At 38.7% G+C, this 56,138-nt stretch carries 51 protein-coding genes (1 of these 51 running past the window's edge); 44 read left to right on the forward strand and 7 right to left on the reverse strand.

All coding sequences use genetic code 11. From position 1 onward, the window contains the following. On the forward strand, positions 1-832 hold the 3' portion of the coding sequence (locus OZZ83_RS04750; protein WP_278023490.1) for a peptide chain release factor 3. Its footprint begins 749 nt before the window's first position; 832 of the gene's 1,581 nt are visible here — the last part of the coding sequence; the start codon falls outside the window, past its left edge; it ends in the stop codon at positions 830-832. A gap of 290 nt (positions 833-1,122) precedes the next feature. After that, a complete protein-coding gene (locus OZZ83_RS04755; protein ID WP_002310351.1) occupies positions 1,123-1,374 on the forward strand; it encodes a hypothetical protein in 252 nt (83 codons plus the stop codon). Positions 1,375-1,413: 39 nt separating this feature from the next. Here the strand turns inward: OZZ83_RS04755 and OZZ83_RS04760 are convergent, their stop codons facing one another. Both OZZ83_RS04760 and OZZ83_RS04765 read right to left on the reverse strand, forming a co-directional pair. Next, positions 1,414-1,734: a DUF1827 family protein gene (locus OZZ83_RS04760; protein WP_002310352.1), complete on the reverse strand. Its 321-nt coding sequence runs from the start codon at positions 1,732-1,734 to the stop codon at positions 1,414-1,416. A 283-nt stretch (positions 1,735-2,017) separates the two neighbouring features. Next, positions 2,018-4,252 carry an ATP-dependent Clp protease ATP-binding subunit gene (locus OZZ83_RS04765; RefSeq protein WP_002310354.1) on the reverse strand — a complete coding sequence of 745 codons (2,235 nt, stop codon included), beginning with the start codon at positions 4,250-4,252 and terminating at the stop codon, positions 2,018-2,020. A gap of 476 nt (positions 4,253-4,728) precedes the next feature. Between OZZ83_RS04765 and OZZ83_RS04770 the strand changes: the two genes are divergently transcribed. From OZZ83_RS04770 to OZZ83_RS04795, 6 genes are all read left to right on the forward strand, one after another. Continuing rightward, positions 4,729-4,995, forward strand: coding sequence for a phosphocarrier protein HPr (locus OZZ83_RS04770; protein WP_002287602.1), 267 nt, complete (start codon positions 4,729-4,731; stop codon positions 4,993-4,995). Continuing rightward, positions 4,995-6,722, forward strand: coding sequence for a phosphoenolpyruvate--protein phosphotransferase (gene ptsP, locus OZZ83_RS04775; protein WP_002310355.1), 1,728 nt, complete (start codon positions 4,995-4,997; stop codon positions 6,720-6,722). Before OZZ83_RS04770 ends, ptsP begins: the two co-directional genes overlap by 1 nt. Before the next feature lie 171 nt (positions 6,723-6,893). Beyond that, positions 6,894-7,940, forward strand: coding sequence for a glycosyltransferase family 4 protein (locus tag OZZ83_RS04780; protein ID WP_002310358.1), 1,047 nt, complete (start codon positions 6,894-6,896; stop codon positions 7,938-7,940). A 16-nt stretch (positions 7,941-7,956) separates the two neighbouring features. Next, complete coding sequence (locus OZZ83_RS04785) at positions 7,957-9,180, forward strand: glycosyltransferase family 4 protein (protein ID WP_002316965.1); 1,224 nt, start codon at positions 7,957-7,959, stop codon at positions 9,178-9,180. Positions 9,181-9,268: 88 nt separating this feature from the next. Further along, entirely contained in the window at positions 9,269-10,156 is an 888-nt protein-coding gene (locus tag OZZ83_RS04790) for an NAD(P)-dependent oxidoreductase (RefSeq protein ID WP_002310360.1), read from the forward strand. An 85-nt stretch (positions 10,157-10,241) separates the two neighbouring features. Further along, positions 10,242-10,472, forward strand: coding sequence for a YkuJ family protein (locus tag OZZ83_RS04795; protein WP_002287607.1), 231 nt, complete (start codon positions 10,242-10,244; stop codon positions 10,470-10,472). A gap of 56 nt (positions 10,473-10,528) precedes the next feature. Here OZZ83_RS04795 and OZZ83_RS04800 read toward each other — a convergent pair whose 3' ends face one another. Next, the gene (locus OZZ83_RS04800; protein ID WP_104771114.1) at positions 10,529-11,494 is read right to left on the reverse strand and encodes a GIY-YIG nuclease family protein; all 966 of its coding nucleotides are present in this window, start codon (positions 11,492-11,494) and stop codon (positions 10,529-10,531) included. Positions 11,495-11,799: 305 nt separating this feature from the next. On the opposite strand from OZZ83_RS04800, the gene fabT reads away from it, so the two are divergent. The 21 genes from fabT (at position 11,800) to OZZ83_RS04905 (ending at position 28,078) form a co-directional block, all read left to right on the forward strand. Then, positions 11,800-12,240 (forward strand): fatty acid biosynthesis transcriptional regulator FabT, encoded by a 441-nt coding sequence (gene fabT, locus OZZ83_RS04805; RefSeq protein WP_002310362.1) that lies wholly within the window; start codon positions 11,800-11,802, stop codon positions 12,238-12,240. 9 nt (positions 12,241-12,249) lie between these two features. Continuing rightward, the gene (locus tag OZZ83_RS04810; protein ID WP_119365071.1) at positions 12,250-13,221 is read left to right on the forward strand and encodes a beta-ketoacyl-ACP synthase III; all 972 of its coding nucleotides are present in this window, start codon (positions 12,250-12,252) and stop codon (positions 13,219-13,221) included. A gap of 53 nt (positions 13,222-13,274) precedes the next feature. Next, positions 13,275-13,499, forward strand: a complete 225-nt coding sequence (locus tag OZZ83_RS04815) for an acyl carrier protein (RefSeq protein ID WP_002287614.1) — start codon at positions 13,275-13,277, stop codon at positions 13,497-13,499. Between the two features lie 106 nt (positions 13,500-13,605). Beyond that, positions 13,606-14,523: an ACP S-malonyltransferase gene (gene fabD, locus OZZ83_RS04820; RefSeq protein WP_119365070.1), complete on the forward strand. Its 918-nt coding sequence runs from the start codon at positions 13,606-13,608 to the stop codon at positions 14,521-14,523. A gap of 11 nt (positions 14,524-14,534) precedes the next feature. Beyond that, complete coding sequence (gene fabG, locus OZZ83_RS04825) at positions 14,535-15,272, forward strand: 3-oxoacyl-[acyl-carrier-protein] reductase (RefSeq protein ID WP_087063843.1); 738 nt, start codon at positions 14,535-14,537, stop codon at positions 15,270-15,272. An 18-nt stretch (positions 15,273-15,290) separates the two neighbouring features. After that, complete coding sequence (fabF, locus tag OZZ83_RS04830; protein ID WP_002290843.1) at positions 15,291-16,526, forward strand: beta-ketoacyl-ACP synthase II; 1,236 nt, start codon at positions 15,291-15,293, stop codon at positions 16,524-16,526. 2 nt (positions 16,527-16,528) lie between these two features. Next, the gene (gene accB / locus OZZ83_RS04835; protein WP_002314180.1) at positions 16,529-17,005 is read left to right on the forward strand and encodes an acetyl-CoA carboxylase biotin carboxyl carrier protein; all 477 of its coding nucleotides are present in this window, start codon (positions 16,529-16,531) and stop codon (positions 17,003-17,005) included. 24 nt (positions 17,006-17,029) lie between these two features. Continuing rightward, positions 17,030-17,449 (forward strand): 3-hydroxyacyl-ACP dehydratase FabZ, encoded by a 420-nt coding sequence (gene fabZ / locus OZZ83_RS04840; protein WP_002310367.1) that lies wholly within the window; start codon positions 17,030-17,032, stop codon positions 17,447-17,449. Between the two features lie 7 nt (positions 17,450-17,456). Then, positions 17,457-18,836, forward strand: a complete 1,380-nt coding sequence (locus OZZ83_RS04845; protein WP_002314179.1) for an acetyl-CoA carboxylase biotin carboxylase subunit — start codon at positions 17,457-17,459, stop codon at positions 18,834-18,836. Further along, on the forward strand, positions 18,837-19,706 hold the full coding sequence (gene accD, locus OZZ83_RS04850; protein ID WP_002310370.1) for an acetyl-CoA carboxylase, carboxyltransferase subunit beta: 870 nt from the start codon (positions 18,837-18,839) through the stop codon (positions 19,704-19,706). Continuing rightward, a complete protein-coding gene (locus OZZ83_RS04855) occupies positions 19,699-20,484 on the forward strand; it encodes an acetyl-CoA carboxylase carboxyl transferase subunit alpha (RefSeq protein ID WP_002314178.1) in 786 nt (261 codons plus the stop codon). Before accD ends, OZZ83_RS04855 begins: the two co-directional genes overlap by 8 nt. 227 nt (positions 20,485-20,711) lie before the next feature. Further along, positions 20,712-21,239: a YqeG family HAD IIIA-type phosphatase gene (locus OZZ83_RS04860; RefSeq protein ID WP_002310373.1), complete on the forward strand. Its 528-nt coding sequence runs from the start codon at positions 20,712-20,714 to the stop codon at positions 21,237-21,239. Continuing rightward, the gene (gene yqeH / locus OZZ83_RS04865) at positions 21,236-22,345 is read left to right on the forward strand and encodes a ribosome biogenesis GTPase YqeH (protein ID WP_002310374.1); all 1,110 of its coding nucleotides are present in this window, start codon (positions 21,236-21,238) and stop codon (positions 22,343-22,345) included. The genes OZZ83_RS04860 and yqeH overlap by 4 nt, the downstream gene beginning before the upstream one ends. Positions 22,346-22,360: 15 nt before the next feature. Continuing rightward, positions 22,361-22,672, forward strand: coding sequence for a ribosome assembly RNA-binding protein YhbY (gene yhbY, locus OZZ83_RS04870; protein WP_278023493.1), 312 nt, complete (start codon positions 22,361-22,363; stop codon positions 22,670-22,672). 9 nt (positions 22,673-22,681) lie between these two features. Continuing rightward, entirely contained in the window at positions 22,682-23,332 is a 651-nt protein-coding gene (locus OZZ83_RS04875) for a nicotinate-nucleotide adenylyltransferase (RefSeq protein ID WP_002344094.1), read from the forward strand. Beyond that, complete coding sequence (gene yqeK / locus OZZ83_RS04880; protein ID WP_002314176.1) at positions 23,316-23,909, forward strand: bis(5'-nucleosyl)-tetraphosphatase (symmetrical) YqeK; 594 nt, start codon at positions 23,316-23,318, stop codon at positions 23,907-23,909. The genes OZZ83_RS04875 and yqeK overlap by 17 nt, the downstream gene beginning before the upstream one ends. Before the next feature lie 21 nt (positions 23,910-23,930). Beyond that, positions 23,931-24,290, forward strand: coding sequence for a ribosome silencing factor (gene rsfS, locus OZZ83_RS04885; protein WP_079997869.1), 360 nt, complete (start codon positions 23,931-23,933; stop codon positions 24,288-24,290). A gap of 1 nt (position 24,291) precedes the next feature. Next, positions 24,292-25,032, forward strand: a complete 741-nt coding sequence (locus OZZ83_RS04890; RefSeq protein ID WP_002345597.1) for a class I SAM-dependent DNA methyltransferase — start codon at positions 24,292-24,294, stop codon at positions 25,030-25,032. 218 nt (positions 25,033-25,250) lie between these two features. Continuing rightward, positions 25,251-26,402 (forward strand): nucleotidyltransferase, encoded by a 1,152-nt coding sequence (locus OZZ83_RS04895; RefSeq protein WP_002314174.1) that lies wholly within the window; start codon positions 25,251-25,253, stop codon positions 26,400-26,402. 130 nt (positions 26,403-26,532) lie between these two features. Further along, a complete protein-coding gene (locus tag OZZ83_RS04900) occupies positions 26,533-27,252 on the forward strand; it encodes a YebC/PmpR family DNA-binding transcriptional regulator (RefSeq protein ID WP_002290860.1) in 720 nt (239 codons plus the stop codon). A gap of 178 nt (positions 27,253-27,430) precedes the next feature. Beyond that, a complete protein-coding gene (locus OZZ83_RS04905; RefSeq protein ID WP_002290861.1) occupies positions 27,431-28,078 on the forward strand; it encodes a hypothetical protein in 648 nt (215 codons plus the stop codon). Between the two features lie 92 nt (positions 28,079-28,170). Here the strand turns inward: OZZ83_RS04905 and helD are convergent, their stop codons facing one another. Then, positions 28,171-30,450 carry an RNA polymerase recycling motor HelD gene (helD, locus tag OZZ83_RS04910; RefSeq protein ID WP_002316971.1) on the reverse strand — a complete coding sequence of 760 codons (2,280 nt, stop codon included), beginning with the start codon at positions 30,448-30,450 and terminating at the stop codon, positions 28,171-28,173. Between the two features lie 273 nt (positions 30,451-30,723). Here helD and OZZ83_RS04915 point away from each other — a divergent pair, with 273 nt between their 5' ends. The 5 genes from OZZ83_RS04915 to OZZ83_RS04935 all read left to right on the forward strand — a co-directional run bounded on the left by OZZ83_RS04915 (position 30,724) and on the right by OZZ83_RS04935 (position 38,582). Beyond that, positions 30,724-32,547 carry a heavy metal translocating P-type ATPase gene (locus OZZ83_RS04915; protein WP_119365067.1) on the forward strand — a complete coding sequence of 608 codons (1,824 nt, stop codon included), beginning with the start codon at positions 30,724-30,726 and terminating at the stop codon, positions 32,545-32,547. Between the two features lie 46 nt (positions 32,548-32,593). Then, the gene (locus tag OZZ83_RS04920; protein ID WP_002287649.1) at positions 32,594-32,773 is read left to right on the forward strand and encodes a 2-hydroxymuconate tautomerase; all 180 of its coding nucleotides are present in this window, start codon (positions 32,594-32,596) and stop codon (positions 32,771-32,773) included. Positions 32,774-33,108: 335 nt separating this feature from the next. After that, a complete protein-coding gene (gene thrS / locus OZZ83_RS04925; RefSeq protein ID WP_278023496.1) occupies positions 33,109-35,052 on the forward strand; it encodes a threonine--tRNA ligase in 1,944 nt (647 codons plus the stop codon). A gap of 222 nt (positions 35,053-35,274) precedes the next feature. Beyond that, positions 35,275-36,123 carry a MurR/RpiR family transcriptional regulator gene (locus tag OZZ83_RS04930; RefSeq protein WP_002310387.1) on the forward strand — a complete coding sequence of 283 codons (849 nt, stop codon included), beginning with the start codon at positions 35,275-35,277 and terminating at the stop codon, positions 36,121-36,123. A 305-nt stretch (positions 36,124-36,428) separates the two neighbouring features. Beyond that, a complete protein-coding gene (locus OZZ83_RS04935) occupies positions 36,429-38,582 on the forward strand; it encodes a peptidoglycan D,D-transpeptidase FtsI family protein (protein ID WP_325066014.1) in 2,154 nt (717 codons plus the stop codon). A gap of 302 nt (positions 38,583-38,884) precedes the next feature. Here the strand turns inward: OZZ83_RS04935 and OZZ83_RS04940 are convergent, their stop codons facing one another. Then, a complete protein-coding gene (locus tag OZZ83_RS04940; RefSeq protein ID WP_278023498.1) occupies positions 38,885-39,697 on the reverse strand; it encodes a Cof-type HAD-IIB family hydrolase in 813 nt (270 codons plus the stop codon). Between the two features lie 292 nt (positions 39,698-39,989). Here OZZ83_RS04940 and OZZ83_RS04945 point away from each other — a divergent pair, with 292 nt between their 5' ends. Then, complete coding sequence (locus OZZ83_RS04945; protein ID WP_278023500.1) at positions 39,990-41,426, forward strand: NCS2 family permease; 1,437 nt, start codon at positions 39,990-39,992, stop codon at positions 41,424-41,426. Positions 41,427-41,594: 168 nt separating this feature from the next. After that, the gene (locus OZZ83_RS04950) at positions 41,595-42,791 is read left to right on the forward strand and encodes a multidrug efflux MFS transporter (protein ID WP_278023501.1); all 1,197 of its coding nucleotides are present in this window, start codon (positions 41,595-41,597) and stop codon (positions 42,789-42,791) included. Positions 42,792-42,851: 60 nt separating this feature from the next. On the opposite strand, the gene OZZ83_RS04955 is transcribed toward OZZ83_RS04950, so the two are convergent. Next, positions 42,852-43,037 (reverse strand): YjzD family protein, encoded by a 186-nt coding sequence (locus OZZ83_RS04955; RefSeq protein WP_002290959.1) that lies wholly within the window; start codon positions 43,035-43,037, stop codon positions 42,852-42,854. Between the two features lie 229 nt (positions 43,038-43,266). Between OZZ83_RS04955 and dnaE the strand changes: the two genes are divergently transcribed. The 3 genes from dnaE (at position 43,267) to pyk (ending at position 49,566) form a co-directional block, all read left to right on the forward strand. Continuing rightward, positions 43,267-46,578, forward strand: coding sequence for a DNA polymerase III subunit alpha (gene dnaE / locus OZZ83_RS04960; RefSeq protein WP_278023502.1), 3,312 nt, complete (start codon positions 43,267-43,269; stop codon positions 46,576-46,578). 167 nt (positions 46,579-46,745) lie between these two features. Next, on the forward strand, positions 46,746-47,708 hold the full coding sequence (gene pfkA, locus OZZ83_RS04965) for a 6-phosphofructokinase (protein WP_002310395.1): 963 nt from the start codon (positions 46,746-46,748) through the stop codon (positions 47,706-47,708). 73 nt (positions 47,709-47,781) lie between these two features. Continuing rightward, positions 47,782-49,566 carry a pyruvate kinase gene (pyk, locus tag OZZ83_RS04970; RefSeq protein WP_002290965.1) on the forward strand — a complete coding sequence of 595 codons (1,785 nt, stop codon included), beginning with the start codon at positions 47,782-47,784 and terminating at the stop codon, positions 49,564-49,566. Positions 49,567-49,600: 34 nt separating this feature from the next. Here pyk and OZZ83_RS04975 read toward each other — a convergent pair whose 3' ends face one another. Further along, the gene (locus tag OZZ83_RS04975) at positions 49,601-50,503 is read right to left on the reverse strand and encodes a LysR substrate-binding domain-containing protein (protein ID WP_002310396.1); all 903 of its coding nucleotides are present in this window, start codon (positions 50,501-50,503) and stop codon (positions 49,601-49,603) included. A gap of 185 nt (positions 50,504-50,688) precedes the next feature. Between OZZ83_RS04975 and OZZ83_RS04980 the strand changes: the two genes are divergently transcribed. From OZZ83_RS04980 to OZZ83_RS05000, 5 genes are all read left to right on the forward strand, one after another. Beyond that, positions 50,689-51,258 (forward strand): YceD family protein, encoded by a 570-nt coding sequence (locus tag OZZ83_RS04980; protein ID WP_002290967.1) that lies wholly within the window; start codon positions 50,689-50,691, stop codon positions 51,256-51,258. A 57-nt stretch (positions 51,259-51,315) separates the two neighbouring features. Next, on the forward strand, positions 51,316-51,495 hold the full coding sequence (rpmF, locus tag OZZ83_RS04985; RefSeq protein ID WP_002290970.1) for a 50S ribosomal protein L32: 180 nt from the start codon (positions 51,316-51,318) through the stop codon (positions 51,493-51,495). A 169-nt stretch (positions 51,496-51,664) separates the two neighbouring features. Next, positions 51,665-53,086, forward strand: a complete 1,422-nt coding sequence (gndA, locus tag OZZ83_RS04990; RefSeq protein WP_002290971.1) for an NADP-dependent phosphogluconate dehydrogenase — start codon at positions 51,665-51,667, stop codon at positions 53,084-53,086. Between the two features lie 191 nt (positions 53,087-53,277). Further along, positions 53,278-53,964 carry a response regulator transcription factor gene (locus tag OZZ83_RS04995; RefSeq protein ID WP_002290973.1) on the forward strand — a complete coding sequence of 229 codons (687 nt, stop codon included), beginning with the start codon at positions 53,278-53,280 and terminating at the stop codon, positions 53,962-53,964. Then, on the forward strand, positions 53,961-55,466 hold the full coding sequence (locus OZZ83_RS05000) for a HAMP domain-containing sensor histidine kinase (RefSeq protein WP_278023504.1): 1,506 nt from the start codon (positions 53,961-53,963) through the stop codon (positions 55,464-55,466). Before OZZ83_RS04995 ends, OZZ83_RS05000 begins: the two co-directional genes overlap by 4 nt. The last annotated feature ends 672 nt before the right edge of the window (positions 55,467-56,138 follow it).

Consider the following 56,138-nt stretch of genomic DNA (forward strand, 5'->3'; position numbering starts at 1 on the left):
TCAGACACCAGTATTTTTTGGTTCTGCATTAACTAATTTCGGTGTACAGACTTTTTTAGAAACTTTCGTTGAATTAGCACCAGCTCCTTATGGGCATAAAACACAAGATGATCAGATGGTAAGTCCTTATGAAGAAGAATTTTCTGGTTTCGTATTCAAGATACAAGCAAATATGAACCCAGCCCATCGTGACCGAATCGCTTTTGTCCGAATCTGTTCTGGAACATTCGAGCGAGGAATTGATGTCTGGTTAGAACGTACAAATAAAAAATTGAAATTAAGCAATGTTACGCAATTTATGGCAGATTCGAGAGAGAATGTAGAAAAGGCAGTAGCAGGTGATATTATTGGTGTATATGATACCGGTAATTATCAGATTGGGGATACATTGTTCGAAGGCAAACTAAAAGTTGCTTATGAAGAACTTCCTTCATTTACTCCAGAGCTGTTCATGAAAGTGACTGCTAAAAATGTTATGAAACAAAAATCCTTCCATAAAGGAATCTATCAATTGGTTCAAGAAGGAGCGATTCAGCTTTATAAAACATATCTAACAGAAGAATATATCATTGGGGCTGTTGGTCAGCTGCAATTCGAAGTATTCCAATATCGTATGTTAAATGAGTACAACGCAGAAGTCATCATGTCTCCGATGGGGCACAAAATTGCTCGCTGGATTGATCCGGAAGATTTAGATGAGAAGATGAGTTCAAGCCGTAATATCTTAGCGCGTGATCGTTTTGATCAGCCGTTATTCTTATTTGAGAACCAATTTGCGGAACGCTGGTTTGCGGATAAATATCCAGATGTCAAACTGAGAAGTTTGATGTAAAGAGGTTATAAAAAATTTGCGTTGCATCAAGTAATAAGGAAAGCCAAACAAAAACAGCTTCTCCTGTTTTGGATTTGGTTGAATACAGTTTACCAAGAAACCATGAGTCTGCCACTCAGTTTCAAGTGCAAATAAAAATTTTGAAAATACATTCTTATACTTTGTTGTTAGCCGTGACGGATTTTCCGTTACGGTTCTTTTTATCATTTAAAACTATAAAAAATGTCTAATCTAAAAAAATATAAAAATTACTTTGCGTACATACTATTAAAGAGAGGAGGGTTTGTGAAATGGAAACAGAATGGCAAAGGCGTCAAAGAAAAAAACAGAAAAAAGCAGAAATGTTGCGATTATGTCGATTGTTGGATGTAAAAGACTGGGACAAAAACGAGCAGATTGCACAAGAAGTGCAATCAATCATCCAGAAAGAAGAAAAAGTAAAAAATAAAGATACGAGTAGATCAAAAAATGAAAAGAGAAAGACACAAAAGAAGCGTAAAAAAATAAAGAGCCAGAAAGCAAAAGAAACAAATGAGGCGTGAATCGTCTCATTTGCTTCTTTAATTATGTTCAAAAGTTGATTAAACGGCTAACGTCGCGTCTAATTCGTGTTTTGGAATAGAGATTTCAACAAGCCCGGCCAATTCGATTACTTTGATTTCATCCTCGTGGTAAACAGCATCTTTGATTTTATCCAAGAAATAATTTTTAGCTTCTTCGATTTCTTTCGGCTGGATTTTACGTTTATCATTGATTAACAAAATTTCATTATGTTCAGGGGCTTCAGTGTAGACAATAGTGGTATTTCCGGCTGTGTAGACTTTGACCAGATGGGCATCAGTGTTTTCAAGCTGGTTCAATACAAGACGGGAATGGCTGTTTGTTACATTTACCAATTTCATGGCGCTCACCTCTTTTATGTATTTTTAATTGCTTGTTTCTTTTATTATAATTTCTTTTTTATAAAATGAACAGTATTTTGACTTTTCTGAAAAAAGAGAGCATGGGACAAAAGTAAAGAACACTTTTGTCCCACGCTCTAAACACGTATAAACAGCGGAAACAGAAGCAACTCCTTCGGAAATAAGCTGAAATTCACAAAAATTTGAAAAGTAATTTTCGTGAATTCCTTCTTATTTCTTGGAGTTAAACGCTTCTGTCCCAGCCTCTATATACATACTAGGTTTACTCAGCCGTTTCTTCGGTTGATTCTTTTGCTAAACGTTCTGGTTTAGAAGTCACAATGATTTTTCCATCCTTATCCAATTTTGCTTTCAACTCATGAATAGAAGGGTGATCAAGGTAAAATTCAGCGATGCCATCTTCGATTTGTTCTTGGATTGTTCGTCGAAGGGGACGAGCACCCATGGATGGATCATAACCTAAGTCAACTAATTTTTCTTTGACATTCGTAGGAACTTCGATATGAAGTTGCTGTGCTGCCAGCATTTGATTGACATCGTCTAGCATCAGTGTAACGATGGTCATCAAGTTTTCTTTTGACAAAGCACTGAATTCGATGATTCCGTCAAAACGATTTAGAAACTCTGGTGTAAAGTAATTATTCAATTGATTCAATACCGAACGAGTAACACCTTCACGTGCCGCACCAAAGCCAACATTTGCTTCTACTTTACCAGTACCGGCATTACTTGTCATGATGATGATCGTATCTTTAAAGCTGACGGTTCTTCCTTGTGCGTCCGTCAATCGGCCATCATCTAAGATTTGCAAGAACATGTGCAAAACATCTGGATGAGCTTTTTCAACTTCATCTAATAAGACAAGACTGTAAGGATTTCTCCGAACTTTTTCTGTTAATTGACCAGCTTCTTCGTATCCAACATAACCTGGGGGAGAACCAATCAATTTAGAGACACTGTGTTTTTCCATATATTCAGACATATCGAAACGAATCATTGAATCTTGTGAACCGAATAATTCATAGGCAAGCTGTTTGGCAAGTTCTGTTTTACCTACACCGGTTGGTCCGACAAATAAGAAGGAGCCAATTGGACGATTCTGTTTGTTCAATCCAACACGATTTCGGCGAATCGCTTTCGCTACACGGTCTACAGCATTATCTTGACCAATGACATGAGCCTTCAAGTCATCTGCTAAGTTTTTCAATTGTGTCTGTTCTTTTTCTTTTAATTCGCCCACTGGAATACCTGTTCGTTGTTCAACGATTTTTTCCATATCTTTTTCGGTGATGACAGGTGTTTCTTCTTCGGTGAGTTGGCGTTCTTTCATTTTTTGAAGTTTGTTGATCTGGTCACGGTAATAAGCCGCTTTTTCGAAATCTTCTTCTCGAGAAGCTAAAACTTTTTGTTCTTCCGCTTCTTGTAGTTTTTTCTCGATTGTTTTAGGATCAACGATTTGAATTGTTAAGTTTTTCTTAGAACCTGTTTCATCTAGCAAATCGATGGCTTTATCCGGCAAGAAGCGATCTTGGACGTAACGATTGGATAAAGTTGCGGCTGCTTCGATGGCTTCATCAGTATATTTTACATGATGATAGTCTTCGTAACGTTTTTGCAGTCCTTTCAAGATACTGATTGTTTCTTCGACAGTTGGTTCATCTACTCGTACGGGTTGCATGCGACGCTCTAAGGCAGCATCTTTTTCGATGATGCGATACTCGTTTAAGGTAGTAGCACCAACCATCTGCAATTCTCCTCGAGCTAAAGCAGGTTTTAAAATATTACCAGCATCCATGTTTCCATCGCCTGCGGAACCAGCGCCGACGATTTCATGCACTTCATCTATAAATAGAATCACATTTTCTGCTTGACGAATTTCTTCAATCAATTTTTGCATCCGTTCTTCGAATTGACCTCGTATACCAGTACCTTGGACTAAGGATACGACATCTAAACGAATGACTTCTTTGTCCATTAATTTTTGTGGGACATCGCCATCTACGATTTTTTGTGCTAACCCTTCTACAACTGCTGTTTTACCAACACCAGGTTCACCAATCAAGACAGGGTTGTTCTTAGTTCGGCGATTTAAAATTTCGATGACACGTTTGATTTCATCATCACGACCGATCACAGGGTCGATATCCCCTTGTCGAGCTTGTTCAGTGATGTTGATTCCGTATTCTCCCAATAAACCTTCTGTATTGCCTTGAGGTGGTTGTCCACCATTGAAGTTGTTGTTTCCACCAAATTGTGTTGGCGGTGTTTGCTCATAGTTTCCTTGCTGTTGCATTTGGCGAGACATGGAACGAAAAAGATCGTCCAAACTACCAAATCCAAATGGATCATTTTGGGCCATATTAGTTAGACCTCCATTTTGCTGATTTTTGATTTTTTGATAACAGCTCTGACAATAATCAAGTTGTGTCCGCTGACCATTGACAGTGGCATACAAGTGAATCGTTGCCTCATTCTTGCCACAGTTTTGACAAAGCATGAATCATTCACGTCCTTTCACAAAAATGGGTACAACCATATTTTACATCTCGTTTTTCATGAGGTAAAAGAATAACCCCTATTTTTTTAGGGATTTATGAGGTAGAAAAGGTAAAATGCCTATTGACCATTCCTGACCTTTGTTCTTATTATACTAAAAATTGAAAGGGAAGCAAGTAATTCGTTTCATATAAAAACAAACAAGGTCAAAGGAAAGAATGATAAACGTCAGGAGAAAAGATAGCGACAAGAAAAAGAAAATAAACACGTTTGTTATAAAATGTGAAGAAAAGGATGAAAAAGAATCCGGAATAATTTGAATACTTTTATCTGAAATTGAATGAAAACTGTTGTATCTAACGAAAAAAAATGTTAATCTTTACAGATGAAAGGGTGACACTTGATAGGATTCTCTGAATTACTAAAAAAGAAAACCCTCACATAAAAACAACACTCACTTAAAGGAGACCGATTAATATGGAAAAGAAAGAATTTCACGTAGTAGCAGAAACTGGGATCCACGCACGTCCAGCTACATTATTAGTACAAACAGCAAGCAAATTTAACTCTGATGTAAACTTAGAGTATAAAGGTAAATCAGTAAACTTGAAATCAATCATGGGCGTTATGTCTTTAGGTGTAGGTCAAGGTTCTGATGTTACTATCACTGCAGAAGGTGCTGACGAAGCTGACGCAATGGCAGCAATCGTTGAAACAATGAAGAAAGAAGGCTTATCTGAATAATGGTTGAAATGCTAAAAGGGATTGCCGCTAGTGACGGTGTTGCCGTTGCAAAAGCTTACCTGCTAGTTCAACCGGATTTAACATTCAGTAAGGCAACAGTAGAAGATACTGCGGCTGAAGAAGCTCGTTTGGATGCTGCATTAGCTAAATCTACTGAAGAATTGCAGCAAATTCGTGAAAAAGCAGCGCAAAGCTTAGGTGAAGCAGAAGCGCAAGTATTTGATGCCCATTTGATGGTTCTTTCAGATCCAGAAATGGTAGGTCAAATCAAGCAAAATATTAAAGACAACAGCGTAAATGCTGAATCAGCGCTAAAAGAAGTAACGGATATGTATATCGGTATGTTCGAAGCAATGGAAGATAATGCTTATATGCAAGAGCGTGCTGCAGATATTCGTGACGTTGCTAAACGTATTTTAGCGCACTTATTAGGCGTTACTTTACCAAATCCATCAATGATCAACGAAGAAGTGGTCGTTGTTGCACATGACTTGACTCCAAGTGATACTGCACAATTAGATCGCAATTTTGTAAAAGCGTTTGTAACAGACATTGGTGGACGTACTTCACATTCTGCTATCATGGCACGTTCTTTAGAAATTCCAGCAATCGTTGGGACAAAAGAAATCACTGCTAAAGTCAAAGAAGGCGATATTTTGGCTGTCAACGGGATCGAAGGCGATGTAATCATCGATCCTACAGAGGAACAAAAAGCTGAATTTGAAAAAGCAGGTGCAGATTACGCAGCACAAAAAGCAGAATGGGAAAAACTAAAAAATGCAGAAACTGTCACAGCTGACGGCAAGCATTTTGAATTAGCTGCAAACATCGGAACACCAAAAGATCTAGTTGGTGTTCATAACAATGGTGGAGAAGCAGTTGGTCTGTACCGTACTGAATTCCTATATATGGATTCTCCGGACTTCCCAACAGAAGATGACCAATACGAAGCTTACAAAGCTGTATTAGAAGGTATGGAAGGAAAACCAGTTGTTGTTCGTACAATGGACATCGGCGGGGATAAAGAACTACCATATCTGCAATTACCTCATGAAATGAATCCATTCTTAGGATATCGTGCATTACGTATCAGTCTATCTGAACAAGGCGACGAAATGTTCCGCACACAAATGCGTGCATTACTTCGTGCATCTGTTCATGGTAACTTACGTATCATGTTCCCTATGGTAGCTACGCTCAAAGAATTCCGTGCAGCAAAAGCGATCTTTGAAGAAGAAAAACAAAAATTGATCAGTGAAGGCAAGGAAGTATCAGATACAATCCAAGTCGGCATCATGATTGAGATTCCAGCAGCAGCAGTCTTAGCAGACAAGTTTGCAAAAGAAGTGGATTTCTTCTCAGTAGGTACGAACGATTTAATTCAATACACAATGGCAGCAGACCGTATGAATGAACGTGTTTCTTACTTGTACCAACCATATAACCCATCAATCTTACGTTTAATCAAAAATGTAATTGATGCAGCACACGCTGAAGGAAAATGGGCAGGTATGTGTGGAGAAATGGCTGGAGATCAAACCGCTGTTCCGCTGCTAGTAGGTATGGGTCTAGATGAGTTCTCAATGAGCGCGACATCTATTCTTAAAACACGTAGTTTAATGAAACGCTTGGACACAGGGAAAATGGCTGAACTTGCTGATCGTGCATTGAAAGAATGCGATACGATGGAAGAAGTCGTTGAACTTGTTCATGAATATGTAAAATAAACAACGTATAAAAAAACTGGTGTAGCTTGTAAAAGAGCTACGCCAGCTTTTTTGTTTTCTGTTCTTTTTTAAGAAAACGTTTTCGTCAGCAAGATTAGACAAAAATAGGGCTTAAGTTTGAGTGACAGTTTGGAGGCTATGTTATACTATATAAATGAAGGGGGACGTAAGGTGAAGGTATTATTATATTTTGAAAGTGAAAAGATGCTTGCAAAATCTGGAATCGGGCGTGCGCTTGATCATCAAAAACGTGCTCTGACGGAAGTCGGTATCTCTTATACACTAGACGACAAAGATGATTATGACATCCTGCACATCAATACATACGGAATCAATAGTCATAATATGGTCAATAAAGCCAGAAGAGAAGGTAAAAAAGTTGTCTATCATGCGCATTCAACAGAGGAAGACTTCCGAAATTCCTTTATCGGATCGAACAAGCTTTCTCCTATTGTAAAAAAATATCTGGTAGGATTGTACCAAAAAGCGGACTATTTGATCACGCCAACACCTTATTCAAAACAGTTGTTGGAAAGCTATGGTATCCGTGTACCGATTCAAGCTATTTCCAATGGGATCGACCTAGAGAAATATCGCCCTGATCCAATGAAAGAACAAAAGTTCAGAGAGTATTTCAAACTATCTCCGGATCAAAAAGTAATCATTTGTGTCGGTTTGTTTTTCGAACGTAAAGGAATCATTGATTTCGTAGAAATTGCTAAGAAGATGCCCGACTATACATTCATTTGGTTTGGTCATGTTCCGATGTACTCGATTCCTCGAAACATCCGGAAAATTGTAAAAGAAGACCATCCTGAGAATGTTCTGTTTCCTGGATATATACGAGGGGAAATCATCGAAGGAGCATATTCAGGTGCAGATCTATTCTTTTTTCCTTCCTATGAAGAGACGGAAGGAATCGTTGTTTTAGAAGCTTTAGCAAGCAAGCAAAATGTACTTGTTCGAGATATTCCAGTGTATAATGGCTGGTTAGAAGATAGCAAGAACTGCTATATGGGGAAGACAAACGAAGCGTTTATCCAACTGATTCAACAGATTACCAATGAAGAGCTACCGAGTTTGACACAAGCCGGTTATCAAACAGCAAAAGAACGAAGTATCAATAAAATCGGTGAAGAACTTAAAAACGTATATGAAAGTGTGCTGAATGAAAAAGTCTCTAGCAAATTAAAAAAAGTACATCAGACAAAGGACTAGTTTGGAGGCGAAAAACATGAAAATCGGCTTTTTTACCGATACCTACTTTCCGCAAGTCAGCGGAGTGGCTACATCGATCAAAACATTAAAACAAGAATTAGAAAAACATGGGCATGAAGTCTATATCTTTACGACAACCGATCCTAATGCGGACAAGTTGGAAAAAGATGTGATTCGAATGCCAAGTGTACCGTTTATTTCTTTCAAGGATCGAAGAGTTGTTGTTAGAGGCATGTGGTATGCTTATTTGGTTGCCAAAGAACTAGAATTAGATCTGATCCATACCCATACAGAATTCGGAGCAGGAATACTCGGGAAGATGGTAGCTAAGAAGTTGAAAATACCCCTGATCCATACTTACCATACGATGTATGAAGATTACCTTCATTATATCGGTAAAGGAAAAGTGATCAGGCAATCCCATGTAAAATACTTATCCAGATTATTTGCTAATCATACGACAGGTGTAGTCTGTCCAAGTGAACGTGTTATTGATACATTACGTAGCTATGGTGTAGTAGCACCGCTTCGTGTGATTCCTACTGGTATCGACATTGAGAAGTTCAAACGTTCTGATATCACTCAGGAGGATATCAACAAGTTAAGGGAGTCATTAGGACTTCAGGAAAATCATCTGATGATTCTTTCTTTAAGCAGGATTTCTTATGAGAAAAATATCCAAGCATTGGTTAATGGATTTCCTCAGGTTATCTCGGCTTACCCTAATGCCAGATTAGTTATTGTAGGAAAAGGTCCTTATGTAGAAGAGTTAGAGGAATTGATTTCCGAACTGCAGTTAGAAGAATTTGTGCAGTTTACAGGAGAAGTGGATAACAATGATGTAGCCCTTTATTATAAAGCGGCAGATTATTTTGTCAGTGCTTCTACTTCAGAGACACAAGGGCTTACTTATACCGAAGCGATGGCAGCCGGCACGCCTTGTGTCGTAGAAGGAAATGCTTATTTGAACCGATTGTTCGATCATCCTTCATTAGGGAAAACTTTTGAAACCGACGAAGACTTTGCACCCGCACTTATTGATTATATTTCCAGTGAAGCCCCTAGAAATCCAAAGGTTTTAGAAGCCAAACTTTATGACATTTCGTCTACTCATTTCGGCGAAGCAATGATCGAATTTTATCAAGATATGGTTGTTTACCATGAAGAAGAGATGCGAAGAAAAGAAGAAGAAGCTTCGATTGAACGAATCAAAATCAAATTAAATTCATTTAAAAGATAAAATTCAAACATTTTTTAAAAAAAAATCCTTGTTTCTAGCGTATACTAGCATAGAAGCAAGGATTTTTGATTTTTAGGAGGTCGAAAGAATGAAACTAGGTTTTATCGGAACAGGCGTTATGGGAAGTGCTGTTGTACGCCATCTACTAGAAGCAGGTCACGAAGTCGCTGTTTATAATCGGACAAAAGCAAAAGCTGATCCTTTAGTAACAGAAGGAGCTGTCTGGGCGGATACACCAAAGGCTGTAGCAGAACAAAGTAATATTCTGTTTACAATGGTAGGTTATCCTAAAGATGTAGAAGAAATCTACTATGGAGAATCGGGGATTTTTTCTGCAGATGTCTCAGGACGTATTTTAGTTGATTTGACTACAAGTACACCAACTCTGGCAGAAAAAATTGCAAAAACAGCAAAAGAAAAAGGTGCAGATGCATTAGATGCACCGGTGTCAGGCGGTGACTTAGGAGCAAAGAATGGCACACTGACGATCATGGTGGGCGGAGAAGAATCGGTCTATAATCAAGTACTTCCTTTATTCAAGGAATTTGGTACGACATTTACATTGCATGGCTCTGCTGGGAAAGGTCAGCATACGAAAATGGCTAATCAAATCATGATTGCAGGCACGATGACAGGAATGACGGAAATGCTTGTCTATGCACAAAAAAACGGTCTCGCTTTAGAAAAAGTGATTGAGACACTTTCAGGCGGAAGTGCAGCTAACTGGTCTTTAAGTAATTATTCCCCACGTATCTTGAAAGAAGATTACACGCCTGGTTTTTTTGTCAAACATTTTATCAAAGATTTAAAGATTGCATTAGAAGAAGCAGAAAAAATGAACCTTGTCTTGCCAGCAACCATCCAAGCGTTGAAACTATACGAAGAGTTGGCAGATAAAGGTTTTGAGAATGACGGAACTCAAGCGTTGATCAAACTTTGGTGGCCTGAAGGGAAAATACCAGAAAAAAAATCATAAAAAACGAGTTTTTTTAGAGAAAATCAATGCAAGTAGGCTATGCTTTTGATACAATATAACAGAAATAAGAAAAGGAGGACCTCCGATGACACATTCACAATTAGTCGCAATCATAAAACGACTGGAGGCTATGGTCGAGTCAGCAGATAATGAACTGCAAGTTCGCCGTTTTGAAAAAGAAGGCGTAGAAAAGTGTACAGTAACTTATGATAAAGCGACCGATACATTTGAATTAACTGAAACAGATACTCATCAGCAATACGAATTCGATAATATCGATATCGTAGCGATGGAAATCTATGATTTAATCCAATAAATTTTAGGATAATTGACATTTGAAGTTGAAGATGCCTAAAAGAAGCCGAGAAGCAGCTAATTTAGTTGCTTTTCAGCTTCTTTTTTATTTAATTGCTCCATTTCAATCTGTTCCTTTTCTAATTTTTTGCGGTAACTAATCAAAATTTGTACAGGATCGATTTCTTCTTTTGATAATTGGCGTTTCAAAGATAAATGAGCTTCTTTTTTTTCATAATAAAAGTCAGGTGGATTGTTCCCAGAAGTAATCATTGTTTCTGCAAGCTGTCCGTAACAAATAAGGTAGTGCTTTTTCTGACTATTGTCCGCTGCCAGTGGCATGCTGAATGTGAGGGATGGTGTTCTTAAAAACTGCTTTTGTTCTTGGATCCGTCTGATGAAATAAGTAACTAATTCGATATCTTTTTGAAGCATGCCAGCTTTTTCGAAATTCAGCTGATAGATGAAATGTTGTTGTCTCTTTTTCAAGTAAGTCAGTAGCTTTTTATTGCGACCCTGAAACAATCCTTGGATTTCCTTCTTTTTCTGTTCAAAAGTCATTTCCTGTAAGTCAGGAAGCTGGACTCGCAAAGCTAATAAGCTGATTTCAGACAACCAAGGCATTTGATACGTTTCTTCCATTATACGCAAAATAGACGGCATTTTTTTATAGAGACGAAAAGGCCCGTATGTTCGAGCCGTAGGAGTATCTGTTAATACAAATCCCTTATTGGAAATATGTACATAATTGTAGTTACTGAAATAATTCATTTGTCGGTTATAAAAAGGACGGTAATGTTGGATCAGTTGACACTCAAGCAACAAAGCATCTAATTCTGTATCTACTACGACAAAATCAAAATCTGTTATATGATGAATCATACGTAATACTTTTTTTGAATGCTGCTTATTCTGATGAAAATAGCTACTTACTCTATTTTTGAGCCGTTTTGCTTTACCAACATAGATGACCATCCCTTCTTGGTTTTTCATAAGATAGACACCCGGCAGCATGGGGAGATTTTTTATTTTTTCTTTTAACATAGGGTCTCCTTTCACGCTTTGAATAAAAAGACTATAACAAATTTTAAAATAATGGACAAGTTTTAGGTAATTGGAACATTCTATCAACAAGAAATACTTTGATAATCAAAATATGTCAGTGCAATAGTTTTTCTAATAAAATAAATAAAAAATGCTGATTTATCAGTTTTTTTAAATGAGTAAAATCTTAAAATAAACTCATATAACAAAAAAATGAACTTTTACGGTTGCATTTTGAAAAAAGTTAAGATATAGTTTGAACATCAAAAGATTTGATAATCAAACTAATTAGTGGACGGTGGAACATGGAACCAGATTTAAAAACAGTAAATGATTATCTTGTTAGTGTCTTCAATGATATTTTGACAATCGAAGAATCTGAGTTGAAAAAATCTCAATTCAAAGATCTGTCAATCACAGAGATGCACACGATCGAGGCAATCGGGATGTACAAGAAAAAAACAACTTCAGAAGTAGCCAAAGAACTATCAATTACTGTTGGGACCTTGACCACTGCTATTAACAAGTTAGTAAAAAAAGGCTATGTCGAACGTATCCGCAGTGAAGATGACCGTCGTGTTGTAAAGTTGGGACTAACGAAAAAAGGAAAGTTACTGTTTCGGGTCCATCAGCATTTTCATCGTGAAATGGTCAAGAACATCTTAGAAGGAATGGCTACGGAAGAACAGCATGCCTTGCTGGATGCACTGAAAAACTTGCATGACTTCTTGCAAGACTATAAGTGAGGATATTTAATGGAACAATTTGGAATGATTACTGCAACAGCCAGCGTCCTTCCTGAAAAGATCATTACGAATAATGATCTTTCCAAGATGATGGATACCTCGGATGAATGGATTTCATCAAGGACGGGTATTCGTGAACGAAGATGTGTAACAAATCAGGAGACATCTGATTTATGCCTCTTAGTGGCGGAAAAAATGATGCAACAAAAAAATCTGAACCCTAAAGATTTGGATTTTATCTTAGTAGCAACAATGTCGCCCGATTACTCGACACCATCTGTAGCAGCACAAGTGCAAGGAAAATTGGGAGCAGCTAATGCTATTGCTTTCGATATCAGCGCGGCATGCTCAGGATTTGTTTATGCGTTAAGCATGGCTGAAAAAATGATCCGCTGCGGCTCAACTAAAGGATTGGTAATTGGTGGTGAAACACTGTCTAAGCTAATCGATTGGTCTGATCGCACGACTGCTGTATTATTTGGTGATGGAGCAGGCGGGGTTCTCTTAGAAGCAAACCCACAAAAAAAATTGCTGAAAGAAAAATTAGCAACTGATGGTACCAGAAGTACCTCACTGACTGCTGGCTACCAGCAAAATAAAAACCCGTTCTATTCAGAAGATTCAGAAGGTTCAGAAGGTTCGTATTATTTGCGAATGACCGGCAGAGATATTTTTGATTTCGCTGTTCGAGATGTTGCAAACAATATCCAAGAAGTCATGAAAGACACGCCAGTTGATTATCTGCTTTTGCATCAGGCAAATCTCAGGATCATTGAGAAAATCGCCCGAAAAGTAAAGATGCCGCAAGAAAAATTCCTGACCAATATGGATAAGTACGGGAATACCTCTGCTGCAAGTATCCCTATTTTATTGGATGAAGCAGTTTCTAGCGGAAAGATCACCTTGGGAAAACAACAGAAAGTAATATTTACAGGCTATGGCGGAGGTTTAACGTGGGGAAGTATTCTCATGGAGCTGTAAACTGTTAAATTATAAAAATAAAAAAGCAAACAATATCGGAGGAATATATTATTATGGTATTCGAAAAAATTCAAGAAATCATTGCAGAAGAATTAGGAAAAGAAACTGAAGAAATCAAATTGACTACTGACATCCAAGAAGACTTAGAAGCTGACAGCTTGGATTTATTCCAAATCATCAACGAAATTGAAGATGAATTTGATGTAAAAATCGAAACAGAAGACGGAATCAAAACGGTTCAAGATTTAGTGACTTACGTAGAAAAACAAACTGCATAATCATTAAAATTAGGTTGGGGGCTGGGACATTTCCTGAAATAGGGATGTCTCGGCCTTTTTGAATAAGAAGAATCAAACATATATTCTGGATATATTGGAGAAAAACATGAAAACAGCATTCTTATTTAGTGGCCAAGGTGCACAATATCAAGGTATGGGAAAAGATTTATATGAAGAAGCCGTTGTAAAGCAGACATTTGATGAAGCAAGTAAGATTCTCGGCTACGATATGGCCGAACTCTGCTTTTCAGAAAATGAACGTTTGGATCAGACACAATATACACAGCCAGCTATTCTAACAGTCAGCATTGCGTATTATCGCTTATTGAAGGAGCATGGAATCATCCCAGATGCAGCTTTAGGACTGAGTTTAGGAGAATATTCGGCATTAGTAGCCAGTGATGCGTTATCCTTCACTGAAGCCGTTGCACTAGTAGCGAAGAGAGGCGTTTATATGACGGAAGCTGCCCCAGCTGGAAGCGGAAAAATGGTCGCAGTAATGAATGCGCCGATTGAGACGATTGAGGAAAGCTGTCATGAAGCAAGCAAGTACGGCATCGTGTCTCCTGCTAATTACAATACACCTCAGCAGATCGTGATTGGTGGCGAAGAAAAAGCCGTAGATGAAGCTGTTTTGCTCTTAAAAGAAAAAGGAATCAAAAGGATGATCCCACTAAATGTCAGTGGACCTTTCCATACAGCTATTTTAGCACCAGCATCAAAAAAACTGGCGAAGGATCTAAGTCATATTCAATTTTCTGACCCTTCTTTTCCAGTCATCAGCAACACAACAACGGAAATAATGAAGAAAGAGACGATTGCGGGACTACTCGAACAGCAAGTCATGCAACCCGTTCGTTTCTACGAGAGTATCCATAAATTAAAAACAATCGGTATCGAGCAAGTCATTGAAGTCGGTCCTGGAAAAGTATTAAGCGGATTTATGAAAAAAATTGATAAAACGATACCAGTTCTGCGTGTTGAAAATAAGCAGACATTTGATGAAACAATAGCAAAATTATAAGGAGGAAGGTTATGGATGTAAAAGGGAAAAATGTATTTATCACAGGTAGCACAAGAGGAATTGGCAAAGCGATGGCCTTAGCTTTTGCAAACGCTGGAGCAAATATTATTTTGAATGGGCGCGGAGAGATTCCAAAAGAAAAGATAGAAGAAATTGAAGCATTCGGTGTAAAATGCGTAGGAGTTTCCGGCGATATCTCTAATTATGAGAAAGCAGGACAAATGATCAAAGAAGCAGAAGAAAAGCTTGGATCGATCCATATCTTAGTAAACAATGCCGGAATCACAAATGACAAACTTGTGATGCGGATGGATGCAGAAGATTTCAAAAAATGTCTTGATATCAATTTGATCGGTACCTTCAATATGACGCAGCACGTTTTGAAAAAAATGATGAAGCAGCGAGAAGGGGCCATCATCAATCTCTCTAGCGTATCTGGATTGATTGGAAATATCGGACAAGCAAATTATGCAGCTAGCAAAGCTGGTGTCGTAGGATTGACAAAATCGGTTGCACGAGAAGCTGCGACTAGAGGTATCACATGCAACGCCATTGCACCAGGATTCATCACAACTGATATGACGGAAGTTTTAGCAGATAAAGTCAAAGAGCAAGCGGAAAAGCAAATTCCAATGCAACGTTTCGGACAAGTAGAAGATGTTGCACAAACAGCAGTTTTCTTAGCACAAAATCCATATATCACCGGCCAAGTCATCAATGTCGATGGCGGATTGGTCATGCACGGATAAGAAAAGGAGAGCAAATAAATGAATCGAGTGGTAATTACTGGCTATGGAGTCACTTCACCTATTGGAAATGACGCAGACAGCTTTTTGAATAGCTTGAAAGAAGGTACGAATGGCATCGCACCGATCACTAAATTTGATGCTTCAGAAACAGGGATCACCTTAGCGGGTGAAGTCAAAGATTTCCCTTACGATAAATATTTTATTAAAAAAGATAGCAAACGAATGGATATGTTTTCGATCTATGGGATCTACGCTGCTTTAGAAGCAATGGAGATAAGCGGTTTAGATAAAGAAAAAATGAATCAAGACCGGTTTGGTGTCATCATCGGATCAGGAATCGGTGGTCTTCCGACAATCGAAAATCAAGTTATCCGTCTGCATGAAAAAGGCGCAAAACGAGTTTCTCCAATGTTCGTGCCAATGGCGATTGCCAACATGGCAGCTGGAAATATTGCTTTACGAGTAGGCGCAAAAGGCATCTGTACAGCTATCGTAACAGCTTGTGCTAGCGGAACGAATTCAATCGGTGAAGCATTCCGTAACATCAAACATGGCTATTCAGATGTCATTCTTGCTGGAGGAACAGAAGCAACGATTTGTGAGATGGGGATTGCTGGATTTGCAGCTTTAACTGCACTTTCGGAATCAACTGATCCTAATCGTGGTTCGATCCCGTTTGATGAAAATCGAAATGGTTTTGTGATGGGTGAAGGAGCAGGTGTTCTAGTTCTTGAATCTTTAGAGCATGCACAGGCTCGCGGTGCCAAAATCTATGGAGAAATCGTTGGATACGGTGCAAATTGTGATGCTTACCATATGACAGCCCCTACTCCAGATGGTTCTGGTGCGTCTAAAGCAATGAAGCTTGCGATGGAAGAAGCTGGTATACAGCCGGAGCAAGTTGGATATATCAATGCGCACGGAACGAGTACGCCAGCTAATGACCAGGCAGAAGCAAAAGCAATCCAACTCGCACTAGGTGAAAATTTCAGAGATACTTATGTCAGCAGTACGAAATCAATGACTGGACATTTATTGGGAGCAGCCGGCGGGATCGAAGCATTAGCCACTCTGATGGCATTGGAACATCAATTTATCCCACCTACAATCAATGTAGAAAAACAAGATCCTGAGATTGATTTGACAGTTGTCAAAAACGAAAGCAAACCTGCAAGCTTTACTTATGCAATGAGCAATTCATTAGGGTTTGGCGGACATAATGCGGTTCTTTGTATGAAACGCTGGGAGGAATAATTTTGGATATCAATGAAATTAGAGAATTAGTTAGTCAATTTGATCAATCTTCGCTAACGGAATTTGACTTGCGTGAAGGTCAATTTGAATTGTACATGAATAAAAATAAAACAAGTCGAGGCATGAATATGGTTCAAACAAACGAAACGTTGCCAGTTTCGGAGCCAGTTAACGCCATGCCTGAAGAAGCAACAACTGTTCCAAAACCAACGAAGGAAAAAGAATCGGTAGTATTTGATGGAATCGAGGTTGTTTCGCCAATCGTGGGAATCGTTTATCTGCAACCGGCACCAGACAAACCAGTTTTCAAAAAAGTAGGTGATCAAGTTGCCAAAGGAGAAGTTATCTGCATTATTGAAGCGATGAAACTGATGAATGAGATAACTAGTGAGACCGACGGAGTAATCACAGAAATCCTTGTAGAGAACGAGTCAGTTGTTGAATATGGGCAGCCACTCTTTAGGATCCAGCCAAAATAAGCAAAGCAGGAAAGAGGGAAATAAATGAACATACAAGAAATCAAAGAAATTATTCCGCATCGTTATCCAATGCTTTTGATTGATCGAGTGGAAGAGATGGTTGAAGGAGAACGGATCATTGCTAAGAAAAATGTAACGATCAACGAGCCCTTTTTTCAAGGACATTTTCCAGAAGAACCTGTTATGCCAGGGGTACTGATTGTTGAAGCAATGGCGCAAGCAGGAGCAGTCGCATTACTTTCTCTTGAACAGTTCAAGGGTAAAACGGCTTACTTCGGCGGATTGGACAAAGCAAAATTCCGTAAGAAAGTTACACCGGGAGATACCTTATATCTTGAAGTTGAGATATTGAAAGTGAAAGCCTCAGCCGGAATAGGCAAAGGAATCGCTAAGGTTGACGGTAAAAAAGTAGCCGAAGCGGAATTAACCTTTATGATTGGATAGGTGAAATATGTTTTCTAAAGTCTTGATAGCTAACCGTGGCGAAATCGCTGTGCGTATCATTCGTGCATGCCGCGAATTAGGGATCCAAACCGTAGCGATATATTCAGAGGCAGATGCCGAAGCACTTCATACACAGCTAGCAGATGAAGCAATCTGTATTGGTCCGGCAAAAGCGGTTGATTCATATCTGAATGTTCAAGAAGTACTGAGCGCTGCAATCGTAACAAAAGCTGAAGCAATTCATCCAGGCTTTGGATTTTTATCTGAAAATAGCCGGTTTGCCTCCATGTGTGAAGAGTGCAATATCACATTTATTGGTCCTAAAAGCGCAACAATTGATGCAATGGGGAATAAAATCAATGCGCGTCAATTGATGCAAGAAGCAAATGTCCCGGTCATCCCAGGAAGTACTGGTGTATTATCTACTGTAGAAGAAGCATTGGAAATAGCAGACAGAATCGGCTATCCAGTGATGCTGAAAGCAGCTGCAGGTGGTGGCGGGAAAGGCATTCGAAAAGTTCAATCAAAAGAAGAACTTCCACAGCATTTTTCTTCAGCTCAGCAAGAAGCAGCAGCGGCATTTGGAAATGATGATATGTATTTGGAAAAAATCATTTATCCTGCTCGCCATATAGAAGTTCAGATTTTAGGTGATCATTTTGGCAATGTTATTCATTTAGGTGAACGAGATTGTTCTTTGCAACGTAATAATCAAAAAGTACTGGAAGAATCTCCTTCTGTAGTGATTTCACAATCAAAAAGAGAAGCACTAGGAGACGCTGCTGTTCGAGCAGCTAAAGCAGTCAATTATGAAAATGCCGGAACGATCGAGTTTCTGATGGATGAAGAAGGCGAATTTTATTTCATGGAGATGAATACTCGAATCCAAGTGGAACATCCCGTAACAGAAATGGTCACAGGAATCGATTTAGTAAAAAAACAGGTGGAGATAGCAGCCGGTGAGCCTTTGAATGTACGTCAAGAAGAAGTAGTATTCCAAGGACACGCCATCGAGTGCCGAATCAATGCAGAAAATCCCGCTTTTCATTTTGCTCCTTCACCAGGGAAAATCCAAAACTTGCTACTTCCAGCAGGTGGGATGGGGTTGCGGGTAGACAGTGCAGTTTATCCAGGCTATACAATCCCGCCATATTATGATTCAATGATTGCAAAAATTATTGTCCATGGAAATACACGTTTTGAAGCCTTGATGAAGATGCAGCGAGCCTTAAGTGAATTTATCACAGAAGGGATCATTACGAACGCAGAATTTCAGATGGATTTGATTAGTCATCCAGCAGTAATAGCAGGTGATTACAGCACAGCATTTTTACAAGAAGAATTTTTACCGAATTGGACACCAGAAACGGAAATAGGAGGCGCATAGATGGCTCTGTTTAAGAAAAAGAAATATATTCGGATCAATCCTAATAGAGAGAGCAAACCTGCTAACTCGCCATCTGTTCCCGATAACATGTGGGCGAAGTGTCCAAATTGTAAACATATCCTTTATACGAAAGACATCGGTGAAGAAAAAGTATGCCCCCATTGCGGATACGCTTTTCGAATCGGTGCATGGCAGCGTCTAGCTTTGATCATTGATGAAAAAAGTTTTGAAGAATGGGATACGGATCTTGTAACCGAAGATCCGCTAGCATTTCCTGAATATACGGAAAAAATAAAAAAAATGCAAGACAAAACGGGGCTTCATGAAGCAGTCCTCACTGGTAAAGCAACCATTCAGGGAATTCCCTTCATTATTGGAGTGATGGACCCCAATTTTATCATGGGAAGCATGGGCACGATTGTTGGAGAAAAAATCACTAGGTTATTCGAGCGAGCAACAAAGGAAAAACTTCCAGTCGTTTTGTTCACGGCTTCTGGAGGCGCTCGGATGCAAGAAGGCATCTTTTCTCTGATGCAGATGGCGAAAATCTCTGCTGCTGTCAAACGACACAGTAATGAAGGTCTTTTTTATCTAACTGTTTTGACAGACCCGACGACCGGAGGAGTAACTGCCAGTTTTGCAATGGAAGGTGATATCATTTTAGCAGAACCCCAAAGCTTGATTGGTTTTGCTGGAAGACGTGTCATTGAACAGACGATCAAGCAGGAACTTCCAGAAGATTTCCAAAAGGCCGAATTCTTATTGTCTCATGGTTTCGTCGATCAGATTGTTCCCCGCATGGAATTGAAGCAGAAAATCCATACGCTTCTTGAATTGCATACACAGAAAGGATGGATAGATCGTGGATAAAACAGCACATGATGTCGTTCAGTTAGCAAGAGCTAAAGAACGATGGACTAGCTTGGACTTTTTTGAAGAGATCTTCGATTCTTTCGAGGAATGCCATGGTGACCGTTTATTTGCAGATGACGAAGCGATTGTTGGTGGCATCGCTCGATTAGATGGCAAACCAGTAACAGTGATAGGTATTCAAAAAGGAAGGGATCTGCAGGAAAATATCCGCAGAAATTTTGGTTCTCCTCATCCTGAAGGCTATCGCAAAGCTTTACGACTGATGAAGCAAGCGGAAAAGTTCAATAGACCGGTGATTACATTGATCAATACAGCAGGTGCCTATTGCGGTATAGGAGCAGAAGAGCGTGGCGAGGGAGAAGCAATTGCCAAAAATCTGCTCGAAATGTCTGATTTAAAAGTACCAATCATCGCCGTCATCATTGGTGAAGGTGGAAGTGGCGGTGCCCTTGCTCTAGGTTTAGCGGATGAAGTCTGGATGTTAGAAGAAACGATCTATGCTGTGCTTTCCCCAGAAGGATTTGCTTCGATTTTGTGGAAAGACGGCAGTCGCGCTGCAGAAGCAGCCGAGTTGATGAAAATTACTGCACCAGAACTACGTGAGCTAGGGATCGTGGATCGAGTGATTCCTGAAACGTTCAACGGCGAGCAGTTGCCACGGCAAAAAGTCGCTCACATCATGAAAAAAGCGTTGATTGAAAAATTAACGGAACTTGTTCGATTCGACCACCATGAACTATTGGAAAAACGATACAAGAGGTTCCGACAATATTAGATGTTTAACAACTAAGCAAAGAGTAAAGAATGATTCTTGCTCGCTTAGTTGTTTTTTGTTTCTAAATTTTTCTGTGATCAATCTTTATTTTGGGTCATTTTGTAAAGAAATGCTTTTTCTGAAAGAGGGACGAGTATAGAGGTAGTTTTTTTTGCTGATATGCAGTATAATACGGGGTTGAGGAGTACTTTATGTGCTCCTTCATTTTTTGCAGATGAGGAGACAACATGTTTTCAAATTACAAACCAACATGGATGGTAGAAGCCATCTATCAGATTACACCTGCCCAATTAAAGAATCTAGGCATCAAAGCAGTATTGACAGATTTAGACAATACGTTGATTGCATGGAATAATCCAGATGGAACAGAAGAGTTGCTTACTTGGATTTTAGAAATGAAAAATGCAGGAATTCCTGTTGTTGTTGTTTCAAACAATAATTCAAAACGTGTCGCGCGAGCGATTGAAAAATTTGATCTTTTGTATGTTGCACGAGCAATGAAACCTTTAGCAAGAGGGATCAACATAGCAAAAAAACAATTGGATTTAGCAGATGATGAGATAGTAATGGTAGGCGATCAAATCATGACTGATATACGTGGAGCCAATCGTGCAGGGATACGTAGCATCCTTGTAAAACCCATTATCGCAACAGATAGTTGGAAGACACAATTTAATCGTTTTTGGGAAAAAAGAATTATGGCCTATCTATTAGCAAAATACCCTGATATGGGCTGGCGAGGTGGAATCGAATGACAGAAGAATTACAATGTATCGGCTGTGGTGCCGTTATACAAACAAGCAAACCCGGTGAATTAGGATACACGCCGCAAACGGCTTTGGAAAAAGGGTTAGCTTCCGGCGAAGTCTATTGTCAGCGTTGTTTCAGATTACGCCATTATAATGAGATCCAAGATGTCTCATTGACGGATGACGACTTTTTACGCTTACTGAATGAATTAGGGCAAAAAGATGCATTGATTGTCAATGTGGTGGATATTTTTGACTTCAATGGTTCGCTGATTCCAGGACTACACCGTTTTGTCGGCGATAATCCAGTACTTTTAGTGGGAAACAAAGTGGATATATTACCGAAATCATTGAAAAAACCTAAATTAACACAATGGATGAAGGAACGTGCTCACGAAGCAGGGATTCGTCCAGTAGATGTATTACTAACTAGTGCTAAGAAATCACATGAGATGACGGAACTATTAGAAAAAATTGAAGAATACCGCGATGGACGGGATGTTTATATCGTCGGAGTAACAAATGTAGGGAAATCAACGCTTATCAATCAAATCATCAAAAATACAGCGGGAGTACAAGATGTGATCACAACCTCACAGTTTCCCGGAACGACCTTGGATAAAATCGAGATTCCTTTAGATGATGGACATTTTTTGATTGATACACCGGGGATCATCCATCGTCATCAAATGGCGCATTACTTAGGTAAAAAAGATTTGCGGATCATTGCCCCGTTAAAAGAAATCAAACCTAAAGTTTATCAGCTGAATGAAGGGCAAACACTTTTTTTGGGTGGACTTGCAAGATTTGATTTTATCAGCGGCAATCGTGCTTCATTTATTGCTTATGTGTCAAATGATGTAAATATTCATCGAACGAAACTGGAAAAAGCAGATGAATTTTATCAAAAACATGTAGGTGGATTATTACAGCCTCCTCGTCCTGATGAAGTCGAGGCATTTCCGGAGCTTGTTCGTTTTGAGTTTTCTGTGAAAGAAAAAACAGACATCGTTTTTGCCGGTCTAGGCTGGATCACTGTAACAGCGCCAGCAGTAATTGCGGGCTGGGCGCCAAAGGGTGTAGATGTATTGAAACGCAAAGCATTGATTTAAGGAAGAAGGAAAATTATGAGTTTAAGAGGAAAACAAAAGCGTTTTTTACGTAGCAAAGCGCATCATCTTCAGCCGATTTTTCAAATCGGTAAAGGTGGAATTAATTCAGCAATGATCGTCCAAATTGAAGAAGCTTTAGAAAAAAGAGAACTGATCAAAGTAGCTCTACTTCAAAATACAGATGAGGTTGCAGAAGAAGCAGCTCAAGTATTAGAAAAAGAAATCGACTGTGAAATCGTCCAAATCATTGGACGAGTCATTGTATTATACAAACCTTCTACAAAAGAAAAGTATCAAAGGTTATCAAATGAAGTAAAAGCAATATAAGGAGTGACCATGATGAATACGCAAGCTAAGACATTTGTTCATTCACAACTATTTCCTAAAGAAATGCCTCAATTCTTAGAGAAGAAAAAGCAAGTAGGGATCCTAGGCGGAACGTTCAATCCCGTTCACCTTGCTCATTTAGTGATGGCTGAACAAGCTGGCCGGAATTTAGGTCTTGACCGCGTATTTTTAATGCCTTCTTATCAGCCGCCTCATGTTGATGAGAAACAGACGATTGATGCAAAACATCGACTCAACATGTTGGAATTAGCGGTGGAAGACAACCCTTTTTTGCAGATTGAAACGATCGAATTAGCTCGTGGCGGGAAAAGCTACACCTATGATACGATGAAGGAATTGACACAAAACAATCCGGATACAGATTATTACTTTATTATTGGTGGGGATATGGTAGAATATTTGCCAAAATGGTATAAAATCGATGAGTTGACTTCGATGGTCAATTTTGTGGGCATACGTCGACCAGGTTACACAACAGATACGCCATATCCTGTGATTTGGGTAGATGTACCTGAAATCGACATCAGTTCCACAAAAATACGTCAAAAGATCAAAGAAGGCTGTTCTATCCGCTATCTTGTTCCAGATAAAGTAATTGATTATATCCAAAATGAAGGGTTGTATGAAGATGGACTATAGTAATGAATATACTGCTTATTCTAGAGAAAACCTGATGCAAAAAATACAGATGAGAATGAGCGAACAACGCTTCAAGCATGTGCTTGGAGTAGAAGAAACAGCTGTTGCTCTTGCCAAAAAATACGGTGCTTCTCCTGAAAAAGCTAGTATCGCTGCATTGACACATGATTATGCGAAAGAGCGACCAGATGAGGAGTTCAAAATGGTGATCGTAAGAGACGGTTTTGATCCAGAATTATTGAATTATAATAATGCTATCTGGCATGGGCTTGTTGGAGCTTCGTTTGTAGAGCGGGAATTAGGAATCACTGATTCAGAGATTCTTCACGCGATTCGAGTGCATACGACTGGCGCTGCTAAAATGAGTCTCCTGGACAAAATCATTTATGTAGCAGACTATATTGAGCCAGGTCGGGATTTTCCTGGGGTGCAAGATGCACGGACAATTGCATGGGTTGATCTAGATGAAGCAGTAGCATTTGAAACAAAACATACGCTGTCCCATTTACTTGCACAAGAACAACAGATTTATCCAAAAACAATCGAAACATATAATTACTGGGTAGCAAAAAAATAAGCCACTCAATATTAGGAGGAAATCATCATAGATAGTAAAGAACAATTAAAAATTGCGGTTAAAGCAGCAGATTCAAAACGGGCAGAAGACATTATCGCTTTAGACGTTCGAAATGTTTCCTTGTTAGCAGATTATTTCATGATCTGTTCAGCAAATAGTGAACGTCAAATCAACGCAATTACAGAAGAAATCATTGATAAAGAAGAAGAAAACAAATATGAAGTAAAACGTATTGAAGGAAAAGAAGGCGGAAAATGGGTATTGATCGACCTTGGAGATTTGATCGTACATGTTTTCCATGCGCCAGAACGAAGCTTCTATAATTTGGAAAAACTATGGTCAGATGCGCCGTTAGTCGATCTTAATGAATGGTTGGATTAACATGGCTTATGAAACATTTGCTTTCATTTACGATGAAGTGATGGACGAAACGCTTTACCAGCAGTGGTTAGCTTTTTCGAAACGTCATTTGCAAGAAGACACAAAAAATATTTTGGAACTGGCGTGCGGTACTGGAGCATTAGCGGTTGCCTTTGCAAAAGATGGATATGAAGTGACAGGGTTAGACCTTTCAGAAGAGATGTTGATGATCGCAAGCCAGAGAGCATATGAAGAAGACGTATCGATCCAATTTGTAGAAGGCAATATGCTCGATTTATCAGAAATCGGTCAATATCAAGCAATTACTTGTTTTTCTGATTCGTTGTGCTACATGAAAAATAGACAAGAGGTACAGCAAGTTTTTGATGAAGTCTATCAAGCGTTAGAAGAAAATGGCCGTTTTTTATTTGACGTGCACTCCACCTATCAAGTAGACGAGGTTTTTCCAGAATATAGCTATCATTATCAAGGGGATAATTTTGCTTTTTTGTGGGATAGCTATCCAGGAAGTGAGAAACACAGCATCGAACATTTTCTGACTTTTTTCGTTGAGGAACCAGAAGGATCTGGGCGATTTATCCGTGAAGATGAACTACATGAAGAGCGTACCTATCCATTGGAAAGCTATTTAAGAATGCTGGAAAACAGTGGGTTTTCGAAAGTCGAAGCATTTTCTGATTTTACAGACGAAGCAGCATCAGAGAAATCAAAGCGCTGGTTCTTCGTAGCATACAAAGACTAGCAATTTTGCCTGCTTGAGTTAACAAGAAAAGAATAAATCGTCAACATAAATTATATATCCGAACGATATAGGCATTGCTCTTGCGGTGCAGCTTTTCGTCGCAGAAGTATTGTGTTTGCGAGAATAGTTTATATAGTTCGGGTATTTTTTCTGATTTTTGATTTTTCCTTACTTGTCTCTAGTGTTTTTTTATTGATAAACTATGAAGGAGGGCGGACATGAAAAGCTGCGGGATTATCGTAGAGTACAATCCATTTCACAATGGACATCGCTATCATGCTGAAATGGCACGAAAAACAACAGGAGCAGAGGTCGTCATTGCTGTAATGAGCGGGAACTTTTTGCAACGAGGCGAACCAGCTATCATCGATAAATGGCATCGTGCGAATGAAGCTTTGCAAAATGGTGTGGATTTAGTAGTAGAGCTTCCTGTCGAATGGGCGGTTCAGTCAGCTGATTATTTCGCCAAAGGTGCAGTGAAAATCTTGCAAGCATTGGACTGTGACAGTTTGTGTTTTGGAACAGAAGAAGAGACCTCGTTTGACTATGGTAGTTTCGGCCGATTTGTTCAACAGAATCAAGATAAGATAGAAGAGTCTTTTCACGAGCTGTCTGATCAAACGTATAGTTATCCGCAAAAAATGACTGCAGTTTTTCGCAGTCTGTATCCCGATATTGCGCTTGATTTTTCTTCACCCAATCATATTTTAGGATTAAGTTATGCAAAAGAAAATGCCAAGTATATCCACCCTATGGAGTTACATCCGATCCAGCGTAAAAGTGCAGGCTATCATGAAAAAACAATCAAAGATCAAACAATAGCCAGTGCAACAGCCATTCGCCATGCGTTAGAAAAAGGAAAAAGGATCGCTGGACTTGTGCCATTTCAGACAGAAGAAGATCTTTCCACTTGTTCGTTACAGACTTGGGAATCTTATTGGCCGTATTTGCGTTATCGGTTGTTATCTTCTACTTTGATGGAATTGACAGATATCTATCAGATGACCGAAGGAATAGAAACTCGCATGAAGACAGCAGCTGCAACAGCTAACGGTTTTGCAGATTTTGTGTCAAAAGTAAAAACAAAGAGATATACATGGACGCGGATCCAACGATTATCTTGTTATGTCTTGCTGAATATCAAAAAGCAAGAGATTCCTATCCAACAAAATAAAAACTATCTTCGACTACTTGGATTTACCGATGCTGGAAGAAGATTCTTAAAAGAAAAAAAAGAGATTTCTATTTATTCCCGAATCGGAAAAAAAGAGGCACAAGAAGCGGAACTGTTAGTTAGAAGTGATCAAATCTATCAATTGGGAGGCAATATTCCAGAACAGAATTTCGGACAAATCCCAATCCAAGTATAGACCTTTGACTGAAAATGAGAAGAATGAAGGAAGAAAGAAAAAAAGCTTCACAGAATCGTGATTCACAAGTATAATGGAACAGGACGTTTTTGCGTTATGAAACTATCAAATCAGAAAGCGAAGTGAAAATATGGGACGTAAATGGGCAAATATCGTAGCAAAGAAAACTGCTAAAGATGCTAATAATAGCCGGATTTATGCAAAATTTGGGATTGAAATCTACGCGGCAGCAAAATCAGGTGATCCTGATCCGCATGCAAACCAAAAACTACGTTTCGTCATTGATCGCGCTAAAACTTATAATGTACCAAAACATATTATTGACCGAGCAATCGAAAAAGCAAAAGGTGCAGGAGATGAAACATACTCTGAATTACGTTATGAAGGATTTGGACCAAGCGGCTCAATGGTGATCGTTGATACATTGACAAACAATGTGAATCGAACAGCAGCAGACGTACGAGCAGCATTTGGGAAAAATGGCGGGAACATGGGTGTTTCTGGAGCGGTTTCTTATATGTTTGACAATACAGCAATCTTTGCATTTGCAGGAGAAGACGCTGATGAGATCCTTGAATATCTAATGGAAAAAGACATCGACGTTCGTGACGTAATGGAAGAAGATGGACAAATCATCGTTTACGGTGAAGTAGCGGATTTCCATAGTATCCAAGAAGCATTAAAAGAAAAAGGAATCACTGATTTTTCAATTGCTGAGATCCAAATGATTCCTCAAACCGAAGTTACATTATCTTCAGAAGATCAAGAAACATTTGAAAAAATGATTGATGCGCTAGAAGATTTAGAAGATGTACAGCACGTGTTCCATAATGTGGCATTAGAAGACTAAGCAATTAGTTTTAACGAAAAGTATTCAGTCTTTTTCAAAAAGCAGGACAATCTCACTAACAGATTGTCTTGTTTTTTTGTGTGATTTATTTTCTATTCTAATTCAACCTGTGGTATGATGAGAGCATAAGTATCATATGAAATGATATGAAGTATGTGGAAGATGGACGGGGAAGAATATGGAAGCAAAAATCACTTTAGAACCTTTTGAACGTATCTTAAGCGGTTACCGCAAAGTAGAAGAGTTAGCAGTGAACGTAACTGATTGTTCAAAATTAGCGCAAAAATACGCAAGATTCGGCGTTGAAGGCTATCGATTAGGAAACTATGTCGGTACAGGGTATCTGAACCGTTATTTAGAGTGTATGGTGGACCGCGCACCAATGCTGATTTATAGACAAAAATATTTGATTCCGCTGCTTTTTCGTCGTTCTGATTCAGCCTTTCGGTTATTTGAAGAAGAGTATCGGATGGAGGCTTTCTTTCTACTATTGGAGTGGAGCTTAAAGCATCATCCTGAAAAAATTCTCATCGAAAGAAATGAGAAGATAGATACGAAAAAAAATAAAGTGGTCGATAGTGCATACCTAGCATTTCGTGTATCAGAAATTTTGGATTGTGGGGGTTATCCAATCAGCAATTTCCAATCAATCGATCAGTTCATTGAATGGAACCGAATTTACCGATTGATCGATAATGGCGGTATTGGACGTCATAGCAAGGTATTTGACCCAGAATATCCAGAAAACATGGAAGAACTGAAAATGATTATTTCGCTTGTCAAATTAAAATATCCTGAAACAGATTTGGATTTATATATAGAATAAATGACCTTAAATGATGAAATTACTTTTTCTGCAATTATTGCTGTAACTAAAAAGACAACTGCTAACATTGACGATAGCAGTTGTCTTTTTAGTTACAATACTTTTTTCTCATAAGATGAAATATCCATATTGTTTAACAAAGGACTTTCATTATTGGAGGTAAAAAGTGTCAATTCATGCATCGCACGTGTACACATGGTGTAAAGGATCAATTTGTCTTGCTGAGAAGAAAAATGATCTGCATCTACATCCCACAAGAAAACTCGGTCAAACTCCAGACCTTTTGCTAAAAAGGCTGGAAGTAAAATAATGGAACGCTTCATAAAATCACTCTCATTTAAAATCAGCTGGACTTGTTGTTTCAACTCGTCTGGCAGTTGAGCATAAAGAGTCTCGCATTCTTCTTGGGTTTTAGCAATGATTGCTGTACGCCAATACCGGGCTTTTCCCTGAGTCGTTCGAATGGTATCTGCTAACCAATTCAGTTTGACATCATCAGTTGTTCCTTGGATGAGCAAAGGCAAATCGCCTTTTCTTGCTGTAGTCTCTACTTGATGTTCTTTTGCAATAAAGTGATTAGCAAAATCAGTGATTTCTTTTGTGGAGCGATAGCTTGTCGTTAATTGGAAACGGGTAACTTCACGGTCCACGAAAAGTTCTTCCAATGATCCCACAATCGTTTCATTTCCAAAGACATTTTGATTTAGATCTCCACAGAAAGTCAAATTTGCTTTTGGGAACAAGGCTTGCAACAATGCCACTTGTGATGGTGCGAAATCCTGCATTTCATCAATAAAGATATAGCGAGCTTTGTGTGTGACCGTCACCGGATACGTTCGGCGCATTAGTAAAAAGAATAGGACAGCATCCTCTTGGGGCAACTCTCTTTGACGCAAATGTGTACGAATAGTTGCTAAATGTTCTTGCCATCTGGTCTCGCTGATTTTATGTCGTGTCAGAAGAGAAAGTGGCACAGTTTGTAAAAAGTGGAGATATTGTTTCGTTATATTGACAAATTGATAATTCATGATTCCTCGATGAATTCGACGGAATCGTTTACGTACGATTTGGTTAGCCAGTTTTTTACGTAAGGAACGCTCCTTTTGTTCTGTATATTCAAGATTAGGATCTGTTGCGTATAGTTCTTGGAGCTGCTCTTCCGCGAGATCTTTGACCCATTGCTGACGTGTTTCATCTTTTTGCAGACCGCCTAATTTTTTCAGTAGTTTCGTTTGTAACAGAGAGAGTCTGTGGTGCAAGGGAAGTTGTTCATTTGTTTCTTTATACCATTGGCGAATCGATTCCCTCGATAGGATCGTACGACCATTTATTTTCATATCACGGAACAAGGGACCGTAGCTTGTGATGCTTTGGATATAGCGATCAATCTGATCCACTAAGGTCAATCCGCTTTTCATCACTTGTATCGGATCTTTTTCGCCTAGCAAAAAACCACTTTCCTGTTGCTGTTCGTCTAATAAAGAAAACTCTGGCAACAGCTGTGAAATATAATTTTTGAATGTTTGTGTAGGCACACCGCTTTCACCTAATGAAGGCAATACAGTCGAGATATAATCAGAAAACAAATGGTTTGGTGAAAATAGAAGCACGTTTTCTGCCTCTAGCCATTTGCGATTATGATACAACAGAAAAGCAATACGTTGAAGCAGAGCAGACGTTTTTCCGCTTCCGGCGATTCCTTCAATCAGCATCACTTTACTTGTTGTGTCCCGAATGATTGCATTTTGTGCTTTTTGTATCGTAGAGACGATATTTTTCATATGGTTGCTTGATGCTTCGTCCAATATCTCTAGCAAAAAGTCATCGTTGATTACTTCCGACGTATCTACCATAGATAAAATACGTCCTTCTTGGATTTTAAATTGTCGTTTCAACTGCAGATCGACATCTATTCTATCTGTTTCAGTTTCATAAAATGCGGGACCAATCTCACCTTCATAATAAAGGTTGGCAATTGGTGCGCGCCAGTCAATAACAATTGTTTCTTCTGCTAGATCTCTTAAAGAAGCGATACCTAGATACAATGTTTCTGTTTCACGGTCTTCTTTAAAATCGATACGGGCAAAGTAAGGACTGTCTTTCATAACAGACAACGTTTGTAGGCGTTTTTGCTGCGCCTCAAGAGTATGATATTTTAAAAGCAATTCTTGCTCATGTTGACGATATTCAACAGCAGATTCATAAAAAGCTTCATTGGAACCAGCTCGAATCTTGTGATTAGCTGTGTCTTTTGTCGAATGATTCATTTCTTGAGTCAATTCTCGTTGTTTTGTATCCAGCATATTTTGTTCGATCTGGATTAGTTCGATCGTTTCATCCACGTGCGTTTGTTCTAGTTGTTTCTCATTCATCACATGTTTGCTCCTTCCGCCGTAAATAACGAATTAAAAGTATAGCACAGTTTTTCGAAAAAAGGTACTTTTTAACGGATGAATCGAAAAAAGTCCTCTTTGCTCGATAGATTCGTTTGTCGGACTGGCGACTATTGGAAACGCTGATAGTGATAGTTGTTTTCAATTAAGGCCTATTGTTTTAAAAAGTGTTAAGCAAGTACTATGCTTAAGAGAAAGAGAGGCAATTGAAGATGACTAACCTCTAAGTCACAAAAAAGAGGAGAAGAAACTATGACACATTTAAAAAAATTTTTACTTACTTTATTTATTGGCGGAGTAGCTTTGTTAAGTGAATTTGTTTTCCATCAGCCGGGACTTGCTTTTATGATTGTTGCATTTACTGGAGGGATTCTCGCCTTCGTGATGTTTTTGGAAATGATCAAAACATTGCGTTCAGGAAGATATGGTGTAGATATATTAGCGATTACCGCAATCCTTGCAACATTAGCCGTCAAAGAATATTGGGCTAGTTTGATGATATTGATCATGCTTACAGGCGGAGATAGTCTAGAAGATTACGCGAATAAACGAGCAGGTAAAGAATTGCAATCTTTATTAGACAACACCCCAAGAATCGCCCATCGATTCAAAGAAGGAAGATGGCAGGATATAGTAATTGATGAAATAAATGTGGATGATCAGCTGCTAGTCAAGCCTGGCGAGCTTGTACCAGTTGATGGTCGAGTGATCAAAGGAGAATCATCAGTCGATGAATCTTCTTTGACAGGAGAGTCTCGTCCAGAAACAAAGAAACCTGGAGATCAGATCATGTCTGGGTCTTTAAATGGAGACGGATCAATCCAAATGATTGCTGAAAAACGCGCTGCAGATAGCCAATATCAAATGATCATTAAATTAGTCGAAGAATCAAAAGAAAAACCTGCCCGATTCGTCCGTTTAGCTGATCGTTATGCGGTTCCCTTTACATTGATCGCATATTTGATTGGCGGTATTTCTTGGTGGTTCTCAAAAGATCCTTTGCGTTTTGCAGAAGTATTGGTCGTAGCATCGCCTTGTCCATTGATTTTAGCTGCGCCGATCGCTTTAGTTGCTGGGATGAGCCGTTCAAGTAAAAACGGGATTGTTGTTAAAACTGGAACAACGATTGAAAAGCTCGCACGTACAAAAACGATTGCTTTTGATAAAACAGGAACGCTTACCAAAGGAATATTAGAAGTAGAGGCGATTCAACCAGTCAATGGAATGAAAAAAGAAGAGCTACTTATGTATGCAGCAAGTGCAGAACAGGAATCTAGCCATATCTTAGCTCGTTCGTTAGTGAACAACGTGAAAAACAGCCAACTGTATCCTGTTAGTCAACTGAAAGAAGTGACAGGTCAAGGAATCCAAGCAGTAGTCAATAATCATGACGTAAAGATTGGACGCGCTTCTTTTGTTTCAGTGGAAGAAATCGAAACTTCTGAAACAGCAATCTATGTAGCCATTGATCAATCCTTTGCAGGAACCATCCTGTTTTCGGATCAGATTCGCTCAGAAGCAGCAAAGACAATCAAAGAGCTAAGAAATCTTGGTGTGAAAAATTTGATGATGATTACCGGGGATGGATCAGCCATTGCTCAATCGATTGCAGAGGAAGTCAAATTAGATTCTGTACATGCTCATTGCTTGCCTCAAGACAAATTGACCATTTTAGAACATATCCCTAAAGATCAACGACCTGTGGCGATGATAGGAGACGGTGTGAATGACGCACCAGCACTTGCTGCTGCAGATATTGGCATTGCAATGGGCGCTCATGGTTCTACAGCTGCTAGTGAAAGTGCAGATGCGGTCATCTTGAAAGATGATCTTTTGCGTGTAGCAAAAGCAGTAGTAATCTCAAAAGATACGATGAGAATAGCGAAACAATCTGTACTGATTGGCATCTTTATTTGTATTTTTTTGATGTTAATAGCAAGTACGGGTCTGATTCCTGCGTTATTCGGAGCTGTTTTGCAAGAAGTCGTGGATACAGTCTCTATCCTGAGTGCGTTGAGAGCAAAAAAAGACCCAGCCATTTTTCCGGATTCAGTACCCAAGACAAACATAGTATGATAGAATCGAGATGAAAAAAGAACGATCAGAAAGAGGAGAGAATATTATGCCATTCGTACATGTCGAATTAGTAGAAGGTCGCAGTCCGGAACAATTAGAAAATATGATGAAAGATATCACGGAAGCTGTTCATAAAAACACGCAAGCACCAAAAGAACACATCCATGTCATCATCAACGAGATGAAAAAAGGAACATACGGTGTAAATGGGGAATGGAAAAAATAAGTTTAGATTCACACTTGATTTTTCTATTTATTAGTGGTTAAATAAACACATAATTGATTGATGAGAAAGCCAACTGAATTTGAGAGTCTTCGATAAGAGAGGAAAAGCTAGGCTGAAACTTTTCCAGGAGAAAACCAAAGGATGACCACTTTCGAAACCCTTGCTGAAGCAAGGGCGGTCGGACCGTTACAACGTTTGAGGAACGCATGTGCGTTTGAACATTAGGTGGAACCACGAACTTTTCGTCCTAGTATCTCTTTTCAAGAGATGCTAGGATTTTTTGTTTTTCAGCTTGATGATCTGATCAATCAAAACATTTCAAGGAGGAAACTATTATGATAAAAATTACTTTTCCAGATGGTGCAGTCAAAGAATTTGAGGCTGGTACAACAACATTGGCCATCGCTGAAAGTATTTCAAAAAGCTTAGCAAAAAAAGCTTTAGCTGGTAAAGTGAACGGCCAACTTATTGATTTGACTCGTCCAATCGAGGAAGATGCAAGTATTGAGATCATCACACCAGACCATGAAGATGCACTTGGATTAGTCCGACATTCAGCAGCTCATTTGATGGCTCAAGCAATGCGCCGCCTTTATCCAAATATCCACTTTGGTGTTGGGCCAGCTATTGATTCAGGGTTTTACTATGATACAGACAATGGACAAAATCAAGTAACTGCAGAAGATCTTCCCGCAATCGAAGCAGAGATGATGAAAATCGTCAAAGAAAATCTGCCAATCGAACGCCGTGTTCTTTCGAAACAAGAAGCATTAGAAATTTTTGCAAGTGATCCATACAAAGTAGAACTGATTAGTGAATTGCCAGAAGAAGAAGTGATTACTGCCTATCAACAAGGTGAATTCATCGATTTGTGCCGTGGTCCACATGTTCCGTCTACTGGTCGTATACAAGTATTCAAATTATTATCAGTGGCAGGTGCTTACTGGCGTGGGAACTCAAACAATCAAATGATGCAACGAGTTTACGGAACAGCCTTTTTTGATAAAAAAGCTTTGAAAGAATATATCCGTCTGCGTGAAGAAGGAAAAGAAAGAGATCATCGTAAACTAGGGAAAGAACTTGACTTGTTTATGGTTTCTCCAGAAGTTGGTTCTGGTTTGCCATTCTGGCTTCCAAAAGGGGCAACAATCCGACGCACGATCGAACGTTATATCGTAGACAAAGAAGTTAGTCTAGGTTACCAACATGTGTATACACCGATCATGGGAGATGTTGAGTTGTACAAAACATCTGGACACTGGGATCATTATCAAGAAGACATGTTCCCGCCAATGGATATGGGAGATGGCGAAATGCTTGTTCTTCGTCCAATGAACTGCCCTCATCACATGATGGTCTACAAAAACGCCATCCATTCTTACCGTGAATTACCAATTCGTATCGCTGAATTAGGAATGATGCATCGTTATGAAAAATCAGGTGCTTTGTCAGGTTTACAACGTGTACGAGAAATGACGTTGAACGATGGTCATACATTTGTTCGTCCTGACCAAATCAAAGATGAATTTAAGCGTACGCTTGAATTGATGGTCGCGGTATATGCTGACTTCAATATTACAGATTATCGTTTCCGCTTAAGCTACCGCGATCCAAACAATACAGATAAATATTTTGATGATGATGCAATGTGGGAAAAAGCCCAAGCAATGCTGAAAGCTGCTATGGATGAATTAGAGCTAGATTACTTTGAAGCAGAAGGGGAAGCAGCCTTTTACGGACCAAAATTAGATGTCCAAGTCAAAACAGCACTTGGGACAGAAGAAACATTGTCAACTATACAATTAGACTTCTTATTGCCGGAACGCTTTGATTTGACATATGTTGGAGAAGATGGAGAAAATACGCATCGTCCAGTGGTTATCCACCGCGGAATCGTTTCTACGATGGAACGTTTTGTCGCCTATTTGACAGAAGTATACAAAGGCGCTTTTCCAACATGGCTAGCACCAATACAAGCGACAATCATCCCTGTTTCTGTTGATGCACATGGCGATTATGCTTATGAAATCAAAGAACGCTTGCAAATGAAAGGTTTACGTGTAGAAGTCGATGACCGCAATGAAAAAATGGGCTATAAGATTCGTGCCTCTCAAACACAAAAAATTCCTTACCAATTAGTTGTCGGTGATAAAGAATTGGAAGATGCAACAGTGAATGTACGTCGTTACGGAAGCAAAGAAACAGCTGTAGAAGATTTGAATATCTTTATTGATGCTATGGAAGCAGAAGTCAAAAATTACAGCAGAGAAAACAAATAGATAAATCATCTATAAAAAAGCACTAAATAAAAAAACAATCCAAATAATAGAGAACAGATATTCCACAATCCCACAGATGGACAATAGAATTTGCGGGATTGATGGAATGAGCTATCCTATTGTGCGGATTGTTTTTTTGTTTTTTTATCCAGTACACGACCGTTAACAAGGAACTGATATGGTATACTTACATAGACGATTATTAAAAGGATGGAGGAACTTATGAGCGTAATTAGTCGTATTGAAAGTATGATGGAAGATTATTCTTCAGCAGAAAAAAAGTTGGCCAACTACATTATTGGAAATATTGAGAAGGTCCCCACAATGACAGCTAATGAATTAGCGGAGGCTTCAGGTTTGAGTGCGCCGACAGTTGTACGTTTTTCAAAAAAAATCGGGTTTCAAAGTTTGACGGACTTCAAAATCACGATTTCAACAGAATTACAGACTGGAATCGATGAAGGATTTAGCGATATCGAAGCAAATGAGTCCTTTTACTCTATCAAAAACAAACTTGGGAACAATGCGCAAGTAGCGATAAAAGAAACAGTAGATATTCTGGAAGAAGAAACGATCCAAAAAGTCGTAGAATGTTTGGAAACGGCTGAGTCTGTTTTTTTATATGGTGTGGGTGCCTCTTCTTTAGTGGTAGAAGACATTCTGCAAAAATGGTCTCGTGTCGGTAAGCCCATCATTTTTGAAAAAGATATCCATGTCTTGCTCCCACAACTTGTCAGCAATGAGAAGAAGAAAGTACTTTGGCTTGTTTCGAACTCAGGGAGAAGCGCAGATGTAGTTGCATTAGCTGAGCTAGCAAAAAATATGAATATCGAGATCATTGCGTTGACGCAATTTGGAAATAACCCACTTAGCAAGATAGCCGATGTACTCGTACAAACATCAAGACCAAAAGAAATCACCAATCGAAGTGCGGCAACCAATTCACTTTTGGCCCAATTCGCTACGATTGATATCATTTTTTATTTTTATATGGCTAAAAACGAATCACTTAGTGAAAAAGTGAAAAAAACAAGAGAAGCAATTCAAGACTATTTTATGGATTCAAAATAAAAAAACTAAATTTACCTTACTATTTTTGATATAAGTTTTTTTAGAATAACAACTTATAGTTTTCCACAAAGAAATGTTCTATTAAAGTGTTTCACGACTTTAGAAAGCATAATTTTCAAAAATAAGTTTAGTTTTTAATGAAAAAAATAGTTGGATATGCAACTTCAGAGGTTTGCTGTGAAACAAAAAGTTGATTTTATCTTGAAATTAGGTAAAGAATTTCTTGCTCCGCTCATTTTTTCTTTTTTATTAAGAAGTTTTTGGGTACAATGAAGCATGAATGTAAATAGGCGGAAGGATAGGAAATGATGAAAGATTTTATGAAAAAAATAGTAAATACTTCTTGGATAGAAAAAATAAGAAAAGGGGCACAAGAGCCTAAAAACAAAACGTTTCGCCGGTCGCATGTTCCTTTTCGCTTAAATTTTCTTTTTTTCATTATATTTACGTTATTTGTTGCGTTGATTGCTCGATTGGGCTATTTACAGATCGTGAATGGTGAAGAGATGGAAGCGCGAGTGAAATCTACTTCTACGATTACAGTCCAAGAAAGTACCCCTCGTGGAATGATCTACGATTCCACAGGAAAAGCGTTAGTCACAAATAAAGCGAATCAGGCAATCACCTATACGAGGGGCACACAAGTGACGGCTAAAGACCTACTTGAAATCGCAACGAAGCTGAACTCGCTGATTGATGTGCCGGCAGATGAAAATCTGACAGATAGAGATAAAAAAGATTTTTGGCTGGCTGATCCGGAACATTTGAAGGAAGTCACAAAAAGACTTTCGGCAAAAGAAAAGCAATTAGGAAACAGCGAACAATACAGCGCGATGGTCAATAAAGTAACAGATGATGAGATCAACTTAAACGAGGAACAATTAAAGATCGCTACCATCTTTAAACGGATGAACAGTGCATATGAATTAAACACGGTCTATATCAAGAACTCTGGTGTTACTGACCAAGAATTAGCTGTTGTGGCGGAACGTGCTTCTGAGCTTCCAGGAGTTTCGACAGGCACAGACTGGACACGCGAATATAACGCAGCAGATTCACTGAAAAGTATTTTAGGTAGTGTGACGACTGAAAAACAAGGACTTCCGGCAGATGAAGCAGAGAAGTATTTAGCAAAAGGTTATTCTCGAAATGATCGTGTGGGACAAAGTTATTTGGAAAAACAATATGAAGATGTCCTACAAGGAACTAAAACCCAATATGAAGTTTCTCTTGATAATGAAGGCAATGTTTCGAATCAAAAAGAAATCTTCTCTGGGGAAAAAGGTTCTAATTTAATGTTATCGATGAATGCAGAATTCCAATCAAAAGTAGAAGAAATCTTAAAAAGAAATTATCAAACATTGATCAATAATGGTAAAGCACAGTACTCGCCTGGTGCTTATGCAGTAGCCATGAATCCTCAGACAGGAGAAGTGTTAGCCATGACTGGTTTCAGTCATGAGCAAGGTTCCAAGGAAATCACCGAGAATGCTTTGGGTACGATCACTAGCGCCTTTGCTCCAGGGTCTGTAGTCAAGGCTGGTACTTTGACAGCAGGTTGGGCAAGTAACGCGATCAGCGGGAATCAAGTGTTGATTGATGAACCGATTCGTCTACAAGGTGCTTCAGAAAAAAGCTCTGTCTTTAACCGAAACGGACAAGTTGCTCTTGATGCAGTCAAAGCATTGGAATTGTCTTCCAATACGTATATGATCAAAGTGGCATTAAAGATGCTAGGACTAGACTATACTCCTAGAATGGGACTACCTAGTTTAGACGAAGAAGCTAAAGCTTATCAACAATTGAGAGACTCTTTCAAAGAATTTGGTCTTGGTACAACGACTGGGATTGATTTGCCGAATGAATCTCCTGGGATTTCACGCTCTGTTGAGTATATGAAGAAGTTCAATGCGGATAATGGCAAAGAATGGTATACTCCTGGTAACTTTACCGATTTGGCATTTGGACAGTTTGACACATATACACCGATCCAATTAGCTCAATATGCTTCAACAGTCGCTAATGGCGGGAAACGAGTACAGCCTCACCTAGTCAAAGCAATCTATGGCAATGACGAAAATGGGAATTTAGGTGAAGTGAAAAAAGAAATTAGCACGACAGTAGAAAATACGGTCAATATATCTGCAGAAAATATGGCAATCCTCCGTGAAGGATTCCATCAGGTTGTTCATGGTACCGACCCTTACACAACAGCTAAACCATTAGCCAGTGCGAAAATGGACCTTTCTGCAAAAACAGGGACTGCAGAAACGGTTGCGGAAGGTCACCCAGATATTACGACAGTCAATAGTAATATCGTGGCATACGGACCAACAGACAATCCGGAAATCGCAATCAGTGTGGTCTTGCCGAACTTATTAGATGAACAAGACCACATGAACTTGACGATTGCTAAAGAAATAATGGACGCGTATTATGATATGTTCATGGCAAAATAAAAAAGAGGTCGTGAAAAAGCCACTTAGTTTCGAGTATGAAGAAAAATTTTGTGAAAATAGCTTCTCATATTTTTGCTTAAATTTGACTTCATACCGAGAAACTGGCTTTTGAACACTATTTATCAAGAGGGTGTGAAATCAGCACCCTGATCTGAGTATTAGAGAAACAAAATGGGAAAATAGATTTTCATATTTTGCTGTTTTTGAGCTAATACCGAAGGACAGCTGATTGAGCACCGTTTACTCGGCAAAAAAGGTTGTGACAAAAATTGTCACAACCTTTTTTAGTGGAATCTAATTCTCTATTGTAGTTTAAGTAATTTTTCCAGATAAACAGCTAAACCGTCTTCTTGATTGCTCAAAGGAGTGACATCATTTGCGATGCCTTTGAGCTGATCAGTACCATTAGCCATAGCCACTCCCCAGCCTGCATAATCCAGCAGCTCCAAATCGTTATGCTCATCACCAAAAGCAATCACGTCTTGTTGATCAATAGATAGGTAGTTAGCAATCTCTTGCACACCTTTTGCTTTTTGTATTCCTTTTGAAACAATCTCTAAGATCGCCGTAGGACCGCCCCACGTACGAATATCCACATAACTGCCAAATTGACGTGTTAATTCAGCAGATACAGCTTCTGCAAAACGCTTGTCTGTTCGGACAAGCAAAGATGTAGGATTTGTCGTCAGATTTTTAGGAGAAAGCAAGTTTTTTTCTCCAGGACGTGAAGAAGCAAAAATTTTTTCATCAAAGAAGTCAAAGCTGTCGATAAAAAAAGTATCCCGATTTTCAGCAGCGATAAAGTCTAAATTCAATTGTTTTTTTTGCGATAAGATTTCAAAAGCAATTTCACGATTAATCAATGTTTCTCTTTCGCCATCCCAATGTTGATTAGGGATATGCACCAGTGCGCCGTTAAAATTAACCATCGGTGTTGTTAACTCTAATTGTTGGTAAAATTGATGGCTCATTCGAAATGGGCGTCCAGTAGCGATACTGACATGATGACCAGCATTGATTGCTTTTTTCAGGGTTTCTTTTGTTTTAGAGGTAATCATCGAATCTTGATTGAGGGTGGTTCCGTCCAGATCGATGGCAATTAATTTTTTATTCAATAAAGGTCCTTCCTTCCTCAACTAGCATTTGTTTTAGTCTAGCATATTTTAGTTAATTAACAAGAGGAATCAGTTATTCCTAACAAAAAATACAGTTATGGCTATGTAAATAAATGAATACGAGCTAAACACGAACATTAAGTATTGTTTTCGGTTTTTTTGTTAAAAAAACGTTGAAAAACGAATAAAACGTCTATATAATTTGAAATTGTTCGATGGATTTGCCATATTTTGCATATTTTTTATTATTATAGTTTTCCATCAGAAAAAAATTCAGGGAGTGGAACTTTTTATGGAAAAGTTTTTCGGTTTAAAGAAAAACAATACAAATGTATCAACTGAAATAATGGCGGGAGTAACGACATTCTTTGCCATGAGCTATATCTTATTCGTAAATCCGACGATTTTATCAGCATCAGGTATGCCGTTCCAAGCAGTATTTCTAGCCACAATCATTGCATCAATCATTGGTACGCTAGTCATGGGATTGTTCGCGAATGTACCATATGCTCAGGCACCTGGTATGGGATTGAACGCATTTTTCACTTTTACGGTCGTTTTTGGGCTTGGCTATTCTTGGCAACAAGCCTTGGCAATGGTTTTTATTTGCGGATTAATCAATATTTTTATTACTGTTACAAATATCCGAAAGATGATCATTCGGGCGATTCCTGAAAGTCTTCAACATGCGATTGGTGGCGGGATCGGTATTTTCGTTGCGTATGTCGGGATCAAAAATGCAGGATTTTTATCTTTTTCAGCAGACCAATCTGCTATTTCGAGTTCTGTCGTTGAAGGTGGAAAAGCAACAAATGTTACGATAAATGGCGGAATCGTTCCCGCGTTAGCCAACTTTGACAACGCACCTATCTTGTTAGCTGTGATTGGTTTGGTGCTGACAGCCATTTTAGTTGTAAAAAACGTCCGTGGTGCTATTCTTATCGGTATCGTAGCGACCACAGTCCTTGGGATTTTTATGGGTGTTGTTGATTTAAGTTCCATTGATTGGCAAACGAATTCGTTAGGCAATTCATTTAAAGAATTAGGAACAACGTTCGGTGCAGCATTTGGTTCTGAAGGAATGCAATCTTTATTCAGTGATTCTTCCAAGATCCCTCAAGTATTGATGACGATCATCGCATTCAGTTTATCTGATACATTTGATACGGTCGGAACATTTATCGGTACAGGACGCCGCACAGGTATTTTCTCAAAAGAGGACGAGATCGCATTGGAAGATGGCCGCGGGTTCAAAACAAAAATGGATAAAGCGCTATTTGCAGATGCAATCGCTACTTCCGTAGGTGCTATCTTTGGTACATCAAATACAACAACTTATGTCGAATCTGCAGCTGGAATCGGGGCCGGCGGACGTACTGGTTTGACTTCAGTAGTAGTGGCAGTGCTATTCGCATTAAGTAGTCTGTTCTCCCCGCTGATCGCCATTGTACCAAATCAAGCAACTGCGCCAGCACTGATTTTGGTCGGAGTAATGATGATGGCTTCTTTCGCAGACATCAAATGGCTAGATATGGAAGAAGCTTTACCAGCCTTCTTTGCATCGATCTTTATGGGATTGTGCTATAGCATTTCTTATGGGATTGCAGCAGGATTTATTTTCTATACAATTGTCAAAGTAATCAAAGGAAAATTCAATGAAGTTTCTGTTGCTTTGTGGATTGTTGATATTTTATTCATCATCAACTTCATCATTCTAGCAACGATTTAAATAAAGAGAAGGGATTGGAACAGCATTTTTTCCGGTCTCTTTTTTTTTACATAAAAAGAACGTTACATATAAAATAATCTTTGCGGGATTTTTCTCTTTTTACTGGCGAGATCGTTGCTTGTTTATTCGAAAATAGGTATGATAAAAGAGACGAAAGAGGGATGATAGATGAAGATTAATTGGAGAAAAAATTTAGTGATTGCATGGATTGGCTGTTTTTTCACTGGTGCAAGTATTAGTTTAGTTATGCCATTCATACCAGTTTATGTTGAGCAACTAGGAACACCAAAAGATCAAATCGAATTGTTTTCGGGACTAGCAATCTCTGTTACTGCTTTTGCATCTGCCGTGGTTGCACCAATCTGGGGAAATCTAGCTGATCGAAAAGGTCGAAAACTCATGATGATCCGTGCAGCAGCTGGGATGACGTTGACGATGGGTTCTTTAGCTTTTGTGCCGAACGCGTATTGGCTTTTGATCATGCGTTTTTGGAACGGGATTTTGTCTGGGTATATTCCAAATGCAACAGCAATGATTGCTTCACAAGCGCCTAGAGAAAAGAGCGGATGGGCATTAGGAACATTATCCACCGGAGCGATTGCGGGAAATCTGATCGGACCTTCTATGGGCGGTGCATTGGCTCAGTGGTTTGGTATGGAAAATGTATTCTTGATCACAGGGGCTTTGTTGATGATCACAACGGTGTTGACCATCTTCTTAGTCAAAGAAGATTTCCATCCAATCGAGAAAAAATATCTGATAAGCACCAAAGAAATTTTTTCAAAAATGGATCATCTCTCTATTTTGATTGGTCTCTTCATCACGACCTTGATTTTACAGATAGGGATCACTACGATCAGCCCTATTTTGACCTTATATATTCGTGAATTGAGCGGAAATACAGAAAATATCCTGTTTGTCAGCGGCTTGATTGTTTCGATAGCTGGTGTTTCCGCAGTCTTTTCTTCACCAAAACTAGGAAAACTAGGGGATAAGATTGGGAATCAAAAAGTTTTAATTGGCGGACTCATCTTATCATTTTGCTGTTATTTGCCCATGGCGTTTGTCACGACACCACTCCAATTAGGTATACTTCGTTTTATTTTAGGTTTTTCAACTGGTGCTTTGATGCCTTCTGTCAATACACTGATCAGTAAAATCACGCCACAAGAAGGGGTTAGCCGAATCTATAGCTATAATCAGATGTTCAGTAACTTTGGACAGGTTCTAGGACCCATGTTGGGGTCGACAGTTGCGCATGCTTATAATTACAGTGCTGTTTTTATTGTGACAAGTTTATTCGTCCTGTCAAATATTCTTCTTTCTCTATTCAATTTTCGTAAAGTTCTTCGCAGTAGATTATAATAGTGCTGAAAATTGGAAATAAAAAAGAGCTTGAGATATCTCAAGCTCTTGGCTGGTTTTTTACGAATGGGCAGAGGTTTCTTTTCTTGGCGCAACTGCACCAATCAAAAGGATAATGACACCCGCAATTAATGAAATGATTGTTGTCAAAGTAAAATCATATGTTCCGCTTGTTAATGCAGCACCAATATAACCGACTACTTGACCTAGAACGACAGCCCAGAATAATGTAACGATATATCGCATAAAGAACACCTCTTTTCTATCTTAATTTTACCAGATTTTCTTTGAATGTAAAGAAACGAGACTAAATCTCAATAAAATTCGAGTTCTTGTGAAAGAACTCATTTCTACAGACTAGAAGCAAGCAAATGAAGCAGAACAATTAACTTCAGCACTTGTTATTTAATGAAAGTAAAAGGATCATACCTTTTAACGCTAGTGAATTTTAACGAAAAAAAAGGCGGAATGCAAGATGTTTTTCCCACAACTTTATACAATTACTTCTTATTCTCTTTTACAAAGTACGATCCGTATTCGAGAATATGTACAAGAAGCAAAAAAACAAGGCTACACTTCATTAGCCATAACGGATAAAGATGTCTTATACGGTGCACCTGAATTCTATCGTATTTGTGTAGAAGAAGAAATACAGCCAATCATTGGATTACATCTTAGTTATACTTATGAAGAAAAAAATTATGGTTTGCTTGCGTACGCAAAAGATGAGACAGGTTATCAGCAACTGATGAAACTTTCCAGTCGAAAAATGATCCAAGAAAAAATGGCACTTGATGATATGATAGAAACCGACCATCTAGTGTTTGTCGTTCCGGCAACTCATTCTGTTTCTGAGGCTTTCAATAAAGAGGAACATTTTTTCAGTCATTGGCAGTTTTTGCTTGAAAATGTTTTTACTAAAGATTTTTATATCGGCTTGTCAGAAAACACGCCTAATCAATTGCCTGAATGGTATCAGTATGTGACAAAAGAAAATTATCCGCTTTGTGCATTGCATCCAATCGCTAGTTTACAGCAAGAAGACCTTTTTGCGCTTGAAGTGATGAAGCATATCAAAGAGGGAAGTCAGATGCCTTTAGAAAGTTTATCTGCACCTTTACCATCAGCAAATGGTTACCTGATTTCAGAACAAGAAATGATCAAACGATTCGAAGAAGCAGGTCTTTCACAAGCTGTAATAGGTGCTCAGCGCTTAGCTGAATCGATTTCATTTGAATTTCAGTTTCATCAGAAATTACTCCCGCATTATCCCGTCCCTCAGGGAAAACAAGCTGGAGAATATTTAAGAGAGCTATGCTACTCGCAAGTAGAACATCGGATCGTTGATTATACAAAGGAGTACCGAGAACGTTTGGACTATGAGTTATCTGTCATCCATCAAATGGGATTCGATGATTATTTCCTGATCGTATGGGATGTAATGGCTTTTGCTCATAGAAATAAAATCGTTACCGGTGCAGGCCGTGGTTCTGCTGCTGGTTCATTAGTAGCCTATGTGTTAGAAATCACAGATGTGGATCCATTAGAGTATGACTTGCTATTCGAACGATTTTTAAATCCTGAACGTTTTACGATGCCGGATATTGATTTGGATATTCCTGACAACCGACGTGAGGAAGTATTGAATTATGTTCGAGAAAAGTATGGACAATATCACATGGCGCAAATCGCGACATTTGGTACAATGGCTGCAAAAATGGTTCTTAGAGATGCAGCTAGAGTGTTTGGTCTGTCACAAAGTGAAGCAAACCGCTGGTCAAAAGCAATACCAAACCAACTGAAAATCACATTGACCCAAGCTTACAAAACATCGCGTCAACTAGTAGAATTAGTTCAGGCAAGCGAAAAAAACCAACTTTTATTCAAAACCGCAGTGATTTTAGAAGGATTGCCAAGACACGTTTCGACTCACGCAGCAGGGGTAGTTATCAGCGATAGGAATCTACTTGAATTAGTACCGCTCCAACGCGGTTCTGATGAAGCTTTTCTGACTCAGTATACGATGAATGAGGTAGAAGCCATCGGTCTTTTGAAAATGGACTTTCTAGGACTACGTAACTTATCGATTATTGATTTTACTTTAAAGGCTGTTAAGCGAGTAGAAGGGCAGGAAATCCGATTAAAAGAGATCCCATTAAATGATGTAAAAACGCTACTCTTGTTTCAACGAGGCGAAACTTCAGGAGTATTTCAATTTGAATCCGCTGGTATTCGAAACGTTTTACGAAGATTAGGACCAGAAAACATCGAAGATATTGCCGCAGTCAATGCGTTGTATCGTCCAGGTCCTATGCAAAATATCGATACTTTCATTGCCAGAAAAAAAGGAAAAGAAGCCATTCGCTACCCCGATGATTCACTGATCCCGATTTTGAAAAACACATACGGGGTGATTGTCTATCAGGAACAAATCATGCAGATTGCCTCGACTATGGCTGGATTTACATTAGGACAGTCAGATATTTTGAGGCGGGCAGTTAGTAAAAAGAAAAAAGACGTATTAGATGAAGAAAAGTCGCATTTTGTATCAGGAGCATTACAACAAGGATATTCGGAAAAAACAGCAGTGACTGTATATGAATATATTGAAAAATTTGCAAACTATGGATTCAATCGGTCGCATGCATTTGCTTATTCCTTCGTGGGATTCCAAATGGCATATCTAAAGGCTCATCATCCAGGAGCTTTCTTTACCAGTCTAATGAATTCTGTTCGGCATAACACAACGAAATTGAAAGAATATATTGCAGAAGCACGTAAAAATAAACTCAAACTTTCTTCACCATCCATCAATCAAAGCAATTATAGTTTTGAGTTGGTCAATAAGGAAGAAATCAGATTCGGGCTGACAGCGATAAAAGGCATCCGACGTGATTTTGTAGAAGATGTATTGAATGAAAGAAAACAAAATGGCCCGTTCAAGTCAGTAGATCAATTCCTCATACGGATCGATAAGCGGTGGCTGAAATTAGAGTTACTGCAATCACTGACAGCAGTAGGTGTTTTTGATGAATTATCTCCTAACAGGAAACAGTTGATGCTTGATCTCGAAGGAAAAATCCAAAATATCGTTTACAGCGGTGGCAGTCTAGATTTGCTAGGAATCATGGCATTAAAAGAAGAAGAAGTTGCTGACTATACACTAGAAGAACGACTGAAGCTGGAAGAGGAATACTTAGGTGTTTATTTGTCAGGACATCCTGCAGAAGGGTTTGACCGACTTCGTTTAGCTAAACAGGTTCAGCTGATTACAGATATCGTTCCTAATCAACCAGTCAATTTACTATTGATGATAAAGGAAGTTAGAGAGATTCGGACAAAAAAAGGCGAACTGATGGCCTTCGTGGAAGGAACCGATAGTAGCGGAGAAATTTCTGTCACGGTTTTTCCAACTCTTTATCGAAAATATCGTAACCTGTTTGCAGTTGATCAAGTGATTTTTGTTCAAGGGCGTAGCGAAATCAGCAAATATAACCAGGAACTACAATTGATTGGAGAAAGCTTTGCTGATCCTCGTCAGTTAGAAACACAGTATCCTTCACAAACGTGCTATTTGCGTATAACAGAAGAACGGGAAGACCCTGAGATAATGAAACAATTACAAGGGATTTTTCAGAAACACCCAGGATATATTCCAGTAATTATGTACCACGAAAAAACACAACGAAAAGTTGTTCTGTCAGATGCTTATTGGGTGGATGACAGCAAGAGTATAAAGGGACAACTTGTTTCTCTACTTGGCGAAGATAATGTGGTTTTCAAATAACTTACGGTAAAAAATACTACTTGCTTTCATTTTTTTTCATTTTTTTATCCGTAAATCAAGACAAGCGAGAAAAATAATGTTAGAATGTTAGTCGTGGTTAACGCAAAAATGGTTGTAAACCTAAGTTATACTTAGGATAAAGTATTTTAATGAGGTGAATGTTTATTATGAAACGCATCGGAATTTTGACCAGTGGCGGAGACGCACCTGGAATGAATGCAGCTGTTCGTGCCGTTGTTCGTAAAGGTATTTACGAAGGACTGGAAGTATACGGGATCAATTATGGGTTTGCCGGTTTAGTTGCTGGAGATATTCGTCGTCTTGATGTGGCAGATGTAGGTGACAAGATCCAACGTGGTGGTACATTCTTGTATTCTGCACGTTATCCAGAATTTGCAACTGAAGAAGGTCAATTAAAAGGAATCGAACAATTGAAAAAATTCGGGATCGAAGGTCTAGTGGTTATCGGAGGAGACGGTTCTTATCATGGCGCAATGGCTTTGACAAAACGTGGATTCCCAGCAGTAGGTATTCCTGGAACAATCGATAATGATATTCCTGGTACTGACTTCACAATCGGTTTTGATACAGCAATCAATACAGTGCTAGAATCAATTGACCGTATTCGTGACACAGCGACTTCTCATGTTCGTACATTCGTTATCGAAGTAATGGGACGCAATGCAGGTGACATCGCTTTATGGTCAGGTGTAGCTGGCGGAGCAGATGAAATCATCATCCCAGAACATGATTTTGATATGGCTTCAGTTGCTAAAAAAATCCAAGAAGGCCGTGATCGTGGGAAGAAACATTGCTTGATCATCTTGGCTGAAGGTGTAATGGGCGGAAATGAATTCGCTGAAAAACTTTCAGAATTTGGCGACTATCATACACGTGTATCTATCTTGGGACACGTTGTCCGTGGTGGAGCACCAAGCGCACGCGACCGCGTCTTAGCAAGTAAATTCGGTGCTTACGCTGTCGAATTGCTTCAAGAAGGAAAAGGTGGATTATGTGTCGGTATCCATGACAACGAAATCGTTGCAGCTGACATCATTGATACACTAGAAAACAACAAGCATAAACCAGACTTATCATTATATGATCTAAATAATTCACTTTCATTTTAAGAGTGAAAGAAACCAAGCTATTTAAGCTGTGTACAGCTTTAAATAAACAAAATTGAATGGGAGAGTTTTTTAAATGAAAAAAACCAAAATCGTTAGTACATTAGGACCAGCAAGTAACTCAGTAGAAATTATTTCTCAATTGATTGAATCTGGGGCAAATGTCTTCCGCTTTAACTTTTCTCATGGTGACCATGAAGAACAATTATCACGTATGACTATGGTCCGTGAAGCAGTTAAAAAGACAGGAAAAGATGTCGGTATTCTTTTAGATACAAAAGGAGCTGAAATCCGTACAACTGTTCAAGGCACAACAGAAGCTGATTTTGGTCGTGCAGGATACATCAAATTTGAAGTAGGAGATCAAACACGCATCTCTATGGATCCTGAACATGTAGGTTCAAAAGAAAAAATCGCGGTTACTTACCCAGGATTATTTGACGATGTTCACGTAGGCGGACACGTTTTATTCGATGATGGCTTGATCGACATGGAAATCATTGAAAAAGACGAAGCAAACCGTGAATTAGTCGTAGAAGTTAAAAATGCAGGTATGCTAGGATCACGTAAAGGAGTAAATGCACCAGGCGTTTCTATCAGTTTGCCAGGTATTACTCCAAAAGATGCTGACGATATTCGTTTTGGTTTAGATAACGATATCGACTTTATCGCTGCAAGTTTTGTACGTAAAGCACAAGACGTTCTAGATATTCGCGAAATTTTAGAAGAAAAAGACATGACTCATGTTCAAATCTTCCCTAAAATCGAATCTCAAGAAGGTATCGACAACATTGACGAAATCATCAAAGTTTCTGACGGTGTTATGATTGCCCGTGGAGATATGGGTGTGGAAATCCCAGCTGAACTAGTACCAATGGTTCAAAAACGTATCATCAAAAAATGTAACGCTGCTGGTATCCCAGTTATCACTGCTACACAAATGTTAGAATCAATGCAAGAAAACCCACGTCCAACACGTGCGGAAGCTTCTGACGTTGCCAATGCTGTATTTGACGGAACAGATGCAACAATGTTATCTGGTGAATCTGCAAACGGAGACTACCCAGTTGAAGCTGTTTCAACAATGGCACGTATCGACCAAGAAGCTGAAAATGCATTATCAGAATTAGGTACATTCCAATTGAACGAATTCGATAAAACAGATGTAACTGAAACAATCGGTTTATCTGTAGCTCGTGCTGCAAAAAATCTAGGGGTCAAAACAATCGTTGCTGCAACTGAATCAGGCTACACTGCAAAAATGATTTCAAAATATCGCCCAGATGCAGATATCTTGGCTGTTACTTTTGACGAACGCACAAAACGTGGTTTGATGTTAAACTGGGGTGTTTACCCAACAGTTGCTGAAAAACCATCAACAACTGATGAAATGTTTGAACTAGCAGCTAAAAAAGCTGTTGAATTAGGTTTCGCATCAGAAGGCGATTTAATCTTGATCACTGCTGGTGTACCAGTTGGCGAACGCGGAACAACTAACGTGATGAAAATTCAAATGATTGGTTCTAAATTATTAGAAGCTCAAGGCGTTGGACAAAAATCTGTCGTTGCAAATGCAGTTATTGCTTCATCTGCTGAAGAAGCTGTAAAAAAAGCAAAAGACGGAATGGTTCTAGTTGTACCATCAACTGACAAAGAATACATGCCTGCAATCGAAAAAGCAGCTGCTGTTATCGTTGAAGAAGGCGGATTGACTTCTCACGCTGCAGTTGTAGGAATTGCACAAGATATTCCTGTAATCGTTGGTGCTAAAGGCGCAACAACAACAATTACTGATGGCGAATTGATTACTGTTGATTCACGTCGCGGCATCGTTTACCGTGGCGAAACAACAGCTATCTAATTTAGCTTAATACAAAATAAAAACAGCTCTTCATTTACGAAGAGCTGTTTTTTTGTGCTGTAACGAATTCATGGATGACTTGGACTACTTGTTCTTGAAGCGGTGTGACAAGCTGTTGTGTTCGTTTTGCCAATGAAATCAAGAAGCGAGGCTGAACTTCGTCTGAAAGTGGGAGGCAAACTAAATGATCTTCAGGATGTACAGCAATCTCTGTCAAAAAACCGATACCAACATTTTCACGGATCATACTCTTTAAAATCGTCAAATCATTGCTTTGATAAACAACTTTTGGTTGAGTGTGTGTTTGTTTAGAAAGTTTAGTGAATGCTGCTGGGTGGACATAATGTTCGTTCAATAACACAAACTGTTCATCTGATATATCTTTGAAAGAGACCGCCTTCTGCTGGGCCAGAGGGTGAGTAGGCGGAACGACGATCATGAAACGTTTATCCAAAAGCAATTCTGTTTCTAAATATTGATCTACGATTGGCTGTGTTGAGCCTAATACGGCTAAATCGATCCTCCCTTGACGGATCATTCCATATAAGTCCCGAGAGCCTCCATCGGTGATTTCAATCTGATTCATCAACTCATGCTTGATAAAGTAACCTGACAGTTTTGGAAAGTACTCATTGCCGATAATAGGCGGCAAGCCAAAACGCAGCTTTTTCTTTTGTAACTGAGTGATTTCAGCCCTTGCAGTAGAAATCTCTTGGAGAATAGTTTGTGCATGGAGAAACAGCTGCTTTCCAGAAGGTGTGACGATTAATTCGTGATGCGAACGATCTCTTGTGATAAGTACGGCGTCAAACTCTTTTTCAAGACGTTGTAATGCATATGTAATAGTAGGTTGGCTCACACGGAAATAATTAGCCACTTTCGTAAAGTTTTTTTGTTTGACGATTTGGACGTAGTATTCAATATCTTTCGTGTTCATAAAGATCATCCGCTCCTTTGATAGAATAATGATTATTGTAAATGATTCTGAAGATGATAGCAAATAGAGGCTTTCTGTTAAAGATATTTCTGTTTTTTTATGAACTGCAAGGTGTCAAGAAAATTTCATTGACAACATGGTTTTTGCCCTGTATAATTGCTTTTGTTGCTTAGGAGTGATGAAAAATGAAATGGTCTTTATTGGAATTGAGAAAATACCAGGAGACACCGTTAACTTTTCATGAGACGCTCGACTTGAAAGCCGCTCTCATGAAGCGAGACAATTTAATACTTGATGTTGCGCCAGTGGAAGTCGAAGGTTTGGTCTCAGTTGATAAGAAAGGCTATATCGTTCATTACACTGTGCAGACGACTTTGACAGTTCCTTCAACACGTTCGCTAGAACCTGTTGAACTGCCGATGGATTTTTCTGTAGACGAAGTATTCATGACAGAAGAACAATTCCAAAGCAGAGATGAGCAAATGTCTGCAGATGAGATTTTGCTGATTGAAGGTCCGTTATTGAATTTAGCAGAGTCAATTGAAGACAACATCTTATTGGCGATTCCGATGCGGGTATTGACGAAAGAAGAGGAAGCAGCAACAGAACTTCCAAAAGGCAATGATTGGGAAGTTGTTTCCGAAGAAGAATACCAACGCAGAAAAATGGAAGAAGCCGAGAATAAAATTGATCCTCGTCTTGCAAAACTATCTGAACTTTTTGATTCTGAATCAAAAAACGACGATAACAAGTAAGATTGGAATATATTGTATCTATTATAGGTGCAAGACTTTACAAGGAGGTGTAGCAAAATGGCAGTACCAGCTAGAAGAACATCAAAAGCTAAAAAAGCAAAACGTCGTACACACTACAAGTTGACAATCAAAGGATTAAACGAATGTCCAAACTGTGGTGAAATGAAAAAAAGCCATCACGTATGTGCAAATTGTGGTTACTATGATGGTAAGGACGTAATGTCAAAAGAAGCTTAATACATTTTAATTAGAAAATGTAAAACCTCAAGGCTAACCATGGAGCCTTGAGGTTTATTTTTTTATAAGCGGTAAATAAAAAATATGTTGTTCTTTAGTTTGCAATGTAGCCGTGTTAAGCTATAATGTAAGAGATTAGGGAGAAATCCCGTATGTAGGAGGAGTTCATATGTCAAAACAACAAATCGGCGTTGTCGGTATGGCCGTTATGGGTAAAAATCTAGCCTTGAATATAGAAAGCCGCGGCTATTCAGTGGCCTTATTCAACCGTACAGGGGCTAAAACAACCGCTGTAGTAGAAGAACACCCAGATAAAAATTTCAAAGCAACGTACACAATCGAAGAATTTGTAGAATCAATCGAAAAACCACGTCGGATTCTTCTGATGGTCAAAGCAGGACCAGCAACAGATGCAACAATCCAAGAGTTGCTTCCTCACCTTGATAAAGGCGATATTCTGATTGACGGAGGAAATACATTCTTTAAAGATACGATGCGTCGTAATGAAGAATTAGCCAACTCTGGTATTAACTTTATCGGTACAGGCGTTTCCGGCGGTGAAGAAGGAGCTTTAAAAGGACCTTCAATCATGCCTGGTGGACAAAAAGAAGCGTATGAGCTAGTTGCACCAATCTTAGAGCAAATTTCTGCAAAAGCAGAAGACGGAGCACCATGTGTTACCTATATTGGCCCAAACGGAGCCGGACACTATGTGAAAATGGTACACAACGGTATTGAGTATGGAGATATGCAACTGATTGCTGAATCTTATGACTTGATGAAGAATATTTTAGACCTTTCAGTAGAAGAAATGGCTGATATCTTTAAAGAATGGAATCAAGGTGAATTAGACAGCTACCTGATCGAAATCACAGCTGACATCCTGACTCGAAAAGACGATGAAGGCACAGGTAAACCAGTCGTAGATGTGATCCTTGATGCAGCTGGAAATAAAGGAACAGGTAAATGGACAAGCCAAAGTGCGCTTGACTTAGGCGTGCCACTTCCATTGATTACTGAATCTGTATTTGCTCGTTACATTTCTGCTTATAAAGAAGAACGCGTACAAGCAAGTAAAATTTTGTCTCGCACGAACGATTTTGAGTTCACAGGAGACAAAAAAGAATTGGTCGAAAAAATCCGAGAAGCGTTGTATTTCAGTAAAATCATGAGTTATGCTCAAGGATTTGCTCAATTACGTGTCGCTTCAAAAGAATTTGATTGGGATTTGCCATTTGGCGAAATCGCAAAAATCTGGCGCGCTGGATGTATCATCCGAGCTCGATTCTTGCAAAAAATCACGGATGCTTATGACAAAAATCCTGAGATCGAAAATTTATTGCTAGATGATTATTTCGTTGAAATCACGAAAAAATATCAGCAATCAGTCCGAGACGTCGTTGCCTTGGCTGTCCAAGCTGGCGTACCTGTACCAACTTTCTCATCAGCCATCGCTTACTTCGATTCATACAGAGCAGAACGTCTGCCTGCAAATATAATCCAAGCCCAACGCGATTACTTTGGCGCACACACATATGAACGTGTCGACAAAGAAGGAATCTTCCATTACTCATGGTACCATGAAGAATAATAGTCTTTTGGCTGTTAGGAAATGAGAAAATAAAAAGAGGACGAAAGAGCTGAAGTCAATTGTTATGAGTAGACTTCAGCTCTTTTTTAAAACTGCTATTCATGATAAAATGACTATAGATTTTTAAGCAGATTATCGGTATAATGATAGAGTTTTTAAAAAGCCAGTAGATAGAAAGGATAAAATAATAAATGAGTAATATTCTAATCATTGAAGATGAAAAGAACTTAGCTCGATTTGTCGAGCTAGAGTTGAAGCATGAAGGGTATAACGCAGAAGTCCATTACAACGGTCGTACTGGTTTAGATGCGGCATTAAATAATGAGTGGGATGCCATATTGTTGGACCTGATGCTTCCAGAATTGAACGGTTTAGAAGTCTGCAGACGCGTACGCCAAGTCAAAAATACACCAATCATTATGATGACTGCAAGAGATTCTGTAATTGATCGTGTATCGGGACTTGACCATGGAGCAGATGACTACATCGTCAAACCATTTGCTATCGAAGAACTATTAGCGCGTCTTCGAGCATTGTTGCGTCGAATCGATATTGAAGGTGACAAAAATGTGGCAAAACAAACCACTATTACTTATCGTGATTTGACTATCGAAAAAGAAAACCGTGTCGTACGTCGCGGAAACGAAGTAATTGAACTAACAAAAAGAGAATACGAATTGCTACTTACTTTAATGGAAAACGTGAACGTGGTATTAGCACGTGATGTTTTACTAAATAAAGTGTGGGGATACGAAACGGAAGTTGAAACAAACGTAGTGGATGTATATATTCGTTATCTTCGCAATAAAATTGACGTTCCAGGGGAGGAAAGCTATATCCAAACTGTCCGCGGAACAGGTTATGTGATGCGCTCGTGATAAAGCCGAAAAAATCGGAAAAAAGAGAACTGAAAGGGCCCTCCTTGACAATCAAGTGGGCCTTTGCGAGTTCTTTCTTCATATTCGTCGTATTTACAATTTTTGCGGTCATTACCTATAAATCATCTATCAATCTGATTGTTGCAAAAGAAAGAAACAATGTAGAACGTACGATTTCAGAAGTAGCCTCTCGTTTGGCTAACTCGGATGAAGAACTGACATTAGTGAATACGTATCGTAATCTGACAAAAGCGACAAATGACGGAGATGAGGTCATAGATCATACTTCACTGGTCGAAGGAAACTTAATGAAGATTGATTCCTTTATAGCTGAGCTAGGGCAGCCTTCGATGGATCTTTATGTGTATGATTTAGATGAGAACTTGATTTTCAAAACTCACGAAAACAGTCGAAACTTGATCCAAACAACACGTAAAGTGCCAACGATTGTTACACTAGAAGGGAAAACTGGCTTTTTATCTATACAGCCTATATATTCTAAAGGAACAAGAGAAAAGATTGGTTATGCGCAAAGCTTCTATGAATTATCTTCTTTCTATGATATCCGAAATAAGCTATTATTGACTCTTATTGTTTTAGAAGTCGTTTCTTTGATTTTAAGTAGTATTTTAGGTTTCTTTTTATCTTCTTACTTCTTGAAACCACTCAAGGTACTCAGAGATACAATGGATACTATACGTAAAGATCCGCAATCAGATATCCACATGCCTGAAATCGACACGAATGATGAATTGGCAGATTTAGCTGAAATATTCAATGAGATGCTTGACCGCATGCGTTTGTATATCGAACAACAAGAGCAGTTCGTGGAAGACGTCTCTCATGAGTTAAGAACTCCTGTAGCAATCATTGAAGGGCATCTTAGTCTGCTAAATCGTTGGGGGAAAGATGATCCTGAAATATTGGAAGAATCATTAAGAGCCAGCATGCAAGAAATCAGCCGCATGAAAAGCTTAGTTCAAGAGATGCTAGACTTATCTAGAGCAGAACAAGTAGATGTCCATTATGCAAATGAAACAACTAAAGGAAAAGAAGTCACCTATCAAGTTTATAATAATTTCAAGATATTATACCCAGACTATGTGATTACTTTAGATGATGATTTGACAAAAGAAGTGACCCTGCAAATTTATCGTAATCACTTTGAGCAATTAATCATTATCATATTGGATAACGCAGTAAAATATTCAACTACACGAAAAGAAGTCCATATCTCTATTTCTTCTACTCTGAATGAATTTGAGATTGCTATACAGGACTTTGGTGAAGGAATACCCAAAGAAGACCTTAATAAGATCTTCAATCGTTTTTATCGTGTGGATAAAGCGAGGGCTAGAACGAAGGGCGGAAATGGTCTGGGATTGTCTATCGCAAAACAATTGGTTGAAAACTACAAAGGTCGTATCTTAGCAGAAAGCGTAGTTGGGCAAGGGACTATCTTTAGAATTTTTATTCCTATCGCAAAAACAGAAGACAAGTAAAGCATGTGCTTTGCTTGTTTTTTATATTATCGATTAAGAAAGAAGAAGCCAAATAAAAGCAGATAAGAAATTTAGGATGGTCATTATAAAGAAATCTAGCGAACAATAAAATAGAATAACATTCGTTGGTAAATTGTAAATAGCTTTTAGGTGAACAAAAAACAATAAAAATACTTTAATATTCGTCTTTAAAAATAATAAAGAAAAATAGGAAATTTTCTATTGCAATTTTATAAAGAGATTGCTATATTATTATTTGTTCTAAATGATTCCTTTAAGGTGTCGCTAAAAATTATAAAAAATAGTGTTGACGCATTTTTGATATCATGTTATAATAACGAAGTCGCTTAGATGAGGAAGTTTATAAAGCTTGATTTTATCGAAACAAACTTCAAAAAAGTTATTGACAAATAACAAATGAAATGGTATGATAATCAAGTCGCTGCTAATGAGCGATAAAGGTATTTAGAAAAAATAAACAAAAAAAGTTGTTGACATTCTCTTCTGGATCTGATAAGATTAAAGAGTTGTTGAAACAAAAAGATTAGACCTTTGAAAACTGAACAAAGTAAGACAAACCAAATGTGTAGGGCGTCTTGATTCAATTCAAGACAACAAACATTTTTAACAAGCAAGCAATATGCTAGCAAACAAATTGAGCTTAACAATCGT

It is taken from the genome of Enterococcus sp. E5-162, from assembly GCF_035725965.1.
In the GTDB taxonomy this organism is placed as follows: Bacteria; Bacillota; Bacilli; order Lactobacillales; family Enterococcaceae; genus Enterococcus_B; species Enterococcus_B lactis.

Excerpts from the sequence above, each read along its gene's own strand:
- OZZ83_RS04755 (WP_002310351.1), top strand. The coding sequence starts at position 1,123 with ATGGAAACAGAATGGCAAAGGCGTCAAAGAAAAAAACAGAAAAAAGCA.
- OZZ83_RS04760 (WP_002310352.1), bottom strand. The coding sequence starts at position 1,734 with ATGAAATTGGTAAATGTAACAAACAGCCATTCCCGTCTTGTATTGAAC.
- OZZ83_RS04765 (WP_002310354.1), bottom strand. The coding sequence starts at position 4,252 with ATGCTTTGTCAAAACTGTGGCAAGAATGAGGCAACGATTCACTTGTAT.
- OZZ83_RS04770 (WP_002287602.1), top strand. The coding sequence starts at position 4,729 with ATGGAAAAGAAAGAATTTCACGTAGTAGCAGAAACTGGGATCCACGCA.
- ptsP (WP_002310355.1), top strand. The coding sequence starts at position 4,995 with ATGGTTGAAATGCTAAAAGGGATTGCCGCTAGTGACGGTGTTGCCGTT.
- OZZ83_RS04785 (WP_002316965.1), top strand. The coding sequence starts at position 7,957 with ATGAAAATCGGCTTTTTTACCGATACCTACTTTCCGCAAGTCAGCGGA.
- OZZ83_RS04790 (WP_002310360.1), top strand. The coding sequence starts at position 9,269 with ATGAAACTAGGTTTTATCGGAACAGGCGTTATGGGAAGTGCTGTTGTA.
- OZZ83_RS04795 (WP_002287607.1), top strand. The coding sequence starts at position 10,242 with ATGACACATTCACAATTAGTCGCAATCATAAAACGACTGGAGGCTATG.
- OZZ83_RS04800 (WP_104771114.1), bottom strand. The coding sequence starts at position 11,494 with ATGTTAAAAGAAAAAATAAAAAATCTCCCCATGCTGCCGGGTGTCTAT.
- fabT (WP_002310362.1), top strand. The coding sequence starts at position 11,800 with ATGGAACCAGATTTAAAAACAGTAAATGATTATCTTGTTAGTGTCTTC.
- OZZ83_RS04810 (WP_119365071.1), top strand. The coding sequence starts at position 12,250 with ATGGAACAATTTGGAATGATTACTGCAACAGCCAGCGTCCTTCCTGAA.
- OZZ83_RS04815 (WP_002287614.1), top strand. The coding sequence starts at position 13,275 with ATGGTATTCGAAAAAATTCAAGAAATCATTGCAGAAGAATTAGGAAAA.
- fabD (WP_119365070.1), top strand. The coding sequence starts at position 13,606 with ATGAAAACAGCATTCTTATTTAGTGGCCAAGGTGCACAATATCAAGGT.
- fabG (WP_087063843.1), top strand. The coding sequence starts at position 14,535 with ATGGATGTAAAAGGGAAAAATGTATTTATCACAGGTAGCACAAGAGGA.
- fabF (WP_002290843.1), top strand. The coding sequence starts at position 15,291 with ATGAATCGAGTGGTAATTACTGGCTATGGAGTCACTTCACCTATTGGA.
- fabZ (WP_002310367.1), top strand. The coding sequence starts at position 17,030 with ATGAACATACAAGAAATCAAAGAAATTATTCCGCATCGTTATCCAATG.
- OZZ83_RS04845 (WP_002314179.1), top strand. The coding sequence starts at position 17,457 with ATGTTTTCTAAAGTCTTGATAGCTAACCGTGGCGAAATCGCTGTGCGT.
- accD (WP_002310370.1), top strand. The coding sequence starts at position 18,837 with ATGGCTCTGTTTAAGAAAAAGAAATATATTCGGATCAATCCTAATAGA.
- OZZ83_RS04860 (WP_002310373.1), top strand. The coding sequence starts at position 20,712 with ATGTTTTCAAATTACAAACCAACATGGATGGTAGAAGCCATCTATCAG.
- yqeH (WP_002310374.1), top strand. The coding sequence starts at position 21,236 with ATGACAGAAGAATTACAATGTATCGGCTGTGGTGCCGTTATACAAACA.
- yhbY (WP_278023493.1), top strand. The coding sequence starts at position 22,361 with ATGAGTTTAAGAGGAAAACAAAAGCGTTTTTTACGTAGCAAAGCGCAT.
- OZZ83_RS04875 (WP_002344094.1), top strand. The coding sequence starts at position 22,682 with ATGATGAATACGCAAGCTAAGACATTTGTTCATTCACAACTATTTCCT.
- yqeK (WP_002314176.1), top strand. The coding sequence starts at position 23,316 with ATGAAGATGGACTATAGTAATGAATATACTGCTTATTCTAGAGAAAAC.
- OZZ83_RS04890 (WP_002345597.1), top strand. The coding sequence starts at position 24,292 with ATGGCTTATGAAACATTTGCTTTCATTTACGATGAAGTGATGGACGAA.
- OZZ83_RS04895 (WP_002314174.1), top strand. The coding sequence starts at position 25,251 with ATGAAAAGCTGCGGGATTATCGTAGAGTACAATCCATTTCACAATGGA.
- OZZ83_RS04900 (WP_002290860.1), top strand. The coding sequence starts at position 26,533 with ATGGGACGTAAATGGGCAAATATCGTAGCAAAGAAAACTGCTAAAGAT.
- OZZ83_RS04905 (WP_002290861.1), top strand. The coding sequence starts at position 27,431 with ATGGAAGCAAAAATCACTTTAGAACCTTTTGAACGTATCTTAAGCGGT.
- helD (WP_002316971.1), bottom strand. The coding sequence starts at position 30,450 with ATGAATGAGAAACAACTAGAACAAACGCACGTGGATGAAACGATCGAA.
- OZZ83_RS04915 (WP_119365067.1), top strand. The coding sequence starts at position 30,724 with ATGACACATTTAAAAAAATTTTTACTTACTTTATTTATTGGCGGAGTA.
- OZZ83_RS04920 (WP_002287649.1), top strand. The coding sequence starts at position 32,594 with ATGCCATTCGTACATGTCGAATTAGTAGAAGGTCGCAGTCCGGAACAA.
- thrS (WP_278023496.1), top strand. The coding sequence starts at position 33,109 with ATGATAAAAATTACTTTTCCAGATGGTGCAGTCAAAGAATTTGAGGCT.
- OZZ83_RS04930 (WP_002310387.1), top strand. The coding sequence starts at position 35,275 with ATGAGCGTAATTAGTCGTATTGAAAGTATGATGGAAGATTATTCTTCA.
- OZZ83_RS04935 (WP_325066014.1), top strand. The coding sequence starts at position 36,429 with ATGATGAAAGATTTTATGAAAAAAATAGTAAATACTTCTTGGATAGAA.
- OZZ83_RS04945 (WP_278023500.1), top strand. The coding sequence starts at position 39,990 with ATGGAAAAGTTTTTCGGTTTAAAGAAAAACAATACAAATGTATCAACT.
- OZZ83_RS04950 (WP_278023501.1), top strand. The coding sequence starts at position 41,595 with ATGAAGATTAATTGGAGAAAAAATTTAGTGATTGCATGGATTGGCTGT.
- OZZ83_RS04955 (WP_002290959.1), bottom strand. The coding sequence starts at position 43,037 with ATGCGATATATCGTTACATTATTCTGGGCTGTCGTTCTAGGTCAAGTA.
- dnaE (WP_278023502.1), top strand. The coding sequence starts at position 43,267 with ATGTTTTTCCCACAACTTTATACAATTACTTCTTATTCTCTTTTACAA.
- pfkA (WP_002310395.1), top strand. The coding sequence starts at position 46,746 with ATGAAACGCATCGGAATTTTGACCAGTGGCGGAGACGCACCTGGAATG.
- pyk (WP_002290965.1), top strand. The coding sequence starts at position 47,782 with ATGAAAAAAACCAAAATCGTTAGTACATTAGGACCAGCAAGTAACTCA.
- OZZ83_RS04975 (WP_002310396.1), bottom strand. The coding sequence starts at position 50,503 with ATGAACACGAAAGATATTGAATACTACGTCCAAATCGTCAAACAAAAA.
- OZZ83_RS04980 (WP_002290967.1), top strand. The coding sequence starts at position 50,689 with ATGAAATGGTCTTTATTGGAATTGAGAAAATACCAGGAGACACCGTTA.
- rpmF (WP_002290970.1), top strand. The coding sequence starts at position 51,316 with ATGGCAGTACCAGCTAGAAGAACATCAAAAGCTAAAAAAGCAAAACGT.
- gndA (WP_002290971.1), top strand. The coding sequence starts at position 51,665 with ATGTCAAAACAACAAATCGGCGTTGTCGGTATGGCCGTTATGGGTAAA.
- OZZ83_RS04995 (WP_002290973.1), top strand. The coding sequence starts at position 53,278 with ATGAGTAATATTCTAATCATTGAAGATGAAAAGAACTTAGCTCGATTT.